We start from the raw sequence: 55414 nt of genomic DNA on the forward strand, positions 1-55414 counted from the left end.
TGGTATTGACCGATGGGCGCTCGTTGAACTGGTCGCGGAAGCGGTCGCAGATCGCATCCTTGATTTTCAAGGTCGTGAATTCCAGGCTGCGCAGCGGCGATTTGACAGCCGTGACGTCGACGCGGATCGTGTGGTGCACGCCGAACCAGTCTTCCCAGGATTGCGCCAGGGTCAGGTCATAGATATCGTTTTCCGTCTTGTAGCCGGAATGGGCCATGCGCATCAGCACGCGCGAGGCGATGCGCGAATGCAGGTTGATGCGATAGGAGTCCAGCAGGTCGCCGGAGCAGTGTACGCCGCCCGGTACCTGGTTGTGGACCTTCATGGTCGCACTATCCTGTGCGATCTCGCCCAGTTCCTCGGCCAGCGCCGCTTCCATGCCGCGCGGGCATGGGCAAAAATATGAAGCCATGGTGTACCTTTTATCCGTTGAAAAACAATTAACTAAAAATTTCAAAACCTGTCGGATTACGCGCGCAGCGCTAATCCGACCTACAACTTCTCCAGCGCCCGTTCGACAAAATCGAGGCGGTCCTGGCCCCAGTATCCTTCGCCATCGACGATATACCACGGCGAACCGAAGACGCTGGCGGCGGTGGCCGCTTCCGTATTGGCATCGTATTCGGCCTGCACGCTGGCCGTTTCCGACGTTTTCAGCAGCTGGCGGCCATCGAAACCGGCATCCAGCGCGATCTGCACCAGGGTTTCCTCGTCGCCGATGTTGCGCTCTTCAGCCCACAGGCCGCGCATGATGGCGTGCGCCAGGTTCAGCGATGCTTCCACGCCGTGCGCCAGGCGCGTGGCGATGATCAGCTTGGCAGAAGCTTCAGGCGACACGGGGAAGAACTTTGGCTGCAAGGTCAAGGGCACCTGCAAAAAAGCCGACCAGCGCGCCAATTCTGCCAGGCGGTACGCCTGGCGCTGCGGTGCGCGCTTGGCCAGCGGCAGGCCGCCCGAGACACTGAAGACCTTGCCCAGGTCAAAAGGGCGCACGTCGATCTGGGCCCCCGTCTTCGCGGCGATGGCCATCAGGCGCGCATGACCCAGATAGGTCCATGGCGAGTGGGGGGCGAAGAAATACTGCACGACTTTGCTCTGACTTGCACTCATCTCGACTCCCTTAGAAAGGCTTGACCACGACCAGCACGACGACGGCCAGCAGCATCACCACCGGCACTTCATTAAACCAGCGGAACCAGGTGTGGCTGCGCTTGTTGAGACCTTTTTCAAACTTGCGCAGGATGGAACCGCAGGCATGGTGATAGCCGAGCAGCAGCACCACGAACGTCAGCTTGGCGTGCATCCAGCCCGGCATCTTCATGCGGCCCTCGCCGCCACCGTACAGCATCCACATCAAGGCCAACCCCAGCACCATGGCCGGCAGCGCCAGCAGCGACATGAAACGGTACAGCTTGCGCGCCATCAGCAGCAGGCGCTCGGTGGCTACCGTTTCCGTCTCCATCGCCAGGTTCACGAAGATGCGCGGCAAGTAAAACAGGCCGGCAAACCAGGACATGACGAAGATGATGTGGAAGGCTTTGGTCCAGAGAAAGAGCATGGGGTTTCCAGTGTCGGAGGTGGAGAGAAACGAGAGCACGGGCCGCCTTGTGGGCAGCCCGCGAAAGAGACTATTTACGTACTTCGCCGTGGCCAAAGACCACGTACTTGAGCGAGGTCAAACCTTCCAGTCCCACCGGGCCGCGCGCATGCAGCTTGTCGTTCGAGATGCCGATCTCGGCGCCCAGGCCATATTCGAAGCCGTCGGCGAAACGCGTCGACGCGTTCACCATCACCGAGGCGGAATCGACTTCGCGCAGGAAGCGCAGCGCATCGCTGTAGTCTTCCGTGATGATCGATTCCGTATGCTTGGACGAATACTGGTTGATGTGGTCCATCGCTTCGTCGATGCCGTCGACCACTTTCACCGACAGGATCGCCGCCAGGTATTCGGTGGACCAGTCTTCCTCGGTGGCGGGCACCAGGTGCGGATAAGCGGCGGCAGCCAGGATCGCATGGCTTTCCGGATCGGCGCGCAGTTCCACCTGCTTGGTCAGGTACAGTTCGGCCAGCTGCGGCAGCACGGTAGCGGCGATGGCGCGCGACACCAGCAGGGTTTCCATGGTGTTGCAGGTGCCGTAGCGGTGGCACTTCGCGTTGAAGCCGATATCGATCGCCTTCCTGATATCGGCCTTGGCGTCGATGTAGACGTGGCAGATGCCATCGAGGTGCTTGATCATCGGCACGGTAGCCTCGCTCATCAGGCGCGCGATCAGGCCCTTGCCGCCGCGCGGCACGATGACATCCACGTACTGCGGCATAGTGATGAGAGCGCCGACGGCGGCGCGGTCGGTGGTGTCGATGACTTGCACGGCATCGGCCGGCAGGCCGGCACCCTGCAAGCCCTCGGCCACCAGCTTGGCCAGCGCGCGGTTGCAGTGTATCGCTTCCGAGCCGCCGCGCAAGATCGTCGCGTTGCCGCTCTTGATGCACAGGCCGGCCGCATCCACCGTCACGTTCGGACGGGCTTCATAGATGATGCCGATGACGCCCAGCGGCACGCGCATCTGCCCAACCTGGATGCCCGTCGGGCGGAATTTCATGTTCGAGATTTCGCCGATCGGGTCGGCCAGCGACACGATCTGCGTCAAGCCTTCGACCATGGTGGCAATGGCAGAGTCGGACAGGGTCAGCCGGTCGAGCATGGCCGGCGCCAGGCCGGCGGCGGCCGCCGCATCGAGGTCGCGCTGGTTGGCCGCGCGCAGCAGATCGGCATCGCGCACGATGGCGGCGGCGATCAGGCTCAAGGCACGGTTGCGCGTGGCGCTGTCGGCACGCGCCATGGCGCGCGAGGCGGCGCGCGCGCGCGTGCCCACGTCCTGCATATATTCTGTGATGTCCATGCTCGTATCCATATAGTAAAAAACTAGCCTCGGGCGATCTTCAGACCCAGCTGCAGCATGGCATCCCAGGCATCGCCCGCGTAGCCCTTGGCGCGCAAGCCCTTGATCATCTTGTCCACCTGCGCCGCCTGCTGCAGCGCCGCTTCCAGCACGGGTAGCGAAATGCGCCGCAGGGCCGGTTCCATCATCCGCTCGCGCGGCCCCCAGATACGGTATTCCTTCAGCAGCGCGCCCAATGGACGCCCTTGCGCCATGCCGGCCTTCAATTTTAACAGCGTGCGGATTTCTTCGGAGACGGCCCACAAGACCAGCGGCAGCGCCTCGCCCTCGCCTTTCAAGCCTTCGAGCATGCGCACCAGGCGCGCCGGGTCGCCGGCCAGCATGGCTTCGGACAGCTTGAAGACATCGTAGCGGGCCACGTTCAGCACCGCGTCCTGCACTTGCTCGTACGTCAGCTTGCCCGCGGCATGCAGCAAGCCCAGTTTCTGGATTTCCTGGTGCGCCGCCAGCAAATTGCCTTCCACCCGTTCGGCGATGAAGTCGATGCTGGCCCGTTCGGCGCTTTGCCCCTGCGCCGCCAGGCGCTGGGATATCCAGGCAGGCAACTGCGCCCGTTCCACATTCGGAATGTCGATATACACGGCCGCCTGCTGCAGGCTGGCGACCCAGGCCGCTTTTTGCGTCGCCCAATCCAGCTTGGGCAAGGTGATCAGGGTCAGGTTGTCTGGACTGAGATTTTTCGCGTAGCTTTGCAGCGCCGCTCCGCCATCCTTGCCCGGCTTGCCGGTGGGGATGCGCAGCTCGATCATTTTCTTGTCGCCGAACAGCGACAGCTCCTGGTTCGCGGCCAGCAGTTCTCCCCACTTGAAGCTGCGCTCCACCGTCAGCACGTCGCGCTCGGAGTACCCCTGCGCACGCGCCGCGCGGCGGATCTTGTCGGCCGCTTCCAGCGCCAGCAAGTGTTCGTCGCTGGTGATCACATACAGCTGCGCCAGCGGCTTGGCCACATGCCCATCGAGCGCGTCTATCCGCAATTGCATGGCGTCCCCGTTACTGCTGCGGCGCGACGGGCGTCACTGGCGTCACTGGCGCCACCGACATGGCCGGCAGCACCGGCTTGATGGCGGCCAGGCGGCGCATAATCTGCTGCACCAGGTCGTTGCGCATGTCGCGGTACAGCGCCGCCTCTTCCGTTTCCTTGGCCAGTACCTGCGATTCGTCGAAGGTAATCGGGCGCACCAGGCTGATGGTCGTCGGTGCCAGCAACTGGTTGCCGGCCTTGTCCACCACGCGGAAATTGATCGAGTAGCCGAGTTGGTACTCTTGCACGCGGCCGTTAGGGTTCAGCGACAAAATGGTCTTGGTACGATTCCTCTCCGGGTCGTTGAGCACTTCAAGGACGGCATCGGCGCCATCCTTGGTGTTCACCACCTCCGTGCTGCCAATGGCGCGGATATAGCGTTTCAGGCCGATCGCCAGCGGCGACGTGTCGGGCAAGCCGATGTACATCGTCGCGAACGGCAGCATGAAACTGCCGTTCGAGCCGCGCAAGTGAAAGCCGCAGGCCGACAGCAAAACAGTCAGGCCCAAAGCCAGCACGGCACGGCGGCCCAACAGCGATACTTGAGAGGAAGTCGTCATGATTACACCACGATGCTGATTAACTTGCCTGGCACGACGATGATCTTCTTCGGCGTGGTCTCGACGTACTTCTGCACACTTTCGCAGGCCAGCGCGGCCGCTTCGATACTGGCCTTGTCCGCATCCTTGGACACCGTGATCGAGCCGCGCAGCTTGCCGTTCACCTGGATCATCATCTCGATCTCGGACTGTTCCAATGCCTGCGGGTCGACCTGCGGCCAGGCGACGTTCAACAGGTCGCCGTGCACGCCGGCGTAGCCCAGTTCCTGCCACAGCACGTGGGTGATGTGCGGCGCGACGGGATTGAGCAGGCGCAGGAAGATGGAGAAGCCTTCGGCGATCAGCGCTTTCGACTGCGCGCTGTCATCGAGCTTGGCCGATTCCAGGGTGTTGAGCATCTTCATGCAGGCCGACACCACGGTGTTGTACTGGATGCGCTTCAAGTCGTAATCGGCTTGCTGCAGCAGCTTGTGCAATTCGCGGCGCAGGTTTTTCTGCGCGTCGCCCGTGGCAGGTGCGGCGCCGCCAGCCAGTGCGGCCTGGATCGTGGCCGACTGGGCGTAGCCGAAGTTCCACACGCGGCGCAGGAAGCGGTTCGCGCCTTCGACGCCGCTGCCCGACCATTCCAGCGTCTGTTCCGGCGGCGAGGCGAACATGGTGAACAGGCGGGCCGTGTCGGCGCCGTACTGCTCGATCTGCGCTTGCGGGTCGATGCCGTTGTTCTTCGACTTCGACATTTTTTCCGTGCCGCCGATTTCCACAGGCTGGCCGTCGGCCACCAGGACGGCGCTTTGCGGACGGCCCTTGTCATCGAGGGACAGGCGCACGTCGTCCGGGTTGAACCAGGTAGTCTTGCCCACCGCGTCCTTGCGGAAATACGTTTCGTTGAGCACCATGCCTTGCGTCAGCAGGTTGACGAACGGCTCGTCGAACTTGACCAGGCCGAAGTCGCGCATGATCTTGGTCCAGAAGCGCGCGTACAGCAAATGCATGACGGCGTGTTCGATGCCACCGATGTACTGGTCCATCGGCATCCAGTAGTCATTGCGCGCGTCGACCATGGCGTCATTGCTGCCTGGCGAGGTATAGCGCATGTAGTACCACGACGAATCGACGAAGGTATCCATGGTGTCCGTCTCGCGGCGCGCCGGCTTGCCGCACTGCGGGCAGTCGCACTTGAGGAAAGCTTCGTATTTGTTCAGCGGGTTGCCCGTGCCGTCCGGCACGCAGTCTTCCGGCAGCACCACCGGCAAGTCTTTTTCCGGCACCGGCACCACGCCGCAATCGGCGCAATGGATCATCGGGATCGGCGTGCCCCAGTAGCGCTGGCGCGAGATGCCCCAGTCGCGCAGGCGGAACGTGGTTTTCTTTTCGCCCAGGCCCAGCTCTGCCAGGTCGGCGGCCACCGCATCGACGGCGGAAGCGAAATGCAGGCCGTCGTATTTGCCGGAGGCGACGCAGACGCCATCCTTGCTGCCATACGATTCCTGCCACGCGTCCGTCGAAAATTCCTGGCCCTTGACTTCGATGACTTGCTTGATCGGCAGGTCGTATTTCTTGGCAAAGCCGAAATCGCGCTCGTCGTGCGCCGGCACGCCCATCACGGCGCCATCGCCGTAGGTGATCAGCACGTAGTTGCCGACCCAGACTTCCACCTGCGCGCCCGTCAGCGGATGGGTGACGAACAGGCCGGTCGGCATGCCCTTCTTCTCCATCGTTGCCATATCCGCTTCGATCACGGAACCGAGCTTGCATTCGGCGTTGAAAGCGGCCAGCGCAGGATTGCTTTGCGCGGCGTGGATGGCCAGCGGGTGCTCGGCGGCCACGGCGCAGAAGGTCACGCCCATGACGGTGTCCGGACGCGTGGTAAACACATACAGCTTGCCGTCGCCGATCAGGGCGCCATTCGCGTCCTTGATCTCATGCGGGAAGGCGAAGCGCACGCCCGTCGACTTGCCGATCCAGTTGGTCTGCATGGTGCGCACGCGCTCGGGCCAGCCCGGCAGCTTGTCATCCACATAGGCCAGCAATTCTTCCGCGTAATCGGTGATGCGCGCGTAGTACATGGGGATTTCGCGCTTTTCGATCAGCGCGCCCGAACGCCAGCCGCGGCCGTCGACGACTTGCTCGTTGGCCAGCACGGTCTGGTCGATCGGATCCCAGTTCACGGTACCGGTCTTCTTGTAGATGATGCCTTTTTCCAGCATCTTGAGGAACATCCACTGGTTCCATTTATAGTATTCGGGCTTGCAGGCGGTCATTTCGCGCGACCAGTCGATGGCCAGGCCCATCGATTCCATCTGCTGCTTCATGTGGGCGATGTTCGAGTACGTCCATTGCGCGGGCGGCACGTTGTTGGCCATGGCCGCGTTTTCCGCCGGCATGCCGAAGGCATCCCAGCCCATCGGCATGAGCACGTTGTAGCCATTCATGCGCAGGTAGCGGTACATCACGTCATTGATCGTATAGTTGCGCACGTGACCCATGTGCAGCTTGCCCGAAGGGTAAGGCAGCATCGAGCAGGCAAAATACTTGCCTTTTGGGAAACGCGGGTCGTGTTCGACGGCTTTATAGGCGTCGATCGCCTTCCAGTGCGATTGGGCGGCTTGTTCGACGTCGGCGGGACTATATTTATCTTGCATGATGTGCGGCCAATAGTGGATATGAACCGAGCATTATACTGGTTGTCGCCGCCCGATAGCGCGGCGCGCTGGCGGCCCGGTCTCGCATATTTTGGCCGGCGCGCAATTATGCCGTGTAATATGCTGTGTAATATATATGCAATCTTGCTCTTTGCATCAAGTCCGGCCATGATCGTCTACCAGGAATATCCGCCCATCCCCGCCCTGCGGCCCTGGCTGGACTGCGTCTGGACGTGCCGCGTGCAGACGGGCGCCACGCCCCTGACGCACCAAGTCTTGCCCGACAATTGCATCGACATCCTGTGCCAGGACCAGCAGGATGCCAGCTTTGCCGTCGGCATGATGACGGCACCGATCGCCGTCGTCAGCCAGGGCCTGGTGCAGACGGTGGCGGCCCGCTTCAAGCCGGGCGCGGCGGCCCGCTTCTTCCAGCTGCCCTTGTGCGAACTCAACGATGGCCGCACGGGATTGCAACAGCTGTGGGGCCGCGAACTGGCGGCGCGCCTGGGTGACGCCCTGTGGAGCGAGCCCTTGTCCAATGCGCAAAGAGTTTCCATTTTGCAAGAATATCTGCTACTGCGCCTGCGTACCGCGCCGCCACGGCGCCAGGCGGGTGCGGCCGAACATGCCATCGCGGCCATCGAGGCAGCATGCGGCCAGGTGCGCGTGGATGGCCTGGCGCGACAGCTGGGCGTGTCGCGCCAGCACCTGGCGCTGCAATTTCGCCAGCAAGTGGGCATCAGCCCGAAGCTGTTTGCCCGTATCTGCCGCTTTCGCGCCGCCAGCCAGGGTCTGACAAGCCTGGCGGGACAGCCGGACTGGGCGCAAGTCGCCTTGCAATTTGGCTATTTCGACCAGTCGCACCTGATCCACGATTTCCAGGATTTCGCCCGCAGCTCGCCCGAGGCGTGGCTTATGCACCGCCACCATTGAAACCTTCCATTTTTACAATCGCCACGCGCTCGCCGGTGGCATGATGGCGTTATTCTTCATTTACCAGGAGCAGAACATGATCAAGGGCTTGCGCACCGTCACCTATCCCGTCCCCGACCTGGACAAGGCCAAGGCCTGGTACAGCCAGGTATTCAATACCACGCCCTACTTCGACCAGCCGTTCTATGTCGGCTTCGCCATCGGCGGCTTCGAGCTGGGCTTGCTGCCAGACGGCCAGCCTGGCACGCAAGGCAGCGTGACGTACTGGGGTGTGGACGGCATCGAGCAGGAAGTCGAGCGCATCGTGGCACTGGGCGGCAGTCTGCACCACCCGATCACGGACGTGGGCGACGGCATCCGCACGGTGGAATTGCTCGACCCGTTCGGCAACCAGATCGGCCTGATCGACAATCCCCATTTCGATACCGGCAAGGTCGTTTAGGCGGCTTCACCCTGCAGCCATGCGCGCAATTGCTGCAGGGCCGTCTTTTCATGCGCCGTTTCAGGCGTGATCAGGTAATACGCCCGCTGGCCGCGCAGTGGGCGCTCGCATGCGATGCGCAATTCGCCACGCGCCAGCTCCGCTTCGACCAGCATGCGTGGCAGCAAGACCACGCCCTGCCCCTGCACGGCCGCCATGGCCAGCATGGAAAACAGTTCATAACGGGCGCCATAGTGCGCTCCATCGCGCCCCTCTCCCTCGACCTGCATGGCGTCAAACCACTGGCGCCAGGCGCCCGGGCGCGTACTTTGTTGCAGCAAGGTCAGTTCCAGCAAATCCTGCGGCTGCCAGGCGCTGCGCGCCGCCAGCAGGCGCGGACTGGCAACGGGCACGATTTCTTCATGCATGAGCAAGGTGGCGCGCGTCCCGGGCCAGCGCGCCAATTGCTCGGGCGTGCCCGCGTACAGGGCGCCGTCGTATTCCGTATCGGCAAACATGAACGGTTTTGTATAGGCATCAATATGCACGACGATATCCGGGTGCAGTTGCGCCAGCGAAGACAGCCGCGGCATCAGCCAGCGCGTGGCAAACGTGGGTACCGAAGCCAGCTGCAAGGCGCCGCCGCCGCCCTGGCGCGCCATGGTGTCGAGCGTGTCGCGCTCCAGGCCGTCGAGACGGGCCGCGATCTGCCGCGCATACGCGGCGCCGGCGCTGGTCAGCAACACGCCATGGCGCGTGCGCTGAAACAATTGCACGCCAAGAAAAGTTTCCAAGGATGAAATCTGCCGCGACACGGCGCTTTGCGTCAGCGACAGTTCGCGCGCCGCATGCGTGTAGCTCTGGTGCCGCGCAGCCGCCTCGAAGCAGTTCAGGGCTTGCAGCATGGGAATTTTGCGTGACATGGGGGTATCCGGCCGGTGAAAGGCCCCTAGTATGCCGCAAGATATGCGCAGCACGCATGTCTGGGTGCGAAAAAATCGTTTGCGCAAGGCTAGGCAAAAATCTACCATGAGTCATATTCAATCTTGCGCCGATCACCGGCGCTCACCTGCGAGGCCTGTGATGAGCAAAACCGTATTCGACTGGAATTCCCCCCTGCTGCTGGAAGAACAACTGACGGGCGACGAACGCGCCGTACTGGAAGCGGCCCGCGACTATTGCCAGGGCAGCCTGGTGCCCAGGGTCCTCGAATCGTTCCGCCATGGCCGCACGGATGCCGCCATCTTCCGCGAAATGGGAGAGCTGGGCTTGCTGGGCACGACCATTCCCGAAGAATACGGCGGGGCCGGCCTGAACTATGTTTGCTACGGCCTGGCCGCGCGCGAAGTCGAGCGCGTCGACTCCGGCTACCGCTCGATGATGAGCGTGCAATCGTCGCTGGTGATGGTGCCGATCAATGCCTTCGGCAACGAGGAAACCAAACAAAAATACCTGCCGAAACTGGCGACGGGCGAATTCATCGGCTGCTTCGGCCTGACGGAACCGAACCACGGTTCCGATCCCGGCAGCATGGTCACGCGCGCGCGCAAGGTACCGGGCGGCTATAGTCTCTCCGGCGCCAAGATGTGGATCACCAACAGCCCCATCGCCGACGTGTTCGTCGTCTGGGCCAAGGACGATGAAGGCGCGATCCGCGGCTTCGTGCTGGAAAAAGGCTGGAAAGGCCTGTCGGCGCCGGAAATCCACGGCAAGGTCGGCTTGCGCACCAGCATCACCGGTGAAATCGTCATGGATGAAGTGTTTTGCCCGGAAGAAAATGCCTTCCCCGACGTGCGCGGCCTGAAAGGCCCGTTCACCTGCCTGAACAGCGCCCGCTACGGCATCGCCTGGGGTGCGCTGGGCGCGGCCGAAGACTGCTACCTGAAGGCGCGCCAGTACACGATGGACCGCCAGCAATTCGGCCGCCCGTTGGCAGCGAACCAGCTGGTACAAAAGAAACTGGCCGACATGCTGACGGAAATCACCATGGGCTTGCAAGGCTGCCTGCGCCTGGGCCGCATGAAGGATGAAGGCTCGCCCGCCGTGGAAATCACCTCGATCATGAAGCGCAACAGCTGCGGCAAGGCGCTCGATATTGCCCGCGTGGCGCGCGACATGATGGGTGGCAACGGTATTTCCGACGAGTTCGGCGTCATCCGCCACCTGGTCAACCTGGAAGTGGTCAACACCTATGAAGGCACGCACGATGTGCACGCGCTGATCATCGGCCGCGCCATCACCGGCATCGCCGCGTTCAACTAATGGACGCCTTGGCTTCCACCCTGCGGCCCGCGCCGCTGACCGGATTGCGCGTGCTGGACCTGTCGCGCGTGCTGGCCGGCCCGTGGGCCGGGCAAATGCTGGCAGACCTGGGCGCCGACGTCGTCAAGGTTGAACAGCCGGGCCGCGGCGACGACACGCGCTCCTGGGGCCCGCCATACCTGAAAGATGCAGATGGCCGCGACACCGCCGAGGCCGCCTATTTCCAGTGCGCCAACCGCAACAAGCGTTCCTTGTGCATCGACCTGGCCGCGCCGGAAGGGCAAGCCCTGGTGCGCCAGCTGGCGGCCGAAGCGGACGTGCTGCTGGAAAATTTCAAGCTCGATGGTTTGAAGCAATACGGCCTCGATGCGGCCAGCTTGCTGGCACTCAACCCGCGCCTCGTCTACTGCTCCATCACGGGCTTTGGCCAGGATGGGCCGTACGCGGCGCGCGCCGGCTATGACTTCCTGATCCAGGGCATGGGCGGCTTGATGAGCATCACGGGCGTACCCGACGGCCAGCCGGGCGCGGGTCCGCAAAAAGTGGGCGTGGCACAGACGGACATCCTGACTGGCCTGTACGCCACGATCGCCGTGCAGGCGGCGCTGGCCGAACGCGAACGCTCGGGCCAGGGCCAGCATATCGACCTGGCCTTGCTCGACGTGCAAGTGGCCGCGCTGGGCAACCAGGCGGCCAATTACCTGTGCGGCGGCAAGGTGCCGCAGCGCATGGGCAATGCCCATCCGAACATCGTGCCTTACCAGGACTTCCCCACGGCCGACGGCGACATGATTTTGGCGATCGGCAACGATGGCCAATTTTCGCGCTTTTGCGCCGTCGCCGGCCACCCGGAATGGGCGCAGGACGAACGCTTCGCCACCAATCCGCAGCGCGTGGCACACCGGGCGATCTTGATCCCCCTGATGCGCCAGACCACGGTCATGCGCACGACGGCCGAGTGGATCAGCGCCTTCGAGGCGCAAGCCGTGCCGTGCGGTCCCGTCAACCGCATCGACCAGGTCTTTGCCGACCCGCAAGTGGTGGCGCGTGGCTTGAAAGTGGACATGCCGCATCCCACGGCGGGCACGGTGGCGCTGGTGGCCAATCCCGTGCGCCTGTCCCACTCGCCGGTGCAATACCGCTTGCCGCCGCCATTGCTGGGGCAGCATACGGACGAGGTGCTGCAGCAGTGGCTGGGCCTCGATGGCGGCCAGATCGACGGTTTGCGCGAACGCAAGGTCGTGTAAATGTTGGGTATGTCGGATTACGCGCTTGCGCGCTAATCCGACCTACTTCAATACCAGCTTCAACGCCGGCTTCTCGCCATAATCGTCATAGCGCTCATTGATGCCGGCGATACAGAACGTGATTTCTTCCAGCAAGTCCGGCACTTGCGCCTTCATTGCTTCCGCATCCTGCACAACAATGTCGAGCACTTCGTTCGGTTTCAAACGGAACTGCGTCATGTTTTCGTCATCGCGCAGATAGCTGAGGCAATCAACCCAGGCGTCCATGCTGTTGCCGTAGAACTCGGGGAAACCGAAGGCTTGCACGCATTGCGCGTGAAAGCTCGCTGCGTCGGTGATGTCTTTTCCATTCAGGATGGCAGTGGCCATGGTCTTCCTCAGTTCTTCAGCGACAGCACATCCTGCATGTCGAACAGGCCGGTCGGCTTGTCGGCCAGGAAACGCGCGGCGCGCAGGGCGCCATGGGCGTAGGTGACGCGGCTGCTCGACTTGTGGCTGATCTCGATGCGCTCGCCGATGCCCGCAAACAGCACCGTATGATCGCCGACGATATCGCCGCCGCGGATGGTGGCAAAGCCGATGGTCGACGGGTCGCGTTCGCCCGTCACGCCTTCGCGGCCGTACACGGCGCATTCCTTCAGGTCGCGGCCCAGGGCGCCGGCCACCACTTCACCCATTTGCAGGGCCGTGCCCGATGGCGCATCGACCTTGAAGCGGTGATGGGCTTCGATGATCTCGATATCGTAGCCTTCGGACAGGCTTTTCGCGGCCAGTTCCAGCAGCTTCATGGTGACGTTCACGCCCACGCTCATGTTCGGCGCGAACATGATGGCCGTCTTTTCAGCGGCGGCGGCAATGGCGGCCTTGCCCGCATCATCGAAACCCGTGGTGCCGATGATCATCTTGATGCCGTGCTCGGCGCAATACACCAGGTGCTGCAAAGTGCCTTCGGGACGCGTGAAGTCGATCAGGTAATCGGCGCCGGCCAGGCCGGTGGCCAGATCGGATGCGATCAGCACGCCGGCAGGCTTGCCGAGAAAGGCGGCAGCATCCTGGCCGACGGAAGGCGATCCAGCGCGGTCGAGGGCGCCGGCCAGCACGGCGTCGGGCGCATTGCTGACCGCTTCGATCAGGATATGGCCCATGCGGCCGCTGGCGCCAGCGATGGCAATTTTCAGTTCAGTCATTTTATTCTCTTACAGCAACTTATTTGGTGGGTTCGGCAGCAGGTGCAGGTGCAGGCTCGGCGGCAGGTGCAGGCGCAACTTCAGGCTTACTCACAGGAATGGCGGGCGCGGCATCGGCCGGCACCGGCACGGCGCTTGGCGCCACGGGAGACGGCACGGCGGCGGCAGGCACGTCGGCCTTGGCAACCTTGGCGAACGGCGACGGGCCGGCGATACGGTCGATGTATTCTTTCTCCGTCGGCAAGTTGCCGCCTTCGAAACGTTCAACCTTGCCATCCTTGCCGAAGTACACGACCACGCGGCTGCTGGTGGTTTCGCCACTGCCCCGGGCCAGGCGGAATGGATAATCCCAGCGGTCGGCATGGAAGATATCGGTCAGCAGCGAGGTGCCGAGGACGAAACGCACCTGGTCGCGCGTCATGCCCACTTTCAACTGGCCCAGCATCTCTTCGGAGACAAAGTTGCCTTGTTGAATGTCAGGACGATAGGGCGAGAAAAACCACATGAATTTTTGCAGCGGCGTAATGGTGGTCGTTTGTGCGCCCTGTTCGGGGACCAGTTCCTTGCCTTCTTTTTGAGCAGCTGCCGGCTTTTCGCCAAGGATGCCACGGCTGGCGCAGCCGGACATGGCCAGCGCGACACAGACCATGCCTGCCACGACTGGTGCTCGAAATGAAATACGGTGCCAGAGAGATGGCAATACAGCCGGTGTTACGCGCATAAATGACCTCAATTTGATGAACAAAACGCCAGGAGTGGCCGGCCTGCCAAAAAATGCATATTTTGGCACTCCCCGCTAAAACGCTATATGATAAAGCACCTGACCCACATACGAGCAACAAACATGAGTAACAATCCTAGTGATCTCAAGGCAAGCGGCCTGAAAGCCACCCTGCCACGGCTGAAGATACTCGATATCTTCCAGAGTAGCCCGGTACGCCACCTGACCGCGGAAGACGTCTACAAGATTCTGCTGGCCGACAATATGGATGTCGGCTTGGCAACTGTCTACCGCGTCCTGACGCAATTCGAACAGGCAGGCTTGCTCAACCGCAACCATTTTGAAACCGGCAAGGCGATTTTCGAGCTCAACGAAGGTTCCCACCACGACCACCTGGTGTGCCTCGACTGTGGCCGGGTCGAAGAATTCTTCGACGAAGACATCGAAGTGCGCCAGCAAAAGGTAGCCGAAGAGCGCGGCTTCAAGATCGCCGAACACGCCTTGGCCATCTACGGCAACTGCATCAAGACGGCTTGCCCGCACAAAACCGCCTGACCACAGCTGGCCGCTCCCACGGGGCGGCTGGCGCGCCAGGCATTACGATCAATGATGGCTGAGCGCGCTTGACAGCAACTTGGCCGTGATATCGACAATCGGGATGACGCGCTCGTAGGCCATGCGCGTCGGTCCGATCACTCCCAGCGTGCCCACGATCTTGCCGTTGACTTCATACGGCGCCGTCACCACGCTCATCTCATCCATCGGCACCAGGTTCGATTCGCCGCCGATGAATATCTGCACGCCCGTCGCCTTGCTCGATACGTCGAGCAGCTGCATCAAACCCGTTTTTTGCTCGAACATGTCGAACATCTGGCGCAGCGAATGCATATTCGATGACAGATCGCTCACGCTGAGCAAGTTGCGCTCGCCGGAAATCACCATGTCATCGCTATGGTCGGCCATCGCTTCGCTGCCCGCTTCCACGGCCGCCTGCATCAGGCTGCCCATATCGTCGCGCAACTGGCGCAATTCACCCTGCAGGCGCACGCGCACGGCATCGAATGACAGGCCGCCATAATTCTGGTTGATGTAATTGGCCGATTGCACCAGTTGCGCCGGCGTATAGTCGGCCTCCGTCAGCAATAAACGGTTCTGCACGTCGCCGCCGGGGGCGACGATGACGAGCAGGATGCGTTTTTCGGACAGGCGCAGGAATTCGATTTGCTGGAATACGGATTCGCGGCGCGGAGTGAGCACGACGCCGGCAAACTGCGACAGCGATGACAGCATCTGCGCCGCGTTGGCGATGGTTTTTTGCGGTTGCGGCGTCTGCAGGCGCATGCGCGACTCCACCAGATGCTCGTCCAGGTGCCGGACGGTCAGCAAGGTATCGACAAAGATGCGGTAGCCGCGCGGCGTGGGGATGCGTCCGGCCGAGGTGTGAGGGCTGGACACATAACCGAGTTCTTCCAGGTCGGCCATGATGTTGCGGATCGTGGCCGGCGACAGGTCCAGGCCGGAAATTTTCGACAAGGCGCGCGAACCGACCGGCAGGCCGTCGGCGATATATCGCTCGACCAGGGCTTTCAGCAGTGTTTGGGCACGTGTATCGAGTTGCATGGTGTTTTATTTAAGCAAGTATGTTGTTAAGCAAGCGGTAACGAAAGCGGCCGAACGTGCATCAACAGCGCCTATTATGCACGTTCGCCCGCCCCGCGGCGATCAATCTTCCAGTTGCCCCTGCAGCCACAGCAGCAATTCATCGAAGTTGGCGCAGATGGCGTCGGGCTGCACGCCGGCGGCCAGATGCGCGTCGCTGCCCTTGCGGTTCATCCACACGGCGCGCATACCCGCTCCTTGCGCTCCCGTGACGTCGAAATACAGGTCGTCGCCCACATACACGGCCTCATGCGGCGCCACGCCCAGCGCGGCGCAAGCGGCCAGGAAGATGCTCGCGTCAGGCTTGGCCACGCCGAAATCGCTGGCGGCGATGGAGACTTTAAAATGCTGTGCCAGGCCGATAATTTCAAGGTCCGCATTGCCATTCGAAATCGAGCCGACCAGCATGCGTTGGCCCATCCAGGCAAGGCCAGGCAAGACGTCGTCATACGGCTGGACGCGATGGCGCGCAGCCAGGAACTGCGCGATGGCGCCATCGACCAGGACAGGATCCTCGCCGGCCGCCTCGAAGGCGGCCAGCAAGCCGGCGCGGCGCAACTCGATCAGGTTGCCATGGAAATGCGGTTGTTCATGGAGCATGGCCAGGCGGTGCTGGCGCAGCACCTCGATGGAAAACTGCTGCGCCACCTTGGGCGCATGCGTGGCCAGCCAGTCGTGCAGCAGGGTTTCCGCGGCGGCAATCACGGGCGCGATGGGCCACAAGGTATCGTCGAGGTCGAACAGGATGGCCTTGGGCGGCACGGCAGGTTTTACAGGGGCAAGGGACATGGGATTCACGGTGGATGCCACGCCACAGTGCGCAGCCTGCCTCTATTGTCGCATTGATCGCCGCCGCCGGCATGGCTGCGCCTCCATGAAATGGGGCCGGGCCAGCGCTTCCCGGCGAAAAATTGTTACAGGGTGATACAAGGCAAGATCATTCAGCTTGCCAGATAGACTAAAATAGGCGCCATTCCAATGCGGCGCCAGCGTCCGCGTTGCGCTACCCAACCTAATTCGTTTTGGAGAATGTATGAAAAATTTGTACCTGCGCTCGATGCTGGCGGCGGCTTGCGCCGTCACACTGGCAGCCTGCGGTGGCAGCGGCGGCAACCTGTATCTGCAAGGCCAAGTCGTCGGCCTGGCCAAAGATGGCCTGATTCTCCTGAATGACGGGGAAAGCTTGCCGATTCCTGCGGGCCAGGCCAGCTTTGTTTTCACCAAGCTGGTCAAGAACGATGACCGCTACAATATCACTATCGCACAACAGCCCAAGGGTGCCGTTTGCACCATTATCAATGGCGTCGGCAAGGCATCGAGCTACTCCGTGACCACGGCCCAGGTGAACTGCCAGACCAACGCCTACCCGCTGAGCGGCACGGTCACGGGCCTGACCGCGGATGGTTTGCGCCTGGTGATGGGACCCAACGGCACCACCCTGCTGGCTGGCGCCACCACCTACGAATTCAAAAGCGTTGATGACGGCGCCTCGTACGGCATTTCCATACTGGCTCAGCCAACGGGCCTGACGTGCCGCTTCCAGGGTTCCAGCAGTGCCGATGGCAGCGATACGGTCGGCAAGATGGGATCTGCCGCCACGACCGCAGCCACACTTGACTGCAAGCCGCAGTAATCCTTGCGATCCGTCACCTATTTTTGGAGAAATACATGAAGTTATCCTGCTTGCGCCCTATCGCCGCACTGCTGCTGACCTTGGGACTGGCCGCTTGCGGCGGCAAGGCCTCGTATGATGTCAGCGGCACGATCTCAGGCTTGAACAATGAAGGACTGATCCTGGTCAATAGCGGCGACTCCCTGCCGATTCCTGCGGGGAAAACAGCGTTTACCTTTGCCAAGCGCATCGACTATGGTACCGACTACAACATCACCATCCAGCAGCAACCGGCGCACATGACTTGCAGCATCAGCGGTGGCTCCGGTTCGGCTGGTCATTACCTCACTATCAGCGCCGCTGTTGCTTGCGCGCAAAACAGATATACAGTGGGTGGCACGATTTCCGGCCTGACGGTGGACGGTCTGGTGCTGATTAACGGTAGTACCACAACAACAGTGGTCAAGGACGCCACGACCTTTACCATGGCCGGCTCCGTCGCCTATGGCGATACCTATGGCGTCAGCGTCTCCGTGCAGCCGAAGGGTCTGCTGTGCGTTGTACAGCCGGGCACAGGCGGCGGCACCATGGGCGAAGCGAATGTGACATCGGTAAAAGTCGCCTGCAATCCGGCCTAAGTTGCGGTAACGGTAGCCGCCAGGCGGCTACCGGGAAGAGATATCATGAAAATCTATATTTGATATTCAAAATATAAATTGGAGTTATATGTGGCGATGCAGCATAATGCATCTGTCTCCTCCAACTCTTCCAAGAATTGGATTTAGCCCGCTTTTACCAGCGGGCTTTTTTTTGTCCAAAATTCCTCAGGCAGGCATGTTCAAGCCCGGCTGCAGCATTTGCACGATGCTGGAGAAATCCTGCTGCGCATAACCGGCTTGCGCATGCATCTGATACAGCTGGCGCACCAGACCGCCCAGGGGCGTGGGCGCATTCGCCGACAAGGCCGACTGCTGCGCCAGGCCCAGGTCTTTCAGCATCAGCGCCGTGCCGAAGCCGCCCGTGTAATTGCGCGAAGCGGGCGTGCCGTCCATGACTCCCGGCCACGGGTTGTACACTTCCAGGGTCCAGTTGCGACCCGAACTCTTGGCCATGATGTCGGACAACACTTTCGGATCCAGGCCATGCGCCACGCCCAGGTTCAGTGCCTCGGCCGTACCGGCCATCAAAATACCCAGCAGCATGTTGTTGCAAATCTTCGCCACCTGGCCCGCACCCGCCTCGCCCGCATGGAAGATATTCTTGCCCATCTTTTCCAGCAAAGGCCGCGCCTGCTGCAAGGCCGCTTCGCTGCCACCGACGATGAAGGTCAGGGTACCGGCCGCCGCGCCCGCCGTGCCGCCCGAGACGGGCGCATCGATCATGGCAAAGCCCCGTTCGCTGGCCGCCTGCGCCACCTGGCGCGCCACATCGGCGGCGATGGTGCTGCAATCGATGAACAAGGCGCCCGGCTTGGCCGAGTCCAGCACGCCACCGGCCGCCAGGTACAGCTCCTGCACGTGCTTGTTGGCTGGCAGCATGGTAATGACGGCGTCGGCCGTCTGCACGGCCGCGCTGGCGGACGCCGCCGCCGTGGCGCCCGCCTCGACCAGCGAAGCCACTGCCGCTGGCGCCAGGTCGAACACGGACACGTGGAAGCCGGCGGCCACCAGATTGCGGGCCATCGGCGCGCCCATGTTGCCCAGGCCGATAAAAGCGATATGTTGCATGGTGAAAGTCTCCAGTTATTCTTTTATTTAATGTAGATCCGCCAATGGATGCTGTGTCCACGGCGCCGCAAAATACTCGTCCAGATGCGCTGCGCTGATGTCGGCCAGGCTTGCCGGCTGCCACTGCGGCGCGTTGTCCTTGTCGATCAGCAAGGCGCGCACGCCTTCGCGGAAATCGGCATGGGCGCAGCATTGCACGGCAACGATCAATTCCAGCTGGAACACCTGCGCCAGGCTCAGATGCCGCGTGCGTTCGCGCATGGCCCACACCAAAGCGGCCGAAGTGGGCGCGCCCTTGTCCAGCGAGTGGGCCGCCTTTTGCAGCCACGCCGAATCGCCGTCATACGCGGCAATGGCGGCCACCACTTCAGGCAAGGTGGGCGCTTGCGTCAGCGCGGCGATGGCGTCGAAGTTGGCGCGCACTTCCGAGACGGGCAACACCGTCGTTGGCGCCGAAAAGCCGCGCAGCAAGCGGTCCAGCTGTTCGCTGTTCTCCTGCGGGCTGGCTTGCCATTGCGCCAGTGCCAGCGCGTCGAGCACCATGGCCCGCTCTTCCTGGCGCAGGAAATAGTCGCCGAGACCCGCAAACAGGGCATCGGCCGCGTTCAATGGCGCGCCCGTCAAGCCCAGGAACAGGCCGCTGCGTCCCGGCATGCGGCCCAGGAACCAGCTGCCGCCCACGTCGGGAAACAGGCCAATGGTGATTTCCGGCATGGCGATGCGCGTGCTTTCCGTCACCACGCGGTGGCTGGCGCCGGCCATCAGGCCCAGGCCGCCCCCCATGACGATGCCGCCGCCCCACACCATCAGCGGCTTTGCATAGGTATGGATGCGGTGGTCGAGCCGGTATTCCTCGGCAAAGAAGGCCAGCGCCTGCGGGTTAGGCACGACGCCCGGCTGCTCGACGATGGCCGTGCGCAGGCTGCGCACGTCGCCGCCCGCGCAGAAAGCCTTGTCGGTCGACGATTGCAGCACCACGCAGGCAATGGCAGCGTCGCTGGCCCAGCGCACGAGAGCGCCATCGATGGCGCGGATCATGTCCAGGTTCAATGCATGCAAGGACTTTGGCGCATCGAGGGTGATGACGCCCAGCTTCATGCCGCCGGGACAGTCGCGTTCCTCGATTTTCACAGTTTCAATCAGGGTACTTTCAGCCATTCTTCCACTCCGCCGGACGTTTTTCCAGGAACGCTTGCACGCCTTCTTTCTGGTCTTGCGTATCGAACAGGCCCAGGAACAGGGTGCGTTCATCGGGCAGGGAGTTGACCAGCGGATGGCTGCGCGCGCCCTGGATCAGGGTCTTGCACGCCGTCACGCTGCTGGGGCTTTGACGGGCCACCTTGGCGGCCAGGGCCAGCGCTGTGGCGGCAGCCTTGCCGGTTGGCACGACTTCCTCGACCAGGCCGATAGCCAGCGCCTTGGCCGCATCGACCCGTTCGCCACATAAAATCATGCGCTTGGCCCAGCCTTCGCCTACCAGCCACGGCAAGTGCTGCGTGCCGCCCGCGCACGGCAGCAAGCCGACGGACGCTTCCGGCAAAGCCATCTGCGCATGTTCTTCAGCAATACGGATGTCGCAGGCCAGCGCACATTCGAGTCCGCCGCCCATGGCATAGCCATTGATGGCGGCAATGCTGACGCCGCGAAACGCGGACAACGCCTCAAAAGCTTCGCCAAACGCGGCGGCCATGGCGAACGCCTTGTCCTTGTTGCCATCGGCAAACACCTTCAGATCGGCACCGGCAGAGAAGAACTTGGCGCCGCCGCCCGTGATCACGAGAGCGTACACGTCCGGGTCGGCATTCAGGTCGGCCACCAGTTGCGTCATCGCGTTCAGGCTGGCCTGGGTCCACGTATGGGCGGGCGGGTTGTCGAGCGTCACCAGGGCCGTATGGCCATGGCGTTCCAGCAGCAAATTTGTATACACTTTGGTCATCGCAGATTCTCCGTGGCGCCGTCTTTCAAAATCGCTCGCGCGACGATCAGGCGCATGATTTCATTCGTCCCTTCCAGGATCTGGTGCACCCGCGTATCGCGCACATGGCGCTCGAGCGGGTACTCGCGGATGTAGCCATAGCCGCCATGCAATTGCAGCGCATCGTTGGCAACATTAAAACCCACATCCGTGGCGAAACGTTTTGCCATGGCGCAATATGCCGTGGCGTCGGGACTTTCCTGGTCCAGTTTCCACGCCGCCAGACGCACCATCTGGCGCGCCGCCACCAGTTCCGTCAGCATGTCGGCCAGCTTGAATTGCAAGGCCTGGAATTGCGCCAGCTCGCGGCCGAACTGCGTGCGCTCCTTCATGTACGCCTGCGCCCGCGTGAGGGCCGCCTGCGCCGTGCCCACCGAGCACACGGCGATATTGATGCGCCCGCCATCGATGCCCTTCATGGCAATGGCAAAGCCTTCGCCTTCCGCGCCCAGCAAGTTCGCTGCTGGCACTTTCACCTGGTCAAAGCTGATGATGCGCGTGGGCTGGCTGTTCCAGCCCATCTTTTCTTCCTTCTTGCCATACACGATGCCGGGCAGATTGGCCGGCACGGCAAAGGCGGAAATACCGGCCGCGCCCTCGCCGCCGGTTCTCGCCATGACGATCAGCATGTCCGTCTGGCCCGCACCCGAGATAAACGCTTTCGTGCCGTCGAGAACATAAAAATCGCCCTCCTCGTCGTTCACCCTGCGAGCCTTGGTGCGCAGGGAGGCCGCGTCGGAGCCCGACTGCGGTTCCGTCAGGCAATAGCTGGCCAGTTTCTGGCCGGCGGCCAGGGCCGGCACCCATTCGTCGCACAGGGCTTCCTGTCCCCAGCGCGACAGCATCCAGGTAGCCATGTTGTGGATGGTGATATAGGCCGTGGTCGAGGTGCAGCCACCGGCCAGCTCTTCAAACACGATGGCCGCATCCTGGCGGGAGAGGCCAAGGCCGCCCCAGCGCTGCGGCGTGTACAGGCCGCAAAAGCCCATCTCGCCCGCCTTGGCGATGGTTTCCACGGGAAAAATCGATTCCGCGTCCCAATGGGCCGCGTGCGGCGCCAGTTCGCCTTCGGCAAACGCGCGCGCCGCCTGCTGGAACTCGCGCTGCTCGTCGCTCAGTTCAAAGTCCATGCCAGCTCCTTATTTCAGGCTGATGGTGGTATTGACCTTGCCCACCGAGGCCGCGTCCGTGAACCAGCGCTGGGTGATCGTTTGCGTCTGCGTGTAGAACAGCACCACCTGCTTGCCGAACGGGCCCAAATCGCCCAGTTTCGAGCCGCGCGAACCCGTAAAGCTGAACAGGGGAACGGGCACGGGGATGGGCACGTTGATGCCAACTTGCCCCACGTCGATTTCTTCCTGGAAGTAGCGCGCGGCCGCGCCGCTTTGCGTAAACAGCGCCGTGCCGTTGCCGTTCGGATTTGCGTTTACCAGGGCAATCGCTTCATCGAGCGTGTCGACTTCGACGACGATCAATACGGGGCCAAAGATTTCCTGGTCATACACGACCATGCCCGGTTTCACGCCGGACAGAATCGTCGGACCGACGAAGTTACCGTTCGGATAGCCATCGACCTTGACGTCGCGGCCATCGAGGGTCAGCACGGCGCCCTGTTCGATACCCTTGGCGACCAGGCTGAAGACGCGCTCTTTCGCCGCGCACGAGATGACGGGGCCCAGGTCCGGATTGTCCTTGCCTGCACCGACCGTCAGGGTTTGCGCCTTGGCCGACAATTCCGGCAGCCATTCACGCGCTTCGCCCACCAGCACGGCCACCGATGCCGCCATGCAGCGCTGGCCGGCGGCGCCGAAACCCGCACCCAGCAGCTGGTTCAGGGTCTGTTCTTTATTTGCATCCGGCAAGACGACGGCGTGGTTCTTGGCGCCCATCATGCATTGCGCGCGCTTGCCGTTCAGGCTGGCGCGCTGGTACACATGCGTGCCCACCTTGCTGGAACCGACGAAGGAAATCGCCTTGATGTCCGGGTGGTCGCACAGGGCGTTGACCACGTCTTCGCCGCCGTGAATGACGTTCAGCACGCCAGCCGGAATACCCGCCTGCAAGGCCAGGCGCACGAGCTTTTCCGTCACGAGCGGATCTTGCTCCGATGGTTTCAGCACGAAGGTATTGCCGCAGGCAATCGCCATCGGGAACATCCACAGCGGGATCATGGCGGGGAAATTGAACGGGGTAATGCCGGCGCACACGCCCAGCGGCTGCATCACGCTGTAGGTATCGACGCCGCCGGCCACGTTTTGCGCGTATTCGCCCATTTGCAGGGTGCCGATATTGGCCGCATGTTCCACCACTTCCAGGCCGCGGAAGACGTCGCCTTCCGCATCGAGCAGGGTCTTGCCCTGTTCCATCGTCAAGGTGGCGGCCAGGTCGGCCATGTTTTCGCGGATCAGCTGCTGCAGTTTCAGAAAGATGCGCGCACGCGCGCCGATCGGCGTCTTGCGCCAGGTTTTGAAGGCCCGCTGGGCCGAGGCGATGGCAGCGTTGACTTCCTCCGGCGTGGCGAACGGTACCTTGGCCAGTACTTCCTGCGTGGCCGGGTTGACGACGTCGCGCCAGACGGTGGTTTGGGATTCAACCCACTCGCCGTTGATCAAGAGGGGAACAGTTGGAATAGCGTTTTGCGTGGTCACTCGAAGTCTCCTGGTGTGGGTATAGGTCTGTTTGCATTATTCGCACAATAGCCGCCACAAACAAGGCGTGAAAATGCGAGATAATGCAAAGCTGAATCTGTTAATCTGCAAATGTTGTAAATTTGCAGATTCCACAAACCGGGGAAGAGGAAACGCGATGGCAAAGGTTTTCATGGGCGTGCGCCTGCAGCGGCTGCGCGAGGAACGGCGCATGACGCAGGTGGCGCTGGCCAAGTCCCTGGGCATTTCACCCAGCTACCTGAACCAGATGGAACGCAACCAGCGTCCGCTGACGGTGCCGATTTTATTGCGCATCGGCACCGTGCTGGGCGTCGATCCGCAAATCTTTTCCGAACACGACAGCGCCAGCCTGGTGGCCGACGTGCGCGACGTGTTCGGCGAATTGCCCGATGCGCCGCCCACGTCGATGGCGGAACTCAAGATGCTGGTGGAGAACATGCCGGAGCTGGCGCGCTCGATTTTGCTCTTGCAGCGGCGCTACCGGGTCATGGCGGAACGGGCCGATACCCTGGCTGCGCGTCTCGACGACGGCAGCCGCGGCGCCAGTTCGGCGGCCCCTTCCACGGACGAGGAAGTGCGCGAATACCTGAACCGGCGGCAGAACTACATCGATGAACTGGACCGGGCGGCGGAGCTGGTGGCCGGGGAATTCGATCCCGCCCTGCGCACGCTCGATGCGCTGCAAGGCCGCTTGCTGGAGCGCCACGGCGTCAAGGTGCAACTGTCCGATGGCGACGCGGGCATGGTGCGCAAGCACCGCTACGACGCCCAGCAACAGATATTGTGGCTACCCGACACCCTGACGGGCGGACAGCGCGCCTTCCAGATGGCGGCGCAAATCAGCTTGCTCGAGCACAGCGAGCTGATCGATGCCCTGGTGCTGGCGGCAGGATTCTCCGGTGCGGCCGCGCAAACGAGCGCGCGCCTGGCGTTCTCGAACTATTTCGCCGGCGCCCTGTTGATGCCCTACCAGCGCTTCTTGCAGGCGGCGGAAGCGCGCGCCTACGATATCGAGCGTCTGGCGCACCAGTTCGGCGTGGGCTTCGAAGCCGTGTGCCACCGCCTGAGCACCATGCAGCGCCCCGATGCGGCGGGACTGCCGTTCTTCTTCGTGCGCGTCGACCGCGCCGGCAATGTCTCGAAGCGCCAGTCGGCCACGGACTTCCATTTTTCCAGGGTGGGCGGCACGTGTCCGCTATGGATCGTGTACGACGCCTTCAGCCATCCGGGGCAAGTGCTGACGCAGGTGGCCAGCATGCCGGACGGCTGCACATACCTATGGATAGCACGCCAGGTCAGCACGGCGTCGCCGGGCTTCCGGGCACCGGGCAAGACCTTTGCCGTGGCGCTGGGCTGCGACATCTCGCAGGCGCACCGATTGATCTATTCGAAGGGACTCGATTTGCACGACCCGACCAGCGCCACGCCCATCGGCACGGGCTGCAAGGTGTGCGAGCGGCAGGCGTGTCCGCAGCGGGCGTTTCCCTCGCTGCTGGCGCCACCGCCCGCCTCGGCTTAAGAAGCGTCGACGACGCGCATGCGCAGCGCGTCGAATTCGCGCGTGAATTCCGCGCGCCAGTCGCGCCGCGTGGATTCATCGATCCAGGCCGCGTCGAGGCCATTCAACATGAAGCCGCGCATGTCGTCCAGGCCGAAGCCGAATTCGCGCATCATCATCCAGGCGCCCGTCGGCGTCACGTGGTGCAGGGTCGGGTCGTCCGTGTTTGGGTGCAGTTTCAAGCCCAGCTTGGCCATGGCGCGGATCGGGTGGTCCAATGCCCAGCGCTCGGGCGCCAGGGTGCGCAGGTAATACGAATTGGTCGGCACCACGGTAAACACGAGGCCCCGTTCCACGCAGCGCTGCGCCAGTTCCGGATTGTCGACAATCGTGTAGCCATGGTCGACCCGGTCCACCTGTAATTCGTCGATGGCCGTCGCCACGTTCATCCACGGCATGCCGAATTCGCCCGCGTGCGCCGTGCACTTGAAGCCGGCCTCGCGCGCGGCGCGGTAGGCTTCGATGAAGAGCTCGGGCGGGCGGTCGTTTTCGCGGTAGTCGATGCCGATGCCGATGACTTCCGGCGCGCGGTGCGCCTTCATCCATTCCACCATCTGCACGGCTTCCGCGGGAGCGGCTTCGCGGTCAATGCTGGGAATCAAACGGCCGATCACGCCGAAATCGCGCTGCGCATCGCGGATGGCGGCCACGATGGCGTCTTGCGCCGCGTCATAGCGGATGCCCGACACGCGCACGGTGCCGGTGGGGTTCCAGAAGAACTCCGCATAGCGCACGCCATGGCCATGCACGTCTTCCAGGTATTCGTAGGCGAGGCAATACAGGTCGGTCGGCGAGACGATCAGGTGCGCGTCGAGCGCGCGCAGCACGCGCAGCACGCCGACGGGCTTGTCGCCGCGCGTATAGAACGCGTCGATGTCCTCGGGGGTGACGACATTGCCCGTCTTGGCGGCCAGCGCGCGGAAAGTAGCCTGGCGCACCGTGCCAAACAGGTGGCAATGCAGCTCCACTTTCGGCATGGCGCGTAAAAACTGTTCAATGCTCAGGGGGGAATTAGACATGAAACTCGTTTCGTAATGAAGTGGATCAGGCGAGAATGCCGGCCAGGCGCTGCATCAGCAGTTCAATGGCGGCCGGACCATCGGCCAGCATCGCCACCTGCGTGTTGATGGGCGCGCGGCGCGGCACGCGGAACTCGCACACCGTCATGCCGCGCGTCAGTTCGCCCGTCAATTCGATGGCCACGTGGGCGCTCTGGAACTGGAACAGCTGCGGCGCTTCCAGGTACAGGGCCACCACCGGGTCGTACATCGGCATGGGCACGGAACCGTCGGCGCTGCGGATACGCACATACGCTTCCAGGTAGCCGGCCAGCCGCTGCGCGCGCGGCGTGCCGATGGCGCGCAGCTGCGCCACCTCCAGTTTAGTGACCAGCAGCTGGCGGCACAGGTTCAAGCCGAACATGCGCAGCGGGATGCCGGCCTGGAAGACCTGGGCGGCCGCTTCCGGGTCCGCATAGATATTGAATTCCGCCGCCGCCGTGTGGTTGCCCTGGTCGGTCGAGCCGCCCATCAGGATGATTTCAACGATTTTTTCCGCGATGTCGGGCGCGCGGCTCAAGGCCGTGGCCAGGTTGGTCATCGGCGCGATCGCCATGATGGTGATCTGGCCGGGATGGGCGCGCACGGCGGCGATCAGGGCGTCGACGGCGTGGCCGGCAGCGTCACTGGCCGCGCCGGGCGGCAGGATCTCGCCAGTGGTGGGCATGCCGCTGTCGCCGAGGATGCGCTGCGCCGTTTCGATGACGCCGGCCAGCGGCTCTTCGCAGCCGCGGTAGATGGGCACCGTCAAGCCATCATGGGCCTTGATGCGCAAGGCGTTGTCGTAAGTGATGTCGACGGGCGCATTGCCCGCCACCACGCTTACGCCCAGCCACTCAATACCGGGATTGCTGCCCAGGAGCAGCATCGTCAACCAGTCGTCGAAACCGGGATCGGTATCGAGCCAGATCTTTTTCAAGGCTTGGGTCATGATGGTTTCCATTCAGAAATCAGGCGCCCAGCCACAGGGCGCTGTCGGACGGCAGCACGAAGGACACGGCCGTGCCCTCGCGCCAGGCGGCGCCGCCGGCCGCGCAAATGCCCTTGACCTGGCCCAGCGGCGTTTGCAGCAGGTATTCGACGGTGTCGCCCAGGAAGCCCCGTGCCAGCACGGTACCCGGGTATTGACCGGCCGCGTCGTCGGCCGCGCACACGCGCACCTTATCCGGACGCCAGCCCAGCACCGTGGTACCGGCAGCAACGGGAGACGTGTACGGCAGGCTGGCGCCCGCATGGTGCAGCGCGCCGTCGCGGTAGTCGAACAGGTTCTCGAAGCCCATGAAGTTGGCAACGAAGCGTGTCGACGGCGTATTGAAGACGGCTTCCGGCGCGGCCAGCTGCTCGATGCGTCCGCCGTTCATGACGACGATGCGGTCGGACAGGGCCAGCGCTTCTTCCTGGTCATGCGTCACGTACAGCATGGTGATGCCCAGTTCGCGCTGGATGCGGCGCAACTCGGCGCGCATCTGCACGCGCAGCTTGGCGTCCAGGTTCGACAGCGGTTCGTCCAGCAGCAGCAGGGCCGGTTCGACGACGATGGCGCGCGCCAGCGCCACGCGCTGCTGCTGGCCACCGGACATCTGCGCCGGCAAGCGCGTTTCAAATCCCGTCAGGCCGACGGCGGCGATCACGGCTTCCACCTTCGTTTTCAGCAGGGCCGGCGCGACCTTGCGCAGGCGCAAACCGAAAGCGATATTGTCATACACGTTCAGGTGCGGAAACAGCGCATACGACTGGAAGACCATGCCGATATTGCGCTTGTTCGGCGCCAGCTTGCCGATTTCGCGGCCGTCGAGCACGATGCGGCCCGACTGCAGCGGCATCAGGCCGGCGATGGCGCGCATGGTGGTGGTCTTGCCGCAGCCGCTGGGGCCCAGCAGGGAAATCAGTTCGCCCTGCTCGACGTGCAAGTCCAGGTCTTTCACGGATGTCGTGTTCTTGGCGTAGCCGAGGTTCAGCTTGTGCAGTTCCAGATAACTCATGGTGTGTTGCCTCTTACATGTATTTAGAAATGCCCAGCACCTTCTCGGTCACCATCACGAAGGCCATGGTGAACAAGACCAGCAAGGTCGACAGGGCAGCGATCGACGGATCGAAACTGTTTTCCATATGGCCCAGCATCTCGATCGGCAAGGTGCTGATGCCAGGGCCCGTCAGGAACAGCGAGACGGGCACCTGGTTGAACGAAGTGACGAAGGCGAGGAAGAAGGCGGCGATCACGGCGTTGCGGATATTCGGCAGCACGATCATGAAGAACGCCCGCAGGCGCGATGCGCCCAGCGTAATGGCCGCATCCTCGATATCCACGCGCAAATTCACCAGGCTGGCGTACACCACGCGCACCGAATACGGAATCAGCAGCGCGATATGGCCAATCAGCAGGCCCACATACACGGGCGCGTTGATCGTCAGCACCAGGTGGTGCAGCAAGCCCAGGCCGACGAGGATGGCGGGAATGATCAGCGGCGACGTCAGTATCTGACGGATGGCGCCGATTCCCGGCGGCGGCATGCGCGAAAACGCATACGCGACGGGTATGCCCAGCAGCAGCGCGATGACGGTGGCGATCAGGCCGATTTCCAGGCTGGTCTGGAAGGCGCGGCGGAACTCGGGCGCCGACCACACTTCGATGATCCAGCGCAGCGAGTACGACTCGGGCGGGAACGCCAGCGTCTCGCCGCCGCTAAAGCCGGCCAGTACGACGATGGCGAATGGCCCCAGCAGGAACAGGAATACCAGCCATAAAACGGCACGTGAAAACAGGCTTTCTTTCATACGGAACTCCGGCTCGAGGAAATACGTTTAAGGCCGGCATTCACCAGCAAAGTCATGCAGACGAGAATGACGGCGATGACATTCGCCGCGCCGAAGTCGCTCTCCACGCTGACCTTCTGGTACAGCAGGGTTTCCAGCATCAGCACCTTGGTGCCGCCCAGCAGTGCTGGTGTCACATAGGCCGTCACGCAGCCCGTAAACACCAGGGTGCCGCCGACGACCAGGCCTTCCTGCGTCAGCGGCAGGGTGACCTTGCAAAACACTTGCCATGGATTGGCACCCAGGGTGGCGGCAGCCGGTTCCACGTCGCGCGGCAGGTTTTCCAGCGCGCCCGCCAGCGACATCAGCATCAGTGGCAGCAGCAGTTGCAGCAGGCCGACAAACACGGCGAATTCGCTGAACAGCAAACGCAGCGGCTCTTCCGTCAAGCCCATGTTGACGAGTGCCGCGTTGACGGCGCCGTTACGGCCCAGCAATACGATCCAGGCATAGGTACGCGCGATCGGCGAGACCATCAGCGGCAGGATCATCATGCCCACCACCAGCCCGCGCCACTTCGGCGACACGCGTGCCACGGCTTGCGCGGCCGGGTAGCCGAGGATGATCGACGCCAGCGTCACCAGCGCGGCAATGCGCAGGGTGCGCCAGAAGATGGTGCGGTTGAATTCCTGCGAGAAGAATTCGATGAAGCGGTCGAAGCCCCACTGCATGCCGTCACCGACACGGAAGGCGTCGACCAGCAAGGCCAGCACGGGCAGCAGGAAGCAGACAACGATAAAGATCAGCGCCGGCAGGACCAGCAGCAGTCCCAGGCGCTTTTTTGGATCAGCAAACATGGTGTTTTCTCCTCGTCACCACTATTTGCTCATGGCCTTGTTCCACTGCGTCATCCAGTTCGTGCGCTGCTTGAGGATGGTTTCCGGCTTGACGAATTTCAGCGAATTGATCTGGTCGGCGCCATAGGTATTGAATTGCGCGGCCGCCACCGACAGGCGCACGTCCTTGTTGACGGGCGAGTCGACCAGGTTGGTGGCCAGCTGCGTCTGCACTTCCTTGGACAGCCAGAAATCCATCAGCTGGTACGCCAGGTCCGCATTCTTCGAACCGGCGACGATGCCCATCACGTTCATGCCGGCAGCCTGGCCTTCGGCCGGGATGCTCCATTTCAGGGGCAGGCCCGTCTTGAGCATTTGCGACCAGGTAAAGCGCGCCACGGGCGCGGCCCAGATTTCATCCTGGGCGAACAGGGCCGCCAGCTGCGCGCTGTTTTTCGAGAACGTGACGACGTTGCCCTTCATGCCGACGATCTTGGCAAAGCCGGTGGCGTAGTCGTCCGTCTTGCCGCCCCAGGCCGCATCGGCCATGCGCAGCATCAGGGGGCCCTGCGTGGTACTCACGTCGGGGAAGGCCACGCGGCCCTTCAGTTCAGGGCGCCACAGGTCCTTCCAGGACGTCAGCGGGGCGATCTTGTCGCTGCGGTACACCAGGCCGACCGAGTACAGCGTGTAGCCGACGGCGAAATTGCCGCCGATCGGGTTCTTCGCCACGTCGTACAGGGCTTTGTAATTGCTCAGCTTGGAGTAATCCATGGGCTGGATGACGCCCTTTTGCGCCGCTTCCAGCATGCCGGAATCGGACAGCAGCACCAGGTCGATCACCGGGTTCTTGCTGTGCACTACCAGCTTGGCGATACGGTCCGCGTTATTCCCCGTTTCCACCTTGATATCGCAACCGCATTTGGCCTTGAACGGCTCGTACACATACTTCATGAACAAGGGCTGGGCAATCGGATAGGCCGAAATGACCAGCTCGCGTTTTTCCGCGTGGGCGGCGTTAGCCAGCAAGCCTAGGCTCAACGCCAACATGAGGTGCTTTTTCAAGATGCTTCCTTTCAGGGGACGGCGCTGGGGGACAGCGCCTGTAAAGATGAATCAGACTCAGAAATAATGTCGCATGCCAACGATCAGCACGCTTTGCGTCTTGCCGCCCGAGGCGCCGAAACCGAACACGCGGGCGAACGTCGCGTCGCCGGCCGCTTTCTGGTAGCTCCAGGTGATGGCGACATCGGTGCGCTTGGACAGGAAGTAATCGGCTTGGAAGTTGACCTGATGCCATTTCGGCGTCTTGTTGATCACGTCATATTTACCGGTGGTAAAGAAATACGACGCGCCCAGGTTCAGCGCTTCCGTCAGCTTGTGGTTCACGTTCAAGTCCACGTTTTGCAAGGTCAGATTGCTTTGATCCAGGTAGTGGTAGCGCACGTTGGTGTACAACGCGCCAAACTTGGTCTTGCCCACATTATAAAAGCCTCCCGTGCCGGCGATGGCCTGGCTGTCCACGCCCGCGCCCTTGACGGCACTCTTGTTGAAGATCAACAAGGAGCTGCCATAGTCATTACCGATGGCGCCATTCGGCGCATCGGGGCTGTTCGGGTGGTCCATCTTGGTGTAGGCGACGGCCCAGCTGAAGGCATCGACCTTGTAGCCGGCACCCATGCTGTAGACGCGGTTGCGGTTGGAATCTTCCGGGTTTTCGCTGAAGCCGTACAAGCCCGTGAACGACAGGTTGCTGATGTTCGGGCTGACATACTTGACGGCATTTTGCACGCGCAGGTTGTTGTAGCCATTATCGTTGTCGCCGATATGCACGCCATTGCTGGCAATGACGACCGGACCCAGCAGGTCCTTGACGGCTTCGTACTGGCGCCCCAGGGTGAGCGTACCCTTGTCATTGCTGGACAAACCCACATACGACTGACGGCCAAACAGGCGGCCGCTTTGCGACGCCGTGCCCGTCATGACGTTAAAACCGTTTTCCAGCACGAAGATGGCCTTGGTGCCGTTGCCCAGGTCTTCCTGGCCGCGAAAACCGATGCGGGGATTCTGATTCGTGCCGCTCAGCGCATGCGTGCGGCTGCCCTTGCCCTCATCCGACACATAGCCGATACCGGCCGACAGCAAGCCATACACTTGCACGCTGCTTTGCGCCTGCGCCGCGCCCTGCGCCGCCAGCAAGCCACCCACTACCATCGTTCCCGTCATCCATTTGTTCATCGCCGCCACCCTAAAAAGAATAAACCCTGAGTTTTTTGGAATTATTTTATTGATGCGTCCCTTGCATGGCGTGCTAGCGCGAGTACCGGCGCCGCCTGGCAAGCGCTTCTCTGAAGATTGTTGCCTTCAAGACAAGTAAAGACCAGTCCAGAATATGGTAAATTGCGGGATAAGAAAATTTGTTTATTTTTATAAATCCATTACTTTTTCTAATAAGCAAACCCATGCATGAGTTGAGCAAGAAGATTTCCTTACGACATTTACAAGCGTTTTCCACCTTAGCCCGGGTAAACAGCTTCAGCAAGGCTGCACAGGAATTGTGCGTGACCCAGCCAGCCCTCAGCGCCTCGATCAAGCTGCTGGAAAATCAACTGGGGAAAAAGTTGTTTAACCGCACAACCCACCAGCTGGAACTGACGCGCGAAGGCAAACTGGCGCTCGACTACGCCACGCATTTATTAAATACGGCGAGCAATACTTTTGCCGATATCCAGCGCGCCATCGGCAGCGGCCGGCACCGCATCCGCATCGGCGCGATCCCGTCGGCCATGGCGATGACAGCCGTCGTGGTGGCGCGCTACTGCGAGCAGCATGGCGACGAAGTGGAAATCGTCCTGTCGGACATGCCCAACGACGGCTTGCTGCACGCCCTGCATTCTGGCCAGCTGGACTTTTGCGTGGGTATCGAAGTGCCCGGTTCCGTGTCGCTGGAAAGCGTGGGCCTGTTCGAAGACGAACTGGTGCTGGTGACGGCGGGACGCCATGCGCTGGCGCCGCTCAAGGAAGTGCGCTGGGAACAGCTGGCGGGGCAGGAAATCGTCGTGTTTACCAAGGGCAGCATCTGGGAGTTCGCTTCGAGCGCGCTGCGCCAGCATGGCTTGAGTCCGTCGAGCCTGTATCAGATGATCCACAGCGAGTCGCTGTATGGCGTGGTGCGCGCCGGCATCGCCGTCGGCATCATGCCCAGCCTGTATACGACCTTCCTCAACGACGAGGACCTGCACGTGGCGCCCCTGCGCCAGCCCACGTGCAAGCGCAAGATCGCCTTGATGCGGCGCAATGAAATCAGCCGCAACCACCATGTCGACGACTGCTTTTCCGCCCTGAGACAGGATTTGCAGCAGGTCGACCAGTGGTTTTGAGTTAAACCGGGGGCTTAGGCCGGCGCCTTCAGCAAATTCGCCAAAGCCACGTATTGCTCCAGGCCCACGGTTTCCGGACGCAGGGTCGGATCGATGCCGGCCGCCTTGATCTGCTCTTCCGTAAACATCCCGGCCAGACAGTTGCGGATCACCTTGCGGCGCTGCGAGAACGCCTTCATGACCACGGCTTCCAGGGTGGCCTGGTCGCACGCCAGGCGCTCGGCCACGGGGATCATGCGCACGATGGCCGATTCCACTTTCGGCGGCGGATCGAAGGCCGTCGGCGGCACGATGAACAGCAGCGACATGTCATAGCGCCATTGCAGCATCACGGACAGGCGGCCATATGCCTTGCTGCCCGGCTCGGCCACCATGCGCTCGACGACTTCCTTTTGCAGCATGAAATGCTGGTCCTGTACCAGCGGTGCGAAGTCCGCCAGGTGGAACAGCAGCGGGCTCGAAATGTTGTACGGCAAGTTACCCACGATGCGCAGCTTCTGGCCGGCCGGCACGGGGATTTGCGCGAAATCGAATTTCAGCGCGTCGCCCGAGTGGATCGTCAGCTTGGCCGGATTGAACGTCTTTTCCAGGCGCACGATCAGGTCGCGGTCCAGTTCCACCACGTGCATCTGCTTCAAATGGCGCAGCAGCTGCTCCGTCATGGCGCCCAGGCCGGGGCCGATCTCGACCATGGCATCGTCCGGCTGCGGCCCGATGGCGGCCGTGATGTCGTCGAGGACGAAGCGGTCATGCAGGAAGTTCTGGCCAAAGCGTTTGCGGGCAACGTGTTTCATATTCTGTTTTTCTATTCTAGGGGCAGTGTAGCGGGGTAAAACCGGTGGGCGATCAGGCGCGGCTGCTGGCGCGCAGCATGTCGAGCGCCGTTTGCAGGGCTTGCTCCATGCTGTGGCAATCGGCCAGCCCCAGCCCTTGCGCGGCCAGGTCCAGCGCCGTGCCGTGGTCGACCGAGGTGCGGATCAACGGCAAGCCCAGGGTGATATTGATGCCGCGCCCGAAGGTCGCGTATTTCAGCACGGGCAAGCCCTGGTCGTGGTACATGGCCAGCACGCAATCGGCATCGGCCAGGTACTTTTGCTGGAACAAGGTGTCGGCCGGATACGGCCCGCGCGCATCGATGCCGCGCGCTTGCGCCGCGGCAATCGCCGGGGCGATGACATCGATTTCCTCGCGTCCCAGATACCCGCCCTCGCCCGCGTGCGGGTTCAGGCCGGTGACCAGGATGCGCGGCGCGGCGATGCCGAATTTCTGTTGCAAGTCGGCCTGGATGATATCCAGGGTGACGGCCAGGCTGTCCATGGTAATGGCAGCGGACACGTCCTTCAATGGCAGATGCGTGGTGGCCAGCGCCACGCGCAGGGTCGGTTCGCCATGGCCGGGTTCGCCGGCCAGCATCATCACCACTTGCGGCGTGCCGGTTTTTTCCGCCAGGTATTCCGTGTGGCCGGAAAAGGCCACGCCGGCATCGTTGATCGTACTTTTTTGCAAGGGCGCCGTGACCATGGCGCCAAACCAGCCGGCCTGGACACCTTCCACGGCCGCGTCCAGGGTCGCGAGCACGGAACGTCCGTTTTCCTTGTCGAGTACGCCAGGAATGACATTGTTAACAGTGGGAATATCGATCACGGCCAGGCGGCCAGACCCGAACTGGGGCAGGCCGCTGTTGCGCACGGCTTGCAGCGACAGCGCCGCCAGGCGGATGTCCGGATCGATCAGGCTGGCCGTCAGCGCCAGGAAGGCGGCGTCGCCCAGCAGGATGCAGTTGACTTCATTGCGCATGGCCCAGGCCGCGCGTATGGAGATTTCCGGGCCGACACCGGCCGGCTCGCCACAGGTAATGGCGATGGCAGGCCGGCGTGCAAGGGGCAAGTTACTCATGCGCAATGAATCAGCCGCATTACTGGTCGTCCGCGCGGAATTCGACGTAGGCACGGTCGCGCACTTCGCGCGCCCAGTTTTCCGTCGCTTCTTCCAGCTTGCGTTCGCGCAAGGCATTGCGCGCAGCGGCGCGCTGCTTCTCTTTCGAGACGTCATCACTCTTGCGTTCCAGCACTTCGATCAGGTGGAAGCCAAAGCTCGATTCGATCGGCTCGCTCACTTCGCCCGGTTTCAGCGCATTCATCGCCGTTTCGAATTCCGGTACGGTATCGCCTGGATACAGCCAGCCCAGGTCGCCGCCCTTGGCGGCCGAACCGTCGTTCGAGAACAAGCGGGCCAGGTCTTCGAACTTGGCGGCCTTGTTATCGAGACGCTCTTTCAATTCCGACAATTTGCGCTTGGCTTCGGCCGCCGACAAGGTCGGCGTTATTTTCAACAAGATATGGCGGGCATGCGTCTGCTGCACGGCGGCGACGGCTTGCGCCTCGGCAGCACTGCGGCGGTCCACCAGCTTGAGGATGTGGAAGCCCGTATTGCTCTTGATGATAGGCGTGATCTGGCCCGGCTTCAATTTCAGCAACTGTTCCGTGAACAGGGGCGGCACGCGGTCGCTATGGCGCCAGCCGATATCGCCGCCGCTCAGCGCATCGCTGGCGTCGGAATAGGTGGCGGCCATCTTGGCGAAATCGGCGCCCGTGCGCAGCTGGCGGCTGACTTCTTCGGCGCGCGCGCGGCGTGCGGCGATCTGTTCGGGGCTGGAATTTTCCGGAATGCGCACGAGAATCTGCGCCAGGTTCAGTTCCACCTGTTCGCTGGCGGCCGCTTTTTCCGCTTCCAGGAAATTATCCACTTCGGAATCGGAAATCTGGATCTTGGCGTCGACTTCATGCTCGCGCAGGCGCTGCATGATGATTTCATCGCGGATTTCTTCGCGGAAGGTCGCAAACGGCGTGCCTTCTTTTTCCATCTGGTTGCGCAGCTCTTGCACCGTCATTTTTTGCTGTTCAGCAATACGGCCAATTGCGCGGTCCAGGGTCAGGTCATCCACGCGCACGCCCATTTCCTTGGCCAGCTGCATTTGTGCGCGTTCAACAATCATGCGCTCGAGCAATTGACGACGCAGGTCGGCAGGATCGGGCAAGGGCACGTTCTGCGCCTTCATGCGCTGCTCCACGCTCTTGATACGGGCCGCCACTTCATTGCGCGTAATCACCTCGTCATTGACGACGACGGCGATGGAATCGATGGTCTGGCCGCTGCTCGAGGCCGGTGGCGTAAACCCCTTGACCGGCGCCGCGGCAGCGGGCTTGGCGGCAGGCGCTGGCGCAGCCTGTTGCGCCCAGACACTACTGGTCGTGGCGCCGGAAATGGCGCACAACAAGACCGTTGCAATTTTGAGTTGGTGCATACTGGCATTACGCATAATGTGTAGAGCGCTCATGAGTTCAGGTGAATAAAAAAACCGGTTTGTGCCGGCGCCGGGAACACCGGCGGCGGCAACGGTGCCTATCTTAACGGAGTGGCTGGCTCAGTGTCTGGTAACCGGGGATGGTTTTTGTAAAAGTTTCCAGGCCATTCGCGCCCAGACCCAGGCCATTCGACAAGCCCGTCAATTCCAGCTGGAAGAAGATCGGCGTCGAGACAGTCTTGTTCGTCGTCACGAAACGCTGCGCGCCCATGCGGAACACCCAGCAGTCGCCCTTGTATTCCAGGCCGACCAGGCTTTCCAGCATGCTGCGATCCTTCACGGAGTAACTGATGCGGCCCACGCCATACAGGCGGTCCGTCAACGGCCATTGGGTCGACACTTCAACATTGCGCCAACCAGCATCTCCACGCTGGAAACGATTGCCAAAATTCAATACCTTCTTGGCACCGGGCTGATATTGCAAGGCGTAGTTGTAGCTGACCAGCTGACGGTCGCTGGGATTGTACTGCACCAGGCTGTCGGCGGTCCAAGTCTCGGACACGCGGCCCGTTGCTGCCAGCAGGATATCCGAACGCGACTGGTTGACGGGTGTGCTCGAATCGAGTTGCACGCGCTGGTCGGCAAAATAGAAACGCTGACCGAAGGTCAGGCGCATGCGTTCCGTTCCATCGGACTGCAGGAAACGCGATACCAGGGCGGCCGTGACCTGGTTGGCATCGCCGATGCGGTCGCTGCCGACAAAACGGTTTTCCGTGAAGATCTGTGTCAGGTTGAACGTGCCAGCGGCCGTATCGAACGTCGGAAACTTCGACTGGTCGCGGTACGGCGTGTAGACGTAGAACAGGCGCGGCTCCAGGGTTTGCGTGCCGCCCTTGGCGCCAAACAGATTCGTGTCGCGTTCAAACACCAGGCCGCTGTCGACCGAGAAGGTTGGCACGGCGCGCGTAAACGACGTATCCGCAAACTGCGCCTTGGTCTTGGCGTCGTTATCGAGCTGATACGCGCTGGCATTGAGCATCAGCTTGGGCGTGACGAAGTAGCCAGGGCGCAGGATGGGGAAACTCACCTGCGGCACGGCCACGAGGCGCGACCCCTGCACTAGGGTCGGGTGGGCGAAGCGCGTCGCTTCCGCGTCGAAGGTCCAGTCGAAGCCGCCCCAGACGTCGTATTTGCCAGCGTGGAAGTTCACCGCCGGCAAGCGGTCATACGGGCGCGTAACGGTCAGGCTGGGATTGTTGACCGCATCGGGATCCTGCAGCACCTGGTAATTCTGCACGCGCGCAGTCAGGCTCCAGTCCTCGGTGCGGTAATCGGTGCGCAATTCGCGCAGCAACTGGCGCTCGGTGGCGGTGGCGACGGTTTTCGAAAAATCGTTCGGGTAATTATTGTCGGACGCCTCGCGCAGATCCCAGCTGTAACTCCAGCCCTTGGCCAGCGCCTGCTCATGCTTGGACTTGATCATGTAGCGGTTGGTCTTGGTCTGCTTGTCGTTAGGCAAGAACTCAAACGACGTTTCGCCCTGGTACAGGCCTGCATCCGTCTCGCCCATGTAGCGGCCCGTCGCACCGAGCTGGATGCCGCGCCGCTGTATGTAGCGCGGGAACAGGGTCAGGTCGCGGTTCGGCGCGATGTTCACGTAATACGGCATCAGCAGCTCGAAACCGTTCTTCGAGGCAAAGCCCGGCGTGGGCGCCAGCCAGCCCGAGCGGCGCGCACCCGACAGCGAAAACGAAATGCCAGGCGTGCCCAGGATCGGCACGTCCTTGAAATAGATGATGGTCTTGCTGCCGGTGCCCACGTCGCGGCCCGTATCGAGGTTCAAGGTGCTCGATTTCAGGTACCAGTCCGGATTCGGCCCTTCGCAGGTACTGTAAGTACCGTCGATGACAGTGGCTTCGTCGGGGTTGATGAAGTCGACGCGCTCGGCCTTGCCCTGGCCGCCGCCCACTTCGAAGCGGTACGTCGGATTGAGCAGGAAACCCTTGCCGGTCTCCATGTTCAGCTTCAAGACGTCGCCCGTGTAGTAATCGCCGAAACGCCACATCTTGATATGGCCCTCGGCGTCGAACTGATCTTCAACTTGTTTGTAACAAGCTGTATCTGCCGTCATTTTTGTGGTTTTTCCGCGTTCAATCACGACATTTTTATCGAGATTGATCTCCCTTTCGGGGCGTCCGTTCATGCTGTTCGCCGTCATGACGGTGGGCGCGTCGGGATCTTCCACATGAACCGGGCGCGGCGCTTTCTGGGCGTGGACAGGCACCGTCGTGGCGGCGACGAGCGCGCTGATGGCGAAAGCCCAGCGCTGCGAAGGGGGGGAGGCCGAAAACCAGCTCATGAATTGGAAGGGGCAAGCACCATGACAGGCGATTTTTTGATTTGAATCCCTTATTATATGGGAATCTGCACCATCAACCCGATTCCACAGGCCGCTTAATGTCATTCTCCCCCAATTCCTCCACCGCGCCGGCCTCCGCCGACGCTCGCCTGACCCTGTTGAAAGCCTGGTTGACCTCGCTTAACCTCGTCGCGCCCGAATCCGCCCGTCCCGCTTCCAGCGATGCCAGCTTCCGCCGCTACTACCGTCTCGATGTGCTGCCAGGCAATGCAACATTGCCAGGAAGCACACTGATTGCCATGGATGCGCCGCCCGAGCGTGAAAACGTGCCCGCCTTTGTCAAGGTGGCCGGCTTGCTGAAAGGCGCCGGCGTGTCCGTGCCCGAGATCATCGCGCAAGACCTGGAGAATGGCTTCCTGCTGCTCTCCGACCTGGGCACGACCACCTATCTCGACGCCCTGAACCACGATAACGCCAGCGTGCTGTACGCCGAAGCGCTCGAGTCGCTGATGAAAATCCAGCTGGCCAGCCAGCCCGATGTCTTGCCCGAATTCGACCGCGCCTTCATCCTGCGCGAAATGAATCTGTTCCCGGAATGGTTTATCGGCAAACACCTGGGCGCCACCTTGACGGATGTGCAACAGACCCAGCTGGACAAGGTTTTCGAAGCGATCACGGCGAATATCTTGTCGCAGCAGCAAGTGTTCATGCACCGCGACTACCATTCGCGCAATTTGATGCACATCAACGATGGTTCCATCCCCAATCCCGGCATCCTCGACTTCCAGGATGCCGTCTTCGGCCCTGTCACCTACGACATCGCCTCGCTGCTGCGCGACGCGTATATCCAGTGGGATGAAGAACTGGTGCTCGACTGGGTGATCCGCTACTGGCAGCGCGCCAAGCAGCTGGGCTTGCCAGTCAATCCCGATATCGACGCCTTCTACCGCGATTTCGAATTCACGGCCCTGCAGCGCCACCTGAAAATCCTCGGCCTGTTCGCGCGCCTGAATTACCGCGACGGCAAGGATCTGTACATGGGCGACCTGCCAACCGTGCTCGACTACGTGCGCAAGACATCCAACCGCTATACGGAACTCAAGCCGCTGGTGCGTTTATTGGACGCCCTCGAAAACAAGACGCCGCAGGTCGGCTATACATTTTAGGCACTTTCCCGCTGCGCGGCATACCCGCGCAGCCGACTTACCGATACTGAAAACGAATCCCCATGAAAGCCATGATCTTTGCCGCAGGCCGCGGTGAACGGATGCGTCCGCTTACCGATACCTGTCCCAAACCGCTGTTGAAAGTACGCGGCCGTCCGCTGATCGTCTGGCATGTGCTGAACCTGGTGCGCGCCGGCATCACGGACATCGTCATCAACCATTCTCACCTGGGCCACCTGATCGAGGAAACCCTGGGCGACGGCAGCGCGTACGGCGCGCGCATCGCGTACTCGCCCGAGACCACGCCGCTGGAAACGGCGGGCGGCATCGCCCAGGCGCGCCACTTGCTGGGCGAGGAGCCATTTCTCGCCATTTCAGGCGACATCTATTGCCCCTACTTTGATTTCAAGCAAGTACTCGACGTGCTGGCCGACAAGGATGTGCTGGGCACGCCGTATCCGGCCGACCAGCGCGACATCGCCTGGACTTACCTGGTGCCCAATCCCGACTTCCACCCAAAGGGCGACTTCGGCTTGACCTTGTTCGCGATCAACAATACGGACGACACCAAGTGGACCTTCGCCAATATCGGCGTGTACCGTCCTGAGATGTTCGACGGCATCGCGCCCGGCAGCCACGCCAAACTGGGCGATTTGCTGCGCCGGTACGCGGACCAGGGCCGCGTGGGCGGCGAAGTCTATCCGGGCGAGTGGACGAATGTGGGCACGCCGGCGCAGCTCGACGTGCTCAATGGCGTGGCAGCGAAGGCGCCGGCGGCATGATGGCCAACTACGCGGCACGGCGCGCGGCGCTGCTGGCGCAGATGCTGCCGGGCAGCGTGGCCATCCTCGCCACGGCGCCCGAAGTGCCGCGCAACAGCGATTGCGACTATCCGTATCGCCACGACAGCTATTTCTATTACCTGAGCGGCTTTACGGAACCCGATAGCGCCGTGGCCCTGGTGGCCGCCAGCGCCACGGCGCCGGCGCGCGCCATCCTGTTTTGCCGCGCAAAAAACACCGAACGCGAAATCTGGGACGGTTTCCGCCACGGCCCCGAGGCGGCGCGCGCCAGCTTCGGTTTTGACAGCGCCTTCCCCATCGAGGAACTCGACGTGGAAATGACGCGCCTGCTGGCCGACGTCCCCGCCATTTACTACGCGCTGGGCGGCAGCCTCGATGCGCAAGTCAAGGTCTGGCGGCACAACGTGCGGCAAAAGGCCCGCAGCGGCGTCACGGCGCCCGCCATCGCGCATGACATCAATGGCATGCTCGACGCCATGCGCCTGCTGAAAGACCCGGAAGAACAAGGCCTGATGCGCCGCGCGGCCGCCATTTCCAGCGCCGCCCACGTGCGCGCCATGCGCGCCACACGGCCCGGCATGCACGAATACGCGCTGGAAGCGGAGCTGCTGTACGAATTTCGCCGCAGCGGCGCGCAGTTCCCCGCGTATTCCTCCATCGTGGCGGGCGGCGGCAACGCCTGCATCCTGCATTACAGCGCCAACAATGCCGTGCTGCAGGACGGCCAGCTGGTACTGATCGACGCCGGCTGCGAACTCGATGGCTATGCCTCCGACATCACGCGCACCTGGCCCGTCAACGGCCGTTTCAGCGGCCCGCAGCGGGCGCTGTATGAACTGGTGCTGGCGGCGCAACAGGCGTCGCTGGACATGGTGCGCCCCGGCTTGCCGCACAGCGCCATCCACGAGGCGGCCGTGCAGGTGCTGGCGCAGGGCATGCTGGACCTGGGTTTGCTGGACCGGCAGAAAAACGGCAGCGCGCAGGACGTCATCGCCGACAAGGCGTATATGCCCTTCTACATGCACGGCACCAGCCACTGGCTGGGCATGGACGTGCACGACGTGGGCGCCTACCGCGACACGGGTGCTCCGGGCAAGCCGTGGCGCGCGCTGGAAGCGGGCATGGTGCTGACGGTGGAACCGGGCATCTATGTGCGCCCCGGCGCGGGCGTGCCGGAACAGTTCTGGCACACCGGCATCCGCATCGAAGACGATGTGCTGGTCACGCCGCAAGGCCATGAAGTCTTCAGCACGGCGCCCAAGAGCGTCGCTGAAATCGAACAACTGATGTCACAGGATTAACGCCGCCGCATGCATACACCGTCCACTTTCGATCTCGCCATCTGCGGCGCCGGCCCCGTCGGCATGGCGCTGGCCGCCCTGCTGGTGCAGCGCGGCAGCCGCGCCGCCGGCATCGCCCTGCTCGACGCCAAATCCATCGAGCAAGCCAGGCGCGACCCGCGCACCATCGCCCTGTCGCACGGCAGCCGCCAGATTCTCGAAGAAGCGGGCGCCTGGCCCGTGGAGGCGACACCGATCCACCAGATTCACGTCTCGCGCCGCGGCCAGTTCGGGCGCAGCCTGATGGACCGCAGCGAGCATGGCGTCGAGGCGCTCGGCTATGTGGCCCGTTACGGCGCCGTCGTCAGCGCGCTGGCCGACGTATGCGAGCGCCTGGGCGTGGCCAGCCTGCGCCCGACGCTGGTCACGGGCAGTGCCGAGGATGCCGATGGCGTGGCCGTGCAGCTGGAACAGGACGGCGCGGCGTCGAGCTTGCGCGCCAGCCTGCTGGTGCAAGCCGAGGGCGGCCTGTTCGGACAGCAGCAGGAACGCGCCGTCAGCCGCGATTATGGCCAAAGCGCCATCATTGCCCATGTGCGCACAAGTGCCCCCATCGCGCACCGCGCGTATGAGCGCTTCACCGACGAAGGCCCGCTGGCCCTGTTGCCGCAGGACGACGGCTACGCGCTGGTATGGTGCGTGCCGCCCACGCGCGCCGAACAATTGCTGGCCCTGGACGACGCTGCCTTCCTGGCCCGCCTGGGCGCCGCCTTCGGCAGCCGCCTGGGACGCTTTACCCACACGACGTCGCGCCTGGCCTATCCGCTGGGCCTGAACGCGCAGGGAGGCGGCACGCCGCGCACGGTCGCCATCGGCAATGCGGCGCAAACCCTGCACCCGGTGGCGGGACAAGGCCTGAACCTGGGCTTGCGCGACGCCGCCGTGCTGGCCCGCGTGCTGGGGCAGGACAGCAGCCCGGCCGGACTGGAACGCTACGCCAGCCTGCGCCAGGCCGACCGGGGGCTGACCGTGCGCGTCACCGACACCATGGCGCGCATCTTCACGGGCAGCGCACCCACGCAAGGCTTGCTGGGCCTGTCGCTGGGCTTGCTGGACGCCTTCAGCCCGGCGCGCAAGAGCCTGGCCGAGCTGATGATGTACGGCCGCCGCTGAGTCTTAACAATAAGGAAAGAGCACGGGCGAAAAAGAAACAGGCGGGCGATCCGGCATGGAGTAAACGGCCCGCGGATGCGACAATGGCTGTCACCTGGCTTTTGGCGACCGTTCCATGACAGATGCTTTGCCCGCAGCACCGCCTGCCGCTCTTCCCGAAGTCCTGTTTTCCCGCCTGCTGGAAGACGCCCTCGACGCCGTCATCATCATCGACGAGCAGTGCCGCATCCGCTATATCAATGGCGCCATGCAGGCACTGTCGGGCTATGCCAGCGGTGAATTGCTGGGCCAGACCCTGAACGGCCTGCTGCCCGACGCCGTCGGCGCGCAGCACGACAACCACGTGATCAACTACATCCGCAGCTCGCGCACTTCCAGCGTGCTGGGCAAGATACGCGAATTCGCCATCCGCCACCGCGACACGCAAATGATCCCCATCGAAATGAAGGCGCTGGACCTGGGCGTGGTCGACGGCATGCGCTATTTCGGCGCCTTTTTGCTCGACGTGCGCGAACGGCGCGAACTGGCGGCAAAGAACGCCAGCCTGCTGGCGCAGCTGGAACAGCAGGCGCTGCACGATGCGCTGACGTCGCTGCCCAACCGGCGCGCCTATGAAGCGCAGGCCGAGCAGGCGATGGCGCGCGCGGCGCGCAGCGGCGCCGCCCTGAGCGTGGGCGTGGCCGACCTCGACCACTTCAAGAAGATCAACGACCGCTATGGCCATGCCGTGGGCGACGCCGTGCTGCGCACGGTGGCGCAGGCGCTGCGCGACACGGGACGCATCACCGACGTGGCGGCGCGCCTCGGTGGCGAGGAGTTCGGCCTGCTCTTCCCCGACGCCAGCCTGCAGCAGGCACACCAGGTGGCCGAACGCATCCGCGCCGCTGTGGCGGCGGCGGTCACCGTGCTGCCCGACGGCGGCGCGCTGCACGTCACCATCAGCATCGGCGTGGCGCCGCTGGTGCAGGGAGCCAGCCTGGACGCGGCCATATCGGATGCCGACAAGGCCCTGTATGTCGCCAAGCACCAGGGACGCAACCAGGTCGTCGCGGCAGCGGCCAGCCAATAAAAACGGCCCGCGCAAGGCGGGCCGTACGGTCGCTGCAAGCGGCGTTTACTCGATGGCTTTCAACATATCCTCGATCACCTTTTTCGCGTCGCCAAACACCATCATCGTGTTCGGCTGGTAGAACAGGTCGTTGTCCAGGCCCGCATAGCCGGACGCCATCGAGCGCTTGTTGACGATGATGCTCTTGGCTTTATACGCTTCCAGGATCGGCATGCCGGCGATCGGCGATTTCGGATCTTTCGCCGCCGGGTTGACCACGTCGTTCGCGCCCAGCACCAGCACCACGTCCGTCTGGCCGAATTCGCCATTGATGTCTTCCATCTCGAAGACCTGGTCGTAGGGCACTTCCGCCTCGGCCAGCAGCACGTTCATGTGGCCCGGCATGCGCCCCGCCACCGGGTGGATCGCATACTTGACGGTGATGCCCTTGTGCGTGAGCTTCTCCACCAGTTCTTTCAGCGAGTGCTGCGCGCGCGCCACGGCCAGGCCGTAGCCGGGCACGATGATGACGGTTTCCGCATTGCCCATGATGAAGGCGGCATCGTCGGCCGAACCCGATTTCACGGGACGCTGTTCCTGCGCGCCCGCCACGCCAGCGGCTGGCGCATCGCCGCCGAAGCCGCCCAGGATGACATTGAAGAACGAACGGTTCATGGCCTTGCACATGATGTACGACAGGATCGCGCCCGAGGATCCCACGAGCGAACCGGCGATGATCAGCATCGAGTTATTCAGCGAAAAACCGATGCCGGCCGCGGCCCAGCCCGAGTAGCTGTTGAGCATCGACACCACCACCGGCATGTCGGCGCCGCCGATGGGGATGATGATCAGCACGCCCAGCGCAAAGGCGATGACGGCCATGACGATGAACGGCGTCCAGGCCGGCTCCACCCCGTCGGCGAAGCAGAACACCAGGCCCAGCCCTATCATCACCAGCGCCAGCGCCAGGTTGAGCATGTGCTGGCCCTTGAAGCTGACGGGCGCGCCCTGGAACAGGCGGAACTTGTATTTGCCCGACAGCTTGCCGAAGGCGATCACCGAACCGGAGAACGTGATGGCGCCGACAAATGTGCCGATGAACAGCTCGAAGCGGTTACCGATGGGCAGCGCCTGTCCATGCTCGGCTATATTGAATGCCCATGGCTCGGACACGGCCGCCACGGCGATGCACACGGCGGCCAGGCCGATCAGCGAATGCATGGCCGCCACCAGTTCCGGCATCTTCGTCATTTCCACGGTTTTCGCCAGGTAGGCGCCGATGGCGCCGCCCGTGACGATGCCGATGATGACGAGGGTCAGGCCCATGCCGCCCGCTTGCTGTTCCTTCAGTTTCAGGATCAGCGCCACGGTGGTGACCGCGGCAATGGCCATGCCGCTCATGCCGAAGGCATTGCCGCGGCGCGCCGTCGAGGGCGAGGACAGGCCTTTCAATGCCTGGATGAAGCACACCGAGGCGATCAGGTACATCATCGTCACCAGGTTCATGGTGACGAAGCTCATGGCATGACTCATTCTTTTGCTCCTTGCTTGGCTTTCGGTTCTTTTTTACGGAACATCTCGAGCATGCGCTGCGTGACGAGGAAGCCGCCAAACACGTTGACGGCGGCCAGCGCCACGGCCAGGGTACCGGCCGCCTGCGCCAGCGGGCCTTGCGTCAGGCCGGCCGCCAGCATGGCGCCGACGATGATGATGGCGGAAATGGCATTGGTGACGGCCATCAGCGGCGTATGCAATGCCGGCGTGACGGTCCAGACGACGTGGTAGCCGACATAAATGGCCAGCACGAAGATGATCAGGTTAATGATGGTGTGACTGATTTCCATGATGTTGTTCTCTCCGGCGCCGCGTTATTTACGTAAGATTTCACTGCCTGCACACACCAGGCTGGCCTTGATGATTTCATCCTCGCGGTCGATCAGCAATTGGTCGTCCTTGTCGATGATGAGCTTCAAGAAGTCCAGCACGTTGCGCGCATACAGGGCCGAGGCATCGGCCGCCACCAGGGTCGCCAGGTTCGGTTCGCCCACGATGTAGACGCCGTGTTTCAGCACGGTCTTGCCCAGTTCGGACAGGGGGCAGTTGCCGCCCTGCTCCACGGCCAGGTCGACGATGACGGAGCCCGGTTTCATGGCCTTTACCGTTTCTTCGGAAATGAGCACGGGCGCGGCGCGGCCGGGGATCAGCGCCGTGGTGATGATGATGTCGGCCAGTTTCGCCCGTTCGTGCACCAGTTCGGCCTGGCGGCGCATCCAGTCGGCCGGCATGGCGCGCGCATAGCCGCCCGAACCCTTGGCGATCTCTTTTTCTTCATCGGTGAGGAAAGGCACGTCGAGGAACTTGGCGCCCAGCGACTCCACTTGTTCCTTGACGGGCGGGCGCACGTCGGACGCCTCGATGACGGCGCCCAGGCGCTTGGCCGTGGCGATCGCCTGCAGCCCTGCCACGCCCACGCCCATGATCAGCACGCGGGCCGCCTTGACGGTGCCGGCCGCCGTCATCAGCATCGGCATGAAGCGCTGATAGGTATTCGCGGCCACCAGCACGGCCTTGTAGCCGGCGATGTTCGCCTGCGACGACAGCACGTCCATCGACTGCGCGCGCGTGATGCGCGGCACGGCTTCCAGCGCGAAGGCGGACAGGCCGGCCGTGGCCATGGCGGCGATATTGTCCGCGTCAAACGGGTTCAACATGCCGATCAGCACCGTGCCGCTGGCCATCAGGGCCCGTTCATCGGCATCGGGCGCGCGCACCTTGAGCACGATGGCGCAGCCATAGGCTTCCTGGGCGGTGCCGATCTGCGCGCCGGCGGCGGCATACGCGTCATCGGGAATCGAGGCTTGCAGGCCCGCTCCCGACTGCACGACGATCTGATGCTTGGCTGCCAGCTTCTTGACTGTCTCGGGCGTTGCTGCCACCCGCGTTTCACCAGGCCGTGTTTCGGCCGGTATGCCTATCCTCATGATGCCTCCGCTAATTGATAAACTGACTAGAATCTAACACGGAAAGCAGCGCGTTAAACGTTTGTGAACCAGCAACTTTTAGTCGTACGACACTAATTTGACCAGCATCCCACGATTCGTTTCACCATGCGGCGCGGCGACCATATTGTGGGAAAGGTGTGTCAATCTCACCACAGTCGAGCACGTGTGCGCGCTTGTTTTGACCACAGGGAAAGCCTATATTAGCGGGCGTTTCCTGCCATCTTGCCGCCAATGCCCCCATGCTAGTGCGCTCCCCGGGAAAGACGTAAGTACCTCCCACCGCTATTTGCTAAAACGTTGTCATTTATCAATATGTCCGCGCAACAGAAGGCCGGCTTCAAACCGCGCGCGCAGAACAAGATAAAATGTCGGCTCTTTCAAGGATGGAATCATGCCGAGAATCTGGAAACCCTCTGTCACCGTTGCCGCCATCGTCGAGCGCGACGGCCTGTTTTTACTGATTGAAGAAGAGACCAGCGAAGGCATCAAGCTCAACCAGCCGGCCGGTCATCTCGATCCGTTCGAGTCGCTGGAGCAGGCGGTGATCCGCGAAACGCTGGAAGAAGCGGCCTACGATTTCATCCCCACGGCACTGGTCGGCATGTACATGTCGCGCTATCAGTCACTGCGCACGGGCGAGGACGTGACCTATCTGCGCTTCACCTTTTGCGGAACGGCCGGCGCCGAGCATGACCGCCCGCTGGACGAAGGCATCATCCGCACCCTGTGGATGACGCGCGACGAGCTGGCGGCGTGCCAGGAACGCCACCGCAGCCCGCTGGTGCTGCAGTGCGTGGACGAATACCTGGCCGGCCGGCGCGCTCCGCTGGCCCTGCTGCACACGCATGCGTCCGTTTTCAATAGCGCATAGCAATATTATTAAAAGTAACTGGAAAGCAAGATGAGCAAGAAGAAAGTCGTTATCGGCATGTCGGGCGGGGTCGATTCCTCGGTCGCGGCATGGATGCTGAAGGAACAAGGCTATGAAGTCATCGGCCTGTTCATGAAAAACTGGGAAGATGACGACGATTCGGAATACTGCTCCACGCGCCAGGACTGGATCGACGCGGCCAGCGTGGCCGACGTCATCGGCGTCGATATCGAAGCCGTCAATTTCGCCTCCGAATACAAGGACCGCGTGTTCGCCGATTTCCTGCGCGAATACCAGGCCGGCCGCACGCCGAACCCGGACGTGCTGTGCAACGCCGAAATCAAGTTCAAGGCATTCCTCGACCATGCCATGACCCTGGGCGCCGACCTGATCGCCACCGGCCACTATGCGCGCGTGCGCCAGGCGCCCACCGATGCGGGCCGCTACGAGCTGCTGAAAGCCGTCGACGCCAGCAAGGACCAAAGCTACTTCCTGCACCGCCTGAACCAGGCGCAGTTGTCGAAGACCTTGTTCCCGCTCGGTGAAATCCCGAAGACGCAAGTGCGCCAGATCGCCGAGAAACTGGCCCTGCCGAACGCGCAGAAGAAGGATTCGACGGGCATCTGTTTTATTGGCGAACGCCCGTTCCGCGAATTTTTGAACCGCTACCTGTCCTACAAGCCGGGCCCCATGAAGACGGCCGATGGCAAAACCGTGGGCGAACACGTGGGACTGAGTTTTTATACCCTGGGCCAGCGCAAGGGCATCGGCATCGGCGGCGTGAAGTCGTACCAGAACGCGGACGGCAGCAGCGACGCCTGGTATGTGGCGCGCAAGGATATCGCCAACAACACCCTGTGGGTGGTGCAAGGTCATGACCACCCGTGGCTGCTGTCGCCATCCCTGACGGCCGACCAGGCCAGCTGGGTTGCCGGTGTGGCGCCGCAAGCGGGCGCCTTGAGCGCCAAGACGCGCTACCGCCAGGCCGACGTGGCTTGCCAGCTGCTGCCGGATGGGAATGAACACTTCAGCCTGGCGTTTGACCAGGCGCAATGGGCCGTCACGCCCGGCCAGTCGGCCGTGCTGTATGACGGCGACGTGTGCCTCGGTGGCGGCATCATCGCCAGCGCCACCGGTTTGGCCGGTAGTTAGGAGTTGCCCTGCGCGGCAGCGGCCAGGGCTTGCTGCTTGCGCACCATGGCAATCACCGTGTTGCGCACGGTTTTCAGGACCGTGTCGGCCATGAAGGGTTTCACGATGAAGCCCGACACGCCCATGGCGTGGGCCGCCTGCAGCGAAGCGGCATCGATGCCGCCCGAGACCATGAAAATGAGCGTCTTCGGATACTGGGCGCGGATGGTTTGCACCACATTGGTCCCATCTTCCACCTGCTCGCGCGCGATGCACACGAAATGCGGGTGGTGCTTGACCAGCAGCGCCAGCCCCAGCGCGCTGGTATGCGTCTGCCCGCAGACATCGTAGCCGCCATCGGTCAGGACCGTGTTCAGCAGGCCGCGCGCCACGGCGCTGCTATCGATCAGGACTGTCTTTAACATCATGATTACTTCCCTTGCTTGATTTTTTCCGTGTTCTGGCCAAAAGAGCTCTATTTTTCCCACACGAGCTTGTTCCAGGTCACGCCTAACGTGACATCCGTTTTCAGCGCCACTAACTTTCTTGAAAGATACAGTATTTCCCGCTCTTTTCGCAGGCTTTCGCCCAGCGCGCCGGGCAAAATCCCCGCGCCAGCCATCACGGCGTCGATATTGCCGTAGGCGCGCAACAGTTTCGCGCCCGTCTTCAGGCCGATCTTCGACACGCCGGGGATGCTGTCGGTGACGTCGCCCATCAGCGCCAGCAGGTCGGGCAGCAGTTCCGGCGGCACGCCGAACTTTTTCTCGACCCAGGCGTGGTCGTGCCAGACACCCTTGAAGTGATCCCATACCAGCGCGCCGTGGGCGATCAGGCCGTGCAAATCCTTGTCGGTGGTGGCGATGACGGCCGCGCCGCGCCCCTCGTGCAGCCAGCGCATGACGGCCGTGCCGATCACGTCATCGGCTTCGACCTCGGGAATGCTGACCACGTGCATGCCGAAGCTGGCCAGCGTGGCGTAAAAGCCGGGCAAGGCGTCGCGCAGCACCTGCGGCATGGGCTGGCGCCCTTCGCGGTAGCCGGCATACAGGGCGTGGCGCCAGGTCGGGCCGCCGAAGTCGAAGGCCGGCAGGATGTGCGTCGGCTCGTGGTCGTTGATGAGGGTGCGGAACGACGACAGCGCATGGCGCAGCGCGATCTCCGCCTTCAGGTCGGAGTCGGGTTCAGGACTGGCTTCGTAGACGCGGCGTACGATATTCAAGCCGTCGATAGCGAGGAGTCTGGCCATGCGGTAAGTGGATACTGGTTGAATCGGGCATTTTACCGTATGGTTCCCTGCACATCGGGCTTGAATGCCGCTTATTTGGCGAAATCGTAGGGTCCGCCACGCTCCAGCGCGCGCTGGTAGGCCGGCCGCGCATGAATGCGCTGCAGGAAGGCCGTCAGCTTCGGCAGGCGCTCGTCGAGTCCGCCGCGCATGGCCGCCGCTTCCAGCGGAAAGCTCATCTGGATGTCGGCCGCCGTGAATTCATTGCCGGCAAACCATTTGGTTTTCTCCAGCTCCGCTTCCATGTAGGCCAGCTGGCTGTTGATATTGGGCAGGATGAAGCTGCTCTTGACCTTGCCGGCGATGCCGCGCGCGATGGGCTTGACGAAAAACGGCATCGGCGACGATTCGACCTTGTCGAACACCAGCTTCATCAGCAGCGGCGGCATGGCCGAGCCTTCCGCGAAATGCAGCCAGTAGGTCCAGCGCAGCTTGTCCGGCGTGCCGGCCGCCGGGATCAAGCGGCCATTGCCGTAGCGCTCGACCAGGTAGTCGATGATGGCGCCCGATTCGGCGATGGTGTTGGCGCCGTCCGTGATCACGGGCGACTTGCCCAGCGGATGCACGGCCTTCAGCGAGGCGGGCGCCAGCATGGTCTTCGGGTCGCGCTGGTAGCGCTTGACCTCATAGTCGAGGCCCAGTTCCTCGAGCAGCCAGAGCACGCGCTGCGAGCGCGAGTTGTTCAGATGGTGGACGACGATCATGGTTTTCCCGTTAGGCGATGGTTGAGTTCCAGTATAGCCGGGACGGCCGGATCGGGTCGGCACAAGCGGATCGGCGAAAAAATTGCGAAAAACAGTATTTTCAATTGATAACTTTTCAATATTCCCTTATCTTGTTTTGTTTCCAATAAGTAAGGAAACCCCTGTGGATTTCGACGCAAACAACACTCCTCCCCGACAAGAAGCCATCACCTTCAGCGCCACCGGCAGCGAATACTTCCGTATCTGGATCGTCAACCTGCTGCTGAGCATCGTCACCCTGGGCATTTATTCCGCCTGGGCCAAGGTGCGCCGCAACCGCTATTTCTATTCCAGCACCCACTTGGCGGGCGGCAGCTTCGAATACCACGGCAACGCCGTGGCCATCCTGAAAGGCCGCATCGCCGCCGTGGTGCTGATCGCCGGCTACAACATCGCCTTCCAGGTCTCGCCCGTCGTCGGCTTGCTGATGTTCGTGCTGCTGGCCGCCATCCTGCCCTGGCTGGTCTGGAAAAGCCTGCAATTCAAGCTGTACAACACCAGCTACCGCGGCATCCGCTTCGGCTTTGGCGGCAGCGCCAGGGAAGCCTACAAGTACTTCCTGTGGCTGCCCATCCTGAACACCTTCACGGGCGGCCTGATGACGCCTTTCCTGCACCAGCGCCTGAAGCGCTTCCAGCACACGCAAAGCCGTTTCGGCGCCACCCATTTCAGCTTTGACGCCACGGTCGGCAGCTTCTACAAAACCTATTTGCTGTTCTTCGCGCTGCTGCTGGGCGGCTTGCTGGTACTGATTTTCGTCGTCTTCGGCAGCGTGTTCGCCTCGTTTGCGGCCAATGCGAATGACAAGACCAAGGTTGGCAGTCTGCTGTTTGCCATCGGCGCCTTGTACCTGTGGGCATTCACCGTGCTGCCGCTGTTCCTGACCATGATCCAGAACCTGATCTGGAACCATACGCGCTTGCAGCAGCACCAGTTCCAGTCGCAGCTGACATGGGGCCGCACCACCTTCGTCATGCTGAGCAACCTGCTGGGCATCGTCGTCACCCTGGGCCTGTTTACGCCATTCGCCCATGTGCGCTGGCTGAAATACCGCCTGGAAGCGACCTCCATGCTGGTGCATGGCAGCCTGGACGAGTTTGTCGCCGCCACAGGCCAGCAAGTGTCGGCCACGGGCGAAGGCATGGTCGACCTGCTGGACTTCGACCTGTCGCTGTAGCATGACGCTCGATCACGACGCGCCGGGCGCGGCCCCCGTGCCCGCGCGCTATTTCGACGGCCAGACCTCGCGCCTGTACCACGTCACGCTCAGCGTGCGCGATGGCATGGCCGTGCTGGCCGGCGACATCGAGCGCAGCTGCCCGCTGGACGAGCTGCACGTGTCCGAACGCAGCAGCCACGCCGTGCGCAAGGTCAGTTTTGCCGATGGTGCCTACCTGGAAATCGCCGACCAGGCGGCCTTCAACAGCCTGCTGCACGATACGGGCCACCGCGACGGCTGGGTGGTGCGGCTGCAGCAAAGCTGGCGCGGTGCCCTGCTGGCCACCGTGGCGACCATCGTGGCCCTGTGGCTCAGCTATCAATACCTGCTGCCGCTGGCGGCCAAGGGCATCGCGTATGCCCTGCCGCAGTCGGTCGAACGGCAGCTGGGCCAGGGCGTGCTCGACATGCTGGACCGCCATGTATTCGCGCCCAGCCAGCTCGATGGCGCGCGCCAGCAAGCGTTGCGGGCCCAGTTCGCGCGCCTGGCCACGCCCGGCGACAGCACGCCCGCGCACCGCATCGTGTTTCGCAAGAGCAAGATCGGCCCGAACGCGTTTGCCCTGCCGTCCGGCGACATCGTGCTGACGGACGAGATGATCGCACTGCTGCCGGACGACCAGGCCATCATGGGCGTGCTGGCGCACGAGCTGGGGCACCTGCAGCAGCGCCACCTGACGCGGCGCATCATCCAGACCTCGGCCGTGGGCGCCGGCGCGGCGCTGCTGTTCGGCGACGTGTCGACGGTGGTGGCCACCCTGCCGCCGCTGCTGCTGGACTTGAAGTATTCGCGCGATGTCGAACGCGACGCGGACGACTACGCGATCGCCATGCTGCGCCAGAACGGCATACCCCTGGAACACCTGGCGCAAGTGTTTGTCGCCCTGGGCAAGCTGGACGAGGGTACGCCGTACCTGTCGAGCCATCCGGCCAGCGCCGAACGGGTCGAGCGCATCCGCGCCGCACAGCGGTGATCCTCACGCGGCGTCCACCGGGCGCCGCGTTCTTTCCCACCAGCACGTTCCGTGAATCGAAGGTAGACTCATCAGTTATCAGTCTGACTTCCCCGGAGTGCCCATGCACCTAGTACCATTTCGCTACCTGACCTTCATTGCGACGGCAGCCATCTTTGTCCTGTCCCTGTTTTACTATGATCATTACTGGCTGCCCGTGCTGGCCGGTGCGCTGACCCTGGTCGGCATCAGCGACCTGCTGCAAACGAAACGCGCCCTGCGCCGCAACTACCCCATCCTCGCCCACTTCCGTTTTTTCTTCGAGAGCATCCGCCCCGAAATCCGCCAGTATTTCCTGGAAAGCGACAGCGAAGCGACGCCGTTCTCGCGCAGCCAGCGCAGCATCGTCTACCAGCGCGCCAAGGAGCAGACGGACAAGCGCCCGTTCGGCACCCAGCTCGACGTATATGAAGCAGGCTATGAATGGATCAACCATTCCATCGCCCCCGCCAAGGTGACGGGCCACGATTTCCGCATCGAGATCGGCAACCATCCGGACTGCCCGCGTGCCAAACCGTATTCGGCCAGCGTCTTCAATATCTCGGCGATGAGCTTTGGCGCCCTGTCGGCCAATGCCATCCTGGCCCTGAACGGCGGCGCGCGCAGCGGCGGCTTCATGCACGACACGGGTGAAGGCAGCATCAGTCCTTATCACCGCGAAAACGGCGGCGACCTGGTGTGGGAAATCGGCTCCGGCTACTTCGGCTGCCGCAACCAGGACGGCACGTTTTCCGAGGAACGCTTCATCGCCAACGCCAGCTCGGAGCAGGTGAAAATGATCGAGCTGAAAATGTCGCAGGGCGCCAAGCCGGGCCACGGCGGCGTGCTGCCCGGGCCGAAAGTGACCATCGAGATCGCCACCACGCGCGGCGTGATGGTGGGCGAAGACTGCGTCTCGCCGGCCGCGCACAGCGCCTTTTCCACGCCGCTGGAAATGCTGCACTTCATCGACCGCCTGCGCACGCTCTCCGGCGGCAAGCCGACGGGCTTCAAGCTGGCCATCGGCCACCCGTGGGAATTTTTCGCCATCGTCAAAGCCATGCTGGAAACGGGCATCACGCCCGACTTCATCGTCGTCGACGGCAGCGAAGGCGGCACGGGCGCGGCGCCCCTGGAATTCACGGACCACGTGGGCACGCCGCTGCAGGAAGCGCTGGTGCTCGTGCATAACACCCTGGTGGGCGCCAACCTGCGCGAGCGGATCAAGATCGGCTGCTCGGGCAAGATCATCACGGCCTTCGACATCGCCCGCCTGCTGGCGCTGGGCGCCGACTGGTGCAATTCGGCGCGCGGCTTCATGTTCGCACTGGGCTGCATCCAGTCGCAAAGCTGCCACACGGACCGCTGCCCCACGGGCGTGGCCACGCAAGACCCGCAGCGCCAGCGCGCGCTGGTGGTATCCGACAAGATCGCCCGCGTGGCGCACTTCCACCAGAACACCATGAAGGCGCTGGCTGAACTGATCGCCGCCGCCGGCCTCGCGCATCCGCAGGAACTGCGTCCGCACCACCTGGTGCGCCGCATCTCGCCGAACCAGGTGAAACTGGCGTCGGCCCTGCTGCCCTTCCTGGAAGCGGGCCAGCTGCTCGACCCGAGCCAGCTGCCGCAACTGCCGCCCGTATTCGGCCTGTACTGGCCCATGGCGCAATCGGCATCGTTCCAGCGCCTGGATTAAAGCCGGCATTGCGCAAGTGGAGCAATACCACTTAATAACCACTTGCGCAAAAACCCAAATCCAATACAATACCAAAACAAGTACAAAACCAAGGCAGCTTGTCCGGTGACCGCCACGATGCGCCACCACGGTGCCAGAATACGTATGCCGTCGTCACA

55 protein-coding genes (1 of these 55 cut by a window edge) are annotated in these 55414 nt (G+C 62.6%); 20 read left to right on the plus strand and 35 right to left on the minus strand.

The window, feature by feature from the left end:
* The 7 genes from CSQ91_RS18690 to leuS all read right to left on the minus strand — a co-directional run.
* A protein-coding gene (locus CSQ91_RS18690) for a THUMP domain-containing class I SAM-dependent RNA methyltransferase (RefSeq protein ID WP_373630534.1) crosses the window boundary here: on the minus strand, window positions 1-412 show its 5' portion. It extends 794 nt beyond the left edge of the window; 412 of the gene's 1206 nt are visible here — the first part of the coding sequence; the start codon lies at window positions 410-412; the stop codon falls past the left edge of the window.
* 80 nt (window positions 413-492) lie between these two features.
* A complete protein-coding gene (locus CSQ91_RS18695; RefSeq protein WP_034778761.1) occupies window positions 493-1110 on the minus strand; it encodes a 2-hydroxychromene-2-carboxylate isomerase in 618 nt (205 codons plus the stop codon).
* A gap of 10 nt (window positions 1111-1120) precedes the next feature.
* On the minus strand, window positions 1121-1558 hold the full coding sequence (locus tag CSQ91_RS18700) for a CopD family protein (protein ID WP_034745744.1): 438 nt from the start codon (window positions 1556-1558) through the stop codon (window positions 1121-1123).
* 70 nt (window positions 1559-1628) lie between these two features.
* Entirely contained in the window at window positions 1629-2900 is a 1272-nt protein-coding gene (locus CSQ91_RS18705) for a glutamate-5-semialdehyde dehydrogenase (protein WP_070281891.1), read from the minus strand.
* Window positions 2901-2923: 23 nt separating this feature from the next.
* Window positions 2924-3940, minus strand: coding sequence for a DNA polymerase III subunit delta (holA, locus tag CSQ91_RS18710; RefSeq protein ID WP_034778765.1), 1017 nt, complete (start codon window positions 3938-3940; stop codon window positions 2924-2926).
* A 10-nt stretch (window positions 3941-3950) separates the two neighbouring features.
* Window positions 3951-4541, minus strand: a complete 591-nt coding sequence (locus CSQ91_RS18715; RefSeq protein ID WP_099389205.1) for an LPS-assembly lipoprotein LptE — start codon at window positions 4539-4541, stop codon at window positions 3951-3953.
* Between the two features lie 2 nt (window positions 4542-4543).
* On the minus strand, window positions 4544-7183 hold the full coding sequence (leuS, locus tag CSQ91_RS18720) for a leucine--tRNA ligase (protein ID WP_070254710.1): 2640 nt from the start codon (window positions 7181-7183) through the stop codon (window positions 4544-4546).
* Between the two features lie 168 nt (window positions 7184-7351).
* On the opposite strand from leuS, the gene CSQ91_RS18725 reads away from it, so the two are divergent.
* Window positions 7352-8116: an AraC family transcriptional regulator gene (locus tag CSQ91_RS18725; protein WP_257217398.1), complete on the plus strand. Its 765-nt coding sequence runs from the start codon at window positions 7352-7354 to the stop codon at window positions 8114-8116.
* A gap of 40 nt (window positions 8117-8156) precedes the next feature.
* Window positions 8157-8558, plus strand: a complete 402-nt coding sequence (locus CSQ91_RS18730) for a VOC family protein (RefSeq protein ID WP_231958488.1) — start codon at window positions 8157-8159, stop codon at window positions 8556-8558.
* On the opposite strand, the gene CSQ91_RS18735 is transcribed toward CSQ91_RS18730, so the two are convergent.
* Entirely contained in the window at window positions 8555-9460 is a 906-nt protein-coding gene (locus CSQ91_RS18735) for a LysR substrate-binding domain-containing protein (RefSeq protein WP_070281770.1), read from the minus strand. The two genes, CSQ91_RS18730 and CSQ91_RS18735, sit on opposite strands and share 4 nt — an antisense overlap.
* Before the next feature lie 160 nt (window positions 9461-9620).
* On the opposite strand from CSQ91_RS18735, the gene CSQ91_RS18740 reads away from it, so the two are divergent.
* On the plus strand, window positions 9621-10799 hold the full coding sequence (locus tag CSQ91_RS18740; RefSeq protein WP_035822683.1) for an acyl-CoA dehydrogenase: 1179 nt from the start codon (window positions 9621-9623) through the stop codon (window positions 10797-10799).
* Window positions 10799-12046, plus strand: a complete 1248-nt coding sequence (locus CSQ91_RS18745; RefSeq protein WP_099389206.1) for a CaiB/BaiF CoA transferase family protein — start codon at window positions 10799-10801, stop codon at window positions 12044-12046. The genes CSQ91_RS18740 and CSQ91_RS18745 overlap by 1 nt, the downstream gene beginning before the upstream one ends.
* Before the next feature lie 42 nt (window positions 12047-12088).
* Here the strand turns inward: CSQ91_RS18745 and CSQ91_RS18750 are convergent, their stop codons facing one another.
* From CSQ91_RS18750 to CSQ91_RS18760, 3 genes are read right to left on the minus strand one after another with little or no spacing between them, the layout of a single operon-like run.
* Window positions 12089-12415: a barstar family protein gene (locus CSQ91_RS18750; protein ID WP_092607294.1), complete on the minus strand. Its 327-nt coding sequence runs from the start codon at window positions 12413-12415 to the stop codon at window positions 12089-12091.
* 8 nt (window positions 12416-12423) lie between these two features.
* The gene (dapB, locus tag CSQ91_RS18755; RefSeq protein ID WP_099389207.1) at window positions 12424-13233 is read right to left on the minus strand and encodes a 4-hydroxy-tetrahydrodipicolinate reductase; all 810 of its coding nucleotides are present in this window, start codon (window positions 13231-13233) and stop codon (window positions 12424-12426) included.
* Window positions 13234-13252: 19 nt separating this feature from the next.
* Entirely contained in the window at window positions 13253-13882 is a 630-nt protein-coding gene (locus tag CSQ91_RS18760) for an outer membrane protein assembly factor BamE (protein WP_099389208.1), read from the minus strand.
* 195 nt (window positions 13883-14077) lie between these two features.
* Between CSQ91_RS18760 and fur the strand changes: the two genes are divergently transcribed.
* A complete protein-coding gene (fur, locus tag CSQ91_RS18765) occupies window positions 14078-14509 on the plus strand; it encodes a ferric iron uptake transcriptional regulator (RefSeq protein WP_034778781.1) in 432 nt (143 codons plus the stop codon).
* Between the two features lie 48 nt (window positions 14510-14557).
* On the opposite strand, the gene hrcA is transcribed toward fur, so the two are convergent.
* Both hrcA and CSQ91_RS18775 read right to left on the minus strand, forming a co-directional pair.
* Entirely contained in the window at window positions 14558-15574 is a 1017-nt protein-coding gene (hrcA, locus tag CSQ91_RS18770) for a heat-inducible transcriptional repressor HrcA (RefSeq protein WP_034778783.1), read from the minus strand.
* Between the two features lie 102 nt (window positions 15575-15676).
* Window positions 15677-16402: an HAD family hydrolase gene (locus tag CSQ91_RS18775; protein ID WP_070281893.1), complete on the minus strand. Its 726-nt coding sequence runs from the start codon at window positions 16400-16402 to the stop codon at window positions 15677-15679.
* A gap of 244 nt (window positions 16403-16646) precedes the next feature.
* Here CSQ91_RS18775 and CSQ91_RS18780 point away from each other — a divergent pair, with 244 nt between their 5' ends.
* Both CSQ91_RS18780 and CSQ91_RS18785 read left to right on the plus strand, forming a co-directional pair.
* A complete protein-coding gene (locus tag CSQ91_RS18780) occupies window positions 16647-17246 on the plus strand; it encodes a hypothetical protein (protein WP_034778787.1) in 600 nt (199 codons plus the stop codon).
* 35 nt (window positions 17247-17281) lie between these two features.
* Window positions 17282-17863 (plus strand): hypothetical protein, encoded by a 582-nt coding sequence (locus CSQ91_RS18785; protein ID WP_099389209.1) that lies wholly within the window; start codon window positions 17282-17284, stop codon window positions 17861-17863.
* A gap of 186 nt (window positions 17864-18049) precedes the next feature.
* On the opposite strand, the gene mmsB is transcribed toward CSQ91_RS18785, so the two are convergent.
* From mmsB to CSQ91_RS18810, 5 genes are read right to left on the minus strand one after another with little or no spacing between them, the layout of a single operon-like run.
* Window positions 18050-18952 (minus strand): 3-hydroxyisobutyrate dehydrogenase, encoded by a 903-nt coding sequence (mmsB, locus tag CSQ91_RS18790; RefSeq protein ID WP_099389210.1) that lies wholly within the window; start codon window positions 18950-18952, stop codon window positions 18050-18052.
* 27 nt (window positions 18953-18979) lie between these two features.
* Window positions 18980-20110, minus strand: a complete 1131-nt coding sequence (locus CSQ91_RS18795; RefSeq protein ID WP_099389211.1) for an enoyl-CoA hydratase/isomerase family protein — start codon at window positions 20108-20110, stop codon at window positions 18980-18982.
* Complete coding sequence (locus tag CSQ91_RS18800; RefSeq protein ID WP_099389212.1) at window positions 20103-20888, minus strand: enoyl-CoA hydratase; 786 nt, start codon at window positions 20886-20888, stop codon at window positions 20103-20105. The genes CSQ91_RS18795 and CSQ91_RS18800 overlap by 8 nt, the downstream gene beginning before the upstream one ends.
* Window positions 20885-22057: an acyl-CoA dehydrogenase family protein gene (locus tag CSQ91_RS18805; RefSeq protein WP_070281779.1), complete on the minus strand. Its 1173-nt coding sequence runs from the start codon at window positions 22055-22057 to the stop codon at window positions 20885-20887. The genes CSQ91_RS18800 and CSQ91_RS18805 overlap by 4 nt, the downstream gene beginning before the upstream one ends.
* A 9-nt stretch (window positions 22058-22066) precedes the next feature.
* The gene (locus CSQ91_RS18810; RefSeq protein ID WP_034778805.1) at window positions 22067-23575 is read right to left on the minus strand and encodes a CoA-acylating methylmalonate-semialdehyde dehydrogenase; all 1509 of its coding nucleotides are present in this window, start codon (window positions 23573-23575) and stop codon (window positions 22067-22069) included.
* A gap of 157 nt (window positions 23576-23732) precedes the next feature.
* Between CSQ91_RS18810 and CSQ91_RS18815 the strand changes: the two genes are divergently transcribed.
* Window positions 23733-25115 (plus strand): short-chain fatty acyl-CoA regulator family protein, encoded by a 1383-nt coding sequence (locus CSQ91_RS18815; RefSeq protein WP_099389213.1) that lies wholly within the window; start codon window positions 23733-23735, stop codon window positions 25113-25115.
* On the opposite strand, the gene CSQ91_RS18820 is transcribed toward CSQ91_RS18815, so the two are convergent.
* Genes CSQ91_RS18820 through CSQ91_RS18850 form a run of 7 tightly spaced genes read right to left on the minus strand, consistent with a single transcriptional unit; the run spans window position 25112 to window position 32040 of the window.
* A complete protein-coding gene (locus CSQ91_RS18820) occupies window positions 25112-26173 on the minus strand; it encodes an adenosine deaminase family protein (RefSeq protein WP_070281781.1) in 1062 nt (353 codons plus the stop codon). The two genes, CSQ91_RS18815 and CSQ91_RS18820, sit on opposite strands and share 4 nt — an antisense overlap.
* Window positions 26174-26198: 25 nt before the next feature.
* Window positions 26199-27143 (minus strand): nucleoside hydrolase, encoded by a 945-nt coding sequence (locus tag CSQ91_RS18825; protein WP_257217399.1) that lies wholly within the window; start codon window positions 27141-27143, stop codon window positions 26199-26201.
* 19 nt (window positions 27144-27162) lie between these two features.
* Entirely contained in the window at window positions 27163-28194 is a 1032-nt protein-coding gene (locus tag CSQ91_RS18830) for an ABC transporter ATP-binding protein (RefSeq protein ID WP_034778812.1), read from the minus strand.
* 13 nt (window positions 28195-28207) lie between these two features.
* On the minus strand, window positions 28208-28987 hold the full coding sequence (locus CSQ91_RS18835) for an ABC transporter permease (protein ID WP_034778814.1): 780 nt from the start codon (window positions 28985-28987) through the stop codon (window positions 28208-28210).
* A complete protein-coding gene (locus CSQ91_RS18840; RefSeq protein WP_099389214.1) occupies window positions 28984-29823 on the minus strand; it encodes an ABC transporter permease in 840 nt (279 codons plus the stop codon). Before CSQ91_RS18840 ends, CSQ91_RS18835 begins: the two co-directional genes overlap by 4 nt.
* 21 nt (window positions 29824-29844) lie before the next feature.
* Window positions 29845-30867, minus strand: coding sequence for an ABC transporter substrate-binding protein (locus CSQ91_RS18845; RefSeq protein WP_034778817.1), 1023 nt, complete (start codon window positions 30865-30867; stop codon window positions 29845-29847).
* A 57-nt stretch (window positions 30868-30924) separates the two neighbouring features.
* Entirely contained in the window at window positions 30925-32040 is a 1116-nt protein-coding gene (locus CSQ91_RS18850) for a porin (protein ID WP_257217400.1), read from the minus strand.
* 224 nt (window positions 32041-32264) lie between these two features.
* Between CSQ91_RS18850 and CSQ91_RS18855 the strand changes: the two genes are divergently transcribed.
* Complete coding sequence (locus CSQ91_RS18855; RefSeq protein WP_070281784.1) at window positions 32265-33182, plus strand: LysR family transcriptional regulator; 918 nt, start codon at window positions 32265-32267, stop codon at window positions 33180-33182.
* 14 nt (window positions 33183-33196) lie between these two features.
* On the opposite strand, the gene rsmA is transcribed toward CSQ91_RS18855, so the two are convergent.
* The 4 genes from rsmA to CSQ91_RS18875 all read right to left on the minus strand — a co-directional run bounded on the left by rsmA (window position 33197) and on the right by CSQ91_RS18875 (window position 38551).
* Complete coding sequence (gene rsmA / locus CSQ91_RS18860) at window positions 33197-33976, minus strand: 16S rRNA (adenine(1518)-N(6)/adenine(1519)-N(6))-dimethyltransferase RsmA (RefSeq protein WP_034778823.1); 780 nt, start codon at window positions 33974-33976, stop codon at window positions 33197-33199.
* 52 nt (window positions 33977-34028) lie between these two features.
* Complete coding sequence (gene pdxA / locus CSQ91_RS18865; RefSeq protein WP_099389216.1) at window positions 34029-35078, minus strand: 4-hydroxythreonine-4-phosphate dehydrogenase PdxA; 1050 nt, start codon at window positions 35076-35078, stop codon at window positions 34029-34031.
* A gap of 19 nt (window positions 35079-35097) precedes the next feature.
* Window positions 35098-36486 (minus strand): peptidylprolyl isomerase, encoded by a 1389-nt coding sequence (locus tag CSQ91_RS18870; RefSeq protein WP_230520394.1) that lies wholly within the window; start codon window positions 36484-36486, stop codon window positions 35098-35100.
* Between the two features lie 103 nt (window positions 36487-36589).
* Window positions 36590-38551 carry an LPS-assembly protein LptD gene (locus CSQ91_RS18875; protein ID WP_257217401.1) on the minus strand — a complete coding sequence of 654 codons (1962 nt, stop codon included), beginning with the start codon at window positions 38549-38551 and terminating at the stop codon, window positions 36590-36592.
* A 6-nt stretch (window positions 38552-38557) separates the two neighbouring features.
* Here CSQ91_RS18875 and CSQ91_RS29285 point away from each other — a divergent pair, with 6 nt between their 5' ends.
* From CSQ91_RS29285 to CSQ91_RS18900, 6 genes are all read left to right on the plus strand, one after another.
* Entirely contained in the window at window positions 38558-38890 is a 333-nt protein-coding gene (locus tag CSQ91_RS29285) for a hypothetical protein (RefSeq protein WP_230520392.1), read from the plus strand.
* Between the two features lie 53 nt (window positions 38891-38943).
* Window positions 38944-40011 carry an aminoglycoside phosphotransferase family protein gene (locus tag CSQ91_RS18880; RefSeq protein WP_099389218.1) on the plus strand — a complete coding sequence of 356 codons (1068 nt, stop codon included), beginning with the start codon at window positions 38944-38946 and terminating at the stop codon, window positions 40009-40011.
* A 62-nt stretch (window positions 40012-40073) separates the two neighbouring features.
* On the plus strand, window positions 40074-40793 hold the full coding sequence (murU, locus tag CSQ91_RS18885; protein WP_092607255.1) for an N-acetylmuramate alpha-1-phosphate uridylyltransferase MurU: 720 nt from the start codon (window positions 40074-40076) through the stop codon (window positions 40791-40793).
* The gene (locus CSQ91_RS18890) at window positions 40793-42115 is read left to right on the plus strand and encodes an aminopeptidase P N-terminal domain-containing protein (RefSeq protein ID WP_180278467.1); all 1323 of its coding nucleotides are present in this window, start codon (window positions 40793-40795) and stop codon (window positions 42113-42115) included. The genes murU and CSQ91_RS18890 overlap by 1 nt, the downstream gene beginning before the upstream one ends.
* Window positions 42116-42124: 9 nt before the next feature.
* Complete coding sequence (locus CSQ91_RS18895) at window positions 42125-43267, plus strand: UbiH/UbiF/VisC/COQ6 family ubiquinone biosynthesis hydroxylase (protein WP_034778834.1); 1143 nt, start codon at window positions 42125-42127, stop codon at window positions 43265-43267.
* Between the two features lie 115 nt (window positions 43268-43382).
* Window positions 43383-44336 carry a GGDEF domain-containing protein gene (locus tag CSQ91_RS18900; protein ID WP_034778836.1) on the plus strand — a complete coding sequence of 318 codons (954 nt, stop codon included), beginning with the start codon at window positions 43383-43385 and terminating at the stop codon, window positions 44334-44336.
* A gap of 45 nt (window positions 44337-44381) precedes the next feature.
* Here the strand turns inward: CSQ91_RS18900 and CSQ91_RS18905 are convergent, their stop codons facing one another.
* The 3 genes from CSQ91_RS18905 to CSQ91_RS18915 are packed head-to-tail and all read right to left on the minus strand — an operon-like array spanning window position 44382 to window position 47296.
* Entirely contained in the window at window positions 44382-45836 is a 1455-nt protein-coding gene (locus CSQ91_RS18905) for an NAD(P)(+) transhydrogenase (Re/Si-specific) subunit beta (protein ID WP_034778839.1), read from the minus strand.
* A gap of 8 nt (window positions 45837-45844) precedes the next feature.
* Entirely contained in the window at window positions 45845-46159 is a 315-nt protein-coding gene (locus tag CSQ91_RS18910; RefSeq protein ID WP_034778841.1) for an NAD(P) transhydrogenase subunit alpha, read from the minus strand.
* A 24-nt stretch (window positions 46160-46183) separates the two neighbouring features.
* Window positions 46184-47296, minus strand: coding sequence for a Re/Si-specific NAD(P)(+) transhydrogenase subunit alpha (locus CSQ91_RS18915; protein WP_099389220.1), 1113 nt, complete (start codon window positions 47294-47296; stop codon window positions 46184-46186).
* A 412-nt stretch (window positions 47297-47708) separates the two neighbouring features.
* On the opposite strand from CSQ91_RS18915, the gene CSQ91_RS18920 reads away from it, so the two are divergent.
* Window positions 47709-48188, plus strand: a complete 480-nt coding sequence (locus CSQ91_RS18920; RefSeq protein ID WP_010401817.1) for an NUDIX hydrolase — start codon at window positions 47709-47711, stop codon at window positions 48186-48188.
* Window positions 48189-48218: 30 nt separating this feature from the next.
* Window positions 48219-49340 carry a tRNA 2-thiouridine(34) synthase MnmA gene (mnmA, locus tag CSQ91_RS18925; RefSeq protein WP_034778847.1) on the plus strand — a complete coding sequence of 374 codons (1122 nt, stop codon included), beginning with the start codon at window positions 48219-48221 and terminating at the stop codon, window positions 49338-49340.
* Here mnmA and CSQ91_RS18930 read toward each other — a convergent pair.
* The 3 genes from CSQ91_RS18930 to CSQ91_RS18940 all read right to left on the minus strand — a co-directional run bounded on the left by CSQ91_RS18930 (window position 49337) and on the right by CSQ91_RS18940 (window position 51311).
* Window positions 49337-49744: a response regulator gene (locus CSQ91_RS18930; protein WP_077409312.1), complete on the minus strand. Its 408-nt coding sequence runs from the start codon at window positions 49742-49744 to the stop codon at window positions 49337-49339. The two genes, mnmA and CSQ91_RS18930, sit on opposite strands and share 4 nt — an antisense overlap.
* Window positions 49745-49794: 50 nt before the next feature.
* Window positions 49795-50568 carry a 5'-3' exonuclease gene (locus CSQ91_RS18935; RefSeq protein ID WP_034778849.1) on the minus strand — a complete coding sequence of 258 codons (774 nt, stop codon included), beginning with the start codon at window positions 50566-50568 and terminating at the stop codon, window positions 49795-49797.
* Window positions 50569-50639: 71 nt separating this feature from the next.
* Window positions 50640-51311, minus strand: a complete 672-nt coding sequence (locus CSQ91_RS18940) for a glutathione S-transferase (protein ID WP_070254729.1) — start codon at window positions 51309-51311, stop codon at window positions 50640-50642.
* Between the two features lie 163 nt (window positions 51312-51474).
* On the opposite strand from CSQ91_RS18940, the gene CSQ91_RS18945 reads away from it, so the two are divergent.
* The 3 genes from CSQ91_RS18945 (at window position 51475) to CSQ91_RS18955 (ending at window position 55256) form a co-directional block, all read left to right on the plus strand.
* On the plus strand, window positions 51475-52527 hold the full coding sequence (locus tag CSQ91_RS18945; protein ID WP_230520387.1) for a YjgN family protein: 1053 nt from the start codon (window positions 51475-51477) through the stop codon (window positions 52525-52527).
* Window position 52528: 1 nt separating this feature from the next.
* Window positions 52529-53542, plus strand: coding sequence for a M48 family metallopeptidase (locus tag CSQ91_RS18950; protein ID WP_099389221.1), 1014 nt, complete (start codon window positions 52529-52531; stop codon window positions 53540-53542).
* A 103-nt stretch (window positions 53543-53645) separates the two neighbouring features.
* Complete coding sequence (locus tag CSQ91_RS18955; RefSeq protein WP_070254731.1) at window positions 53646-55256, plus strand: FMN-binding glutamate synthase family protein; 1611 nt, start codon at window positions 53646-53648, stop codon at window positions 55254-55256.
* Window positions 55257-55414: the final 158 nt, after the last annotated feature.

Source organism: Janthinobacterium sp. BJB301 (genome assembly GCF_002735685.1).
Taxonomy (GTDB): Bacteria; Pseudomonadota; Gammaproteobacteria; order Burkholderiales; family Burkholderiaceae_D; genus Janthinobacterium; species Janthinobacterium lividum.

Bases quoted from the DNA above. Each gene is read 5' to 3' on its own strand.
- dapB (WP_099389207.1), bottom strand. From the start codon at position 13,233: ATGACTGAACTGAAAATTGCCATCGCTGGCGCCAGCGGCCGCATGGGC.
- murU (WP_092607255.1), top strand. From the start codon at position 40,074: ATGAAAGCCATGATCTTTGCCGCAGGCCGCGGTGAACGGATGCGTCCG.
- CSQ91_RS18840 (WP_099389214.1), bottom strand. From the start codon at position 29,823: ATGTTTGCTGATCCAAAAAAGCGCCTGGGACTGCTGCTGGTCCTGCCG.
- CSQ91_RS18700 (WP_034745744.1), bottom strand. From the start codon at position 1,558: ATGCTCTTTCTCTGGACCAAAGCCTTCCACATCATCTTCGTCATGTCC.
- CSQ91_RS18920 (WP_010401817.1), top strand. From the start codon at position 47,709: ATGCCGAGAATCTGGAAACCCTCTGTCACCGTTGCCGCCATCGTCGAG.
- CSQ91_RS18870 (WP_230520394.1), bottom strand. From the start codon at position 36,486: ATGCACCAACTCAAAATTGCAACGGTCTTGTTGTGCGCCATTTCCGGC.
- CSQ91_RS18940 (WP_070254729.1), bottom strand. From the start codon at position 51,311: ATGATCGTCGTCCACCATCTGAACAACTCGCGCTCGCAGCGCGTGCTC.
- CSQ91_RS18935 (WP_034778849.1), bottom strand. From the start codon at position 50,568: ATGGCCAGACTCCTCGCTATCGACGGCTTGAATATCGTACGCCGCGTC.
- rsmA (WP_034778823.1), bottom strand. From the start codon at position 33,976: ATGAAACACGTTGCCCGCAAACGCTTTGGCCAGAACTTCCTGCATGAC.
- CSQ91_RS18880 (WP_099389218.1), top strand. From the start codon at position 38,944: ATGTCATTCTCCCCCAATTCCTCCACCGCGCCGGCCTCCGCCGACGCT.
- CSQ91_RS18805 (WP_070281779.1), bottom strand. From the start codon at position 22,057: ATGGACTTTGAACTGAGCGACGAGCAGCGCGAGTTCCAGCAGGCGGCG.
- CSQ91_RS18930 (WP_077409312.1), bottom strand. From the start codon at position 49,744: ATGTTAAAGACAGTCCTGATCGATAGCAGCGCCGTGGCGCGCGGCCTG.
- CSQ91_RS18725 (WP_257217398.1), top strand. From the start codon at position 7,352: ATGATCGTCTACCAGGAATATCCGCCCATCCCCGCCCTGCGGCCCTGG.
- leuS (WP_070254710.1), bottom strand. From the start codon at position 7,183: ATGCAAGATAAATATAGTCCCGCCGACGTCGAACAAGCCGCCCAATCG.
- CSQ91_RS18835 (WP_034778814.1), bottom strand. From the start codon at position 28,987: ATGAAAGAAAGCCTGTTTTCACGTGCCGTTTTATGGCTGGTATTCCTG.
- CSQ91_RS18830 (WP_034778812.1), bottom strand. From the start codon at position 28,194: ATGAGTTATCTGGAACTGCACAAGCTGAACCTCGGCTACGCCAAGAAC.
- CSQ91_RS18955 (WP_070254731.1), top strand. From the start codon at position 53,646: ATGCACCTAGTACCATTTCGCTACCTGACCTTCATTGCGACGGCAGCC.
- CSQ91_RS18785 (WP_099389209.1), top strand. From the start codon at position 17,282: ATGAAGTTATCCTGCTTGCGCCCTATCGCCGCACTGCTGCTGACCTTG.
- CSQ91_RS18895 (WP_034778834.1), top strand. From the start codon at position 42,125: ATGCATACACCGTCCACTTTCGATCTCGCCATCTGCGGCGCCGGCCCC.
- CSQ91_RS18780 (WP_034778787.1), top strand. From the start codon at position 16,647: ATGAAAAATTTGTACCTGCGCTCGATGCTGGCGGCGGCTTGCGCCGTC.
- CSQ91_RS18695 (WP_034778761.1), bottom strand. From the start codon at position 1,110: ATGAGTGCAAGTCAGAGCAAAGTCGTGCAGTATTTCTTCGCCCCCCAC.
- fur (WP_034778781.1), top strand. From the start codon at position 14,078: ATGAGTAACAATCCTAGTGATCTCAAGGCAAGCGGCCTGAAAGCCACC.
- CSQ91_RS18905 (WP_034778839.1), bottom strand. From the start codon at position 45,836: ATGAGCTTCGTCACCATGAACCTGGTGACGATGATGTACCTGATCGCC.
- CSQ91_RS18745 (WP_099389206.1), top strand. From the start codon at position 10,799: ATGGACGCCTTGGCTTCCACCCTGCGGCCCGCGCCGCTGACCGGATTG.
- CSQ91_RS18820 (WP_070281781.1), bottom strand. From the start codon at position 26,173: ATGTCTAATTCCCCCCTGAGCATTGAACAGTTTTTACGCGCCATGCCG.
- CSQ91_RS18795 (WP_099389211.1), bottom strand. From the start codon at position 20,110: ATGGCTGAAAGTACCCTGATTGAAACTGTGAAAATCGAGGAACGCGAC.
- CSQ91_RS18705 (WP_070281891.1), bottom strand. From the start codon at position 2,900: ATGGACATCACAGAATATATGCAGGACGTGGGCACGCGCGCGCGCGCC.
- CSQ91_RS18900 (WP_034778836.1), top strand. From the start codon at position 43,383: ATGACAGATGCTTTGCCCGCAGCACCGCCTGCCGCTCTTCCCGAAGTC.
- CSQ91_RS18815 (WP_099389213.1), top strand. From the start codon at position 23,733: ATGGCAAAGGTTTTCATGGGCGTGCGCCTGCAGCGGCTGCGCGAGGAA.
- CSQ91_RS18855 (WP_070281784.1), top strand. From the start codon at position 32,265: ATGCATGAGTTGAGCAAGAAGATTTCCTTACGACATTTACAAGCGTTT.
- holA (WP_034778765.1), bottom strand. From the start codon at position 3,940: ATGCAATTGCGGATAGACGCGCTCGATGGGCATGTGGCCAAGCCGCTG.
- CSQ91_RS18800 (WP_099389212.1), bottom strand. From the start codon at position 20,888: ATGACCAAAGTGTATACAAATTTGCTGCTGGAACGCCATGGCCATACG.
- CSQ91_RS18730 (WP_231958488.1), top strand. From the start codon at position 8,157: ATGATGGCGTTATTCTTCATTTACCAGGAGCAGAACATGATCAAGGGC.
- mnmA (WP_034778847.1), top strand. From the start codon at position 48,219: ATGAGCAAGAAGAAAGTCGTTATCGGCATGTCGGGCGGGGTCGATTCC.
- CSQ91_RS18875 (WP_257217401.1), bottom strand. From the start codon at position 38,551: ATGTGGCGTTTCGGCGATTACTACACGGGCGACGTCTTGAAGCTGAAC.
- CSQ91_RS18740 (WP_035822683.1), top strand. From the start codon at position 9,621: ATGAGCAAAACCGTATTCGACTGGAATTCCCCCCTGCTGCTGGAAGAA.
- CSQ91_RS18750 (WP_092607294.1), bottom strand. From the start codon at position 12,415: ATGGCCACTGCCATCCTGAATGGAAAAGACATCACCGACGCAGCGAGC.
- CSQ91_RS18850 (WP_257217400.1), bottom strand. From the start codon at position 32,040: ATGAACAAATGGATGACGGGAACGATGGTAGTGGGTGGCTTGCTGGCG.
- CSQ91_RS29285 (WP_230520392.1), top strand. From the start codon at position 38,558: ATGGCCCTCGGCGTCGAACTGATCTTCAACTTGTTTGTAACAAGCTGT.
- CSQ91_RS18915 (WP_099389220.1), bottom strand. From the start codon at position 47,296: ATGAGGATAGGCATACCGGCCGAAACACGGCCTGGTGAAACGCGGGTG.
- CSQ91_RS18715 (WP_099389205.1), bottom strand. From the start codon at position 4,541: ATGACGACTTCCTCTCAAGTATCGCTGTTGGGCCGCCGTGCCGTGCTG.
- pdxA (WP_099389216.1), bottom strand. From the start codon at position 35,078: ATGAGTAACTTGCCCCTTGCACGCCGGCCTGCCATCGCCATTACCTGT.
- CSQ91_RS18775 (WP_070281893.1), bottom strand. From the start codon at position 16,402: ATGTCCCTTGCCCCTGTAAAACCTGCCGTGCCGCCCAAGGCCATCCTG.
- hrcA (WP_034778783.1), bottom strand. From the start codon at position 15,574: ATGCAACTCGATACACGTGCCCAAACACTGCTGAAAGCCCTGGTCGAG.
- CSQ91_RS18760 (WP_099389208.1), bottom strand. From the start codon at position 13,882: ATGGTCTGTGTCGCGCTGGCCATGTCCGGCTGCGCCAGCCGTGGCATC.
- CSQ91_RS18910 (WP_034778841.1), bottom strand. From the start codon at position 46,159: ATGGAAATCAGTCACACCATCATTAACCTGATCATCTTCGTGCTGGCC.
- CSQ91_RS18825 (WP_257217399.1), bottom strand. From the start codon at position 27,143: ATGACCCAAGCCTTGAAAAAGATCTGGCTCGATACCGATCCCGGTTTC.
- CSQ91_RS18950 (WP_099389221.1), top strand. From the start codon at position 52,529: ATGACGCTCGATCACGACGCGCCGGGCGCGGCCCCCGTGCCCGCGCGC.
- CSQ91_RS18735 (WP_070281770.1), bottom strand. From the start codon at position 9,460: ATGTCACGCAAAATTCCCATGCTGCAAGCCCTGAACTGCTTCGAGGCG.
- mmsB (WP_099389210.1), bottom strand. From the start codon at position 18,952: ATGCAACATATCGCTTTTATCGGCCTGGGCAACATGGGCGCGCCGATG.
- CSQ91_RS18890 (WP_180278467.1), top strand. From the start codon at position 40,793: ATGGCCAACTACGCGGCACGGCGCGCGGCGCTGCTGGCGCAGATGCTG.